This is a genomic window from Microcoleus sp. T2B6 (assembly GCF_036700475.1).
GTDB lineage: Bacteria > Cyanobacteriota > Cyanobacteriia > Cyanobacteriales > Microcoleaceae > Microcoleus.
On the sequence record NZ_JAUBOZ010000017.1, the window covers coordinates 34,922 to 92,592 of the forward strand.

General features: G+C 45.7%; 53 protein-coding genes (1 of these 53 cut by a window edge). 25 read left to right on the forward strand and 28 right to left on the reverse strand.

Annotated features, from left to right (window positions below):
- Window positions 1-1,345, forward strand: a 1,345-nt coding sequence (locus QUA00_RS10185; RefSeq protein ID WP_333409519.1) for a WD40 repeat domain-containing protein, incomplete at its 5' end; no start/stop codon positions are given.
- 326 nt (window positions 1,346-1,671) lie between these two features.
- Window positions 1,672-3,327: a SpoIID/LytB domain-containing protein gene (locus QUA00_RS10190; protein WP_333409520.1), complete on the forward strand. Its 1,656-nt coding sequence runs from the start codon at window positions 1,672-1,674 to the stop codon at window positions 3,325-3,327.
- Between the two features lie 262 nt (window positions 3,328-3,589).
- Here the strand turns inward: QUA00_RS10190 and QUA00_RS10195 are convergent, their stop codons facing one another.
- On the reverse strand, window positions 3,590-3,889 hold the full coding sequence (locus QUA00_RS10195) for a ferredoxin (RefSeq protein ID WP_333109645.1): 300 nt from the start codon (window positions 3,887-3,889) through the stop codon (window positions 3,590-3,592).
- Between the two features lie 947 nt (window positions 3,890-4,836).
- On the reverse strand, window positions 4,837-5,136 hold the full coding sequence (locus QUA00_RS10200; protein WP_333144155.1) for a ferredoxin: 300 nt from the start codon (window positions 5,134-5,136) through the stop codon (window positions 4,837-4,839).
- 526 nt (window positions 5,137-5,662) lie between these two features.
- Here QUA00_RS10200 and QUA00_RS10205 point away from each other — a divergent pair.
- On the forward strand, window positions 5,663-6,676 hold the full coding sequence (locus tag QUA00_RS10205) for a Gfo/Idh/MocA family oxidoreductase (protein ID WP_333409521.1): 1,014 nt from the start codon (window positions 5,663-5,665) through the stop codon (window positions 6,674-6,676).
- A 69-nt stretch (window positions 6,677-6,745) separates the two neighbouring features.
- Here QUA00_RS10205 and QUA00_RS10210 read toward each other — a convergent pair whose 3' ends face one another.
- The 7 genes from QUA00_RS10210 to speB all read right to left on the reverse strand — a co-directional run bounded on the left by QUA00_RS10210 (window position 6,746) and on the right by speB (window position 12,919).
- The gene (locus QUA00_RS10210) at window positions 6,746-7,135 is read right to left on the reverse strand and encodes a glycosyltransferase (RefSeq protein WP_333409522.1); all 390 of its coding nucleotides are present in this window, start codon (window positions 7,133-7,135) and stop codon (window positions 6,746-6,748) included.
- Window positions 7,136-7,303: 168 nt separating this feature from the next.
- Window positions 7,304-7,609 carry a glycosyltransferase gene (locus QUA00_RS10215; protein ID WP_333144152.1) on the reverse strand — a complete coding sequence of 102 codons (306 nt, stop codon included), beginning with the start codon at window positions 7,607-7,609 and terminating at the stop codon, window positions 7,304-7,306.
- Window positions 7,610-7,644: 35 nt separating this feature from the next.
- Entirely contained in the window at window positions 7,645-7,884 is a 240-nt protein-coding gene (locus QUA00_RS10220; protein WP_333144151.1) for a hypothetical protein, read from the reverse strand.
- Window positions 7,885-8,239: 355 nt separating this feature from the next.
- Window positions 8,240-10,057, reverse strand: a complete 1,818-nt coding sequence (gene modB / locus QUA00_RS10225) for a molybdate ABC transporter permease subunit (protein ID WP_333409523.1) — start codon at window positions 10,055-10,057, stop codon at window positions 8,240-8,242.
- A 306-nt stretch (window positions 10,058-10,363) separates the two neighbouring features.
- Complete coding sequence (gene modA, locus QUA00_RS10230; protein ID WP_333409524.1) at window positions 10,364-11,164, reverse strand: molybdate ABC transporter substrate-binding protein; 801 nt, start codon at window positions 11,162-11,164, stop codon at window positions 10,364-10,366.
- A gap of 134 nt (window positions 11,165-11,298) precedes the next feature.
- Window positions 11,299-11,856, reverse strand: coding sequence for a thioredoxin family protein (locus tag QUA00_RS10235; RefSeq protein WP_333409525.1), 558 nt, complete (start codon window positions 11,854-11,856; stop codon window positions 11,299-11,301).
- A gap of 133 nt (window positions 11,857-11,989) precedes the next feature.
- Window positions 11,990-12,919: an agmatinase gene (gene speB, locus QUA00_RS10240; RefSeq protein ID WP_333409526.1), complete on the reverse strand. Its 930-nt coding sequence runs from the start codon at window positions 12,917-12,919 to the stop codon at window positions 11,990-11,992.
- A 232-nt stretch (window positions 12,920-13,151) separates the two neighbouring features.
- Here speB and QUA00_RS10245 point away from each other — a divergent pair, with 232 nt between their 5' ends.
- The 3 genes from QUA00_RS10245 to QUA00_RS10255 all read left to right on the forward strand — a co-directional run bounded on the left by QUA00_RS10245 (window position 13,152) and on the right by QUA00_RS10255 (window position 16,092).
- Window positions 13,152-14,066 carry an alpha/beta fold hydrolase gene (locus QUA00_RS10245; protein WP_333141498.1) on the forward strand — a complete coding sequence of 305 codons (915 nt, stop codon included), beginning with the start codon at window positions 13,152-13,154 and terminating at the stop codon, window positions 14,064-14,066.
- 484 nt (window positions 14,067-14,550) lie between these two features.
- Entirely contained in the window at window positions 14,551-15,654 is a 1,104-nt protein-coding gene (locus QUA00_RS10250; protein ID WP_333141500.1) for a DUF4241 domain-containing protein, read from the forward strand.
- 15 nt (window positions 15,655-15,669) lie between these two features.
- A complete protein-coding gene (locus QUA00_RS10255; protein ID WP_333141502.1) occupies window positions 15,670-16,092 on the forward strand; it encodes a DUF2809 domain-containing protein in 423 nt (140 codons plus the stop codon).
- A 158-nt stretch (window positions 16,093-16,250) separates the two neighbouring features.
- Here the strand turns inward: QUA00_RS10255 and QUA00_RS10260 are convergent, their stop codons facing one another.
- Entirely contained in the window at window positions 16,251-16,679 is a 429-nt protein-coding gene (locus tag QUA00_RS10260; RefSeq protein ID WP_333141504.1) for a DUF202 domain-containing protein, read from the reverse strand.
- 358 nt (window positions 16,680-17,037) lie between these two features.
- Between QUA00_RS10260 and QUA00_RS10265 the strand changes: the two genes are divergently transcribed.
- Window positions 17,038-17,922: an FkbM family methyltransferase gene (locus tag QUA00_RS10265; RefSeq protein WP_333409527.1), complete on the forward strand. Its 885-nt coding sequence runs from the start codon at window positions 17,038-17,040 to the stop codon at window positions 17,920-17,922.
- A 267-nt stretch (window positions 17,923-18,189) separates the two neighbouring features.
- Here the strand turns inward: QUA00_RS10265 and QUA00_RS10270 are convergent, their stop codons facing one another.
- The 3 genes from QUA00_RS10270 to QUA00_RS10280 form a co-directional block, all read right to left on the reverse strand.
- Complete coding sequence (locus QUA00_RS10270; protein WP_333409528.1) at window positions 18,190-19,605, reverse strand: LCP family protein; 1,416 nt, start codon at window positions 19,603-19,605, stop codon at window positions 18,190-18,192.
- Window positions 19,606-19,709: 104 nt separating this feature from the next.
- On the reverse strand, window positions 19,710-20,084 hold the full coding sequence (locus QUA00_RS10275; RefSeq protein ID WP_172192965.1) for a hypothetical protein: 375 nt from the start codon (window positions 20,082-20,084) through the stop codon (window positions 19,710-19,712).
- Window positions 20,085-20,208: 124 nt separating this feature from the next.
- A complete protein-coding gene (locus tag QUA00_RS10280) occupies window positions 20,209-20,331 on the reverse strand; it encodes a hypothetical protein (protein WP_333105380.1) in 123 nt (40 codons plus the stop codon).
- Here QUA00_RS10280 and rpe point away from each other — a divergent pair.
- Complete coding sequence (gene rpe / locus QUA00_RS10285; RefSeq protein ID WP_190744589.1) at window positions 20,330-21,031, forward strand: ribulose-phosphate 3-epimerase; 702 nt, start codon at window positions 20,330-20,332, stop codon at window positions 21,029-21,031. The genes QUA00_RS10280 and rpe overlap by 2 nt on opposite strands.
- 308 nt (window positions 21,032-21,339) lie before the next feature.
- Entirely contained in the window at window positions 21,340-22,146 is an 807-nt protein-coding gene (locus QUA00_RS10290) for a Uma2 family endonuclease (protein ID WP_333409529.1), read from the forward strand.
- 413 nt (window positions 22,147-22,559) lie between these two features.
- On the opposite strand, the gene QUA00_RS10295 is transcribed toward QUA00_RS10290, so the two are convergent.
- Window positions 22,560-23,621 carry a Fic family protein gene (locus QUA00_RS10295; RefSeq protein WP_333409530.1) on the reverse strand — a complete coding sequence of 354 codons (1,062 nt, stop codon included), beginning with the start codon at window positions 23,619-23,621 and terminating at the stop codon, window positions 22,560-22,562.
- 601 nt (window positions 23,622-24,222) lie between these two features.
- Here QUA00_RS10295 and QUA00_RS10300 point away from each other — a divergent pair.
- From QUA00_RS10300 to QUA00_RS10310, 3 genes are all read left to right on the forward strand, one after another.
- Window positions 24,223-24,708 carry a hypothetical protein gene (locus QUA00_RS10300; protein WP_333409531.1) on the forward strand — a complete coding sequence of 162 codons (486 nt, stop codon included), beginning with the start codon at window positions 24,223-24,225 and terminating at the stop codon, window positions 24,706-24,708.
- A gap of 92 nt (window positions 24,709-24,800) precedes the next feature.
- Window positions 24,801-26,798: a hypothetical protein gene (locus QUA00_RS10305; protein WP_333409532.1), complete on the forward strand. Its 1,998-nt coding sequence runs from the start codon at window positions 24,801-24,803 to the stop codon at window positions 26,796-26,798.
- Window positions 26,799-27,089: 291 nt separating this feature from the next.
- Entirely contained in the window at window positions 27,090-27,614 is a 525-nt protein-coding gene (locus tag QUA00_RS10310; protein WP_333409533.1) for a hypothetical protein, read from the forward strand.
- 550 nt (window positions 27,615-28,164) lie between these two features.
- On the opposite strand, the gene QUA00_RS10315 is transcribed toward QUA00_RS10310, so the two are convergent.
- From QUA00_RS10315 to QUA00_RS10325, 3 genes are all read right to left on the reverse strand, one after another.
- Window positions 28,165-28,410 (reverse strand): hypothetical protein, encoded by a 246-nt coding sequence (locus QUA00_RS10315; RefSeq protein WP_333409534.1) that lies wholly within the window; start codon window positions 28,408-28,410, stop codon window positions 28,165-28,167.
- A 65-nt stretch (window positions 28,411-28,475) separates the two neighbouring features.
- Window positions 28,476-33,236 (reverse strand): DUF4347 domain-containing protein, encoded by a 4,761-nt coding sequence (locus QUA00_RS10320; protein WP_333409535.1) that lies wholly within the window; start codon window positions 33,234-33,236, stop codon window positions 28,476-28,478.
- A 314-nt stretch (window positions 33,237-33,550) separates the two neighbouring features.
- Window positions 33,551-34,333 carry a thioredoxin domain-containing protein gene (locus tag QUA00_RS10325; protein ID WP_333409536.1) on the reverse strand — a complete coding sequence of 261 codons (783 nt, stop codon included), beginning with the start codon at window positions 34,331-34,333 and terminating at the stop codon, window positions 33,551-33,553.
- A gap of 481 nt (window positions 34,334-34,814) precedes the next feature.
- On the opposite strand from QUA00_RS10325, the gene QUA00_RS10330 reads away from it, so the two are divergent.
- Window positions 34,815-34,967 carry a hypothetical protein gene (locus tag QUA00_RS10330; protein WP_333409537.1) on the forward strand — a complete coding sequence of 51 codons (153 nt, stop codon included), beginning with the start codon at window positions 34,815-34,817 and terminating at the stop codon, window positions 34,965-34,967.
- A gap of 98 nt (window positions 34,968-35,065) precedes the next feature.
- Here QUA00_RS10330 and QUA00_RS10335 read toward each other — a convergent pair whose 3' ends face one another.
- From QUA00_RS10335 to QUA00_RS10350, 4 genes are all read right to left on the reverse strand, one after another.
- Window positions 35,066-35,578 (reverse strand): hypothetical protein, encoded by a 513-nt coding sequence (locus tag QUA00_RS10335; RefSeq protein ID WP_333409538.1) that lies wholly within the window; start codon window positions 35,576-35,578, stop codon window positions 35,066-35,068.
- A 116-nt stretch (window positions 35,579-35,694) separates the two neighbouring features.
- Window positions 35,695-36,138, reverse strand: a complete 444-nt coding sequence (locus tag QUA00_RS10340; protein WP_333409539.1) for a hypothetical protein — start codon at window positions 36,136-36,138, stop codon at window positions 35,695-35,697.
- 77 nt (window positions 36,139-36,215) lie between these two features.
- Complete coding sequence (locus tag QUA00_RS10345) at window positions 36,216-36,398, reverse strand: CsbD family protein (RefSeq protein ID WP_006632074.1); 183 nt, start codon at window positions 36,396-36,398, stop codon at window positions 36,216-36,218.
- Window positions 36,399-36,784: 386 nt separating this feature from the next.
- Complete coding sequence (locus tag QUA00_RS10350) at window positions 36,785-36,991, reverse strand: hypothetical protein (protein WP_333409540.1); 207 nt, start codon at window positions 36,989-36,991, stop codon at window positions 36,785-36,787.
- 973 nt (window positions 36,992-37,964) lie between these two features.
- On the opposite strand from QUA00_RS10350, the gene QUA00_RS10355 reads away from it, so the two are divergent.
- Both QUA00_RS10355 and urtA read left to right on the forward strand, forming a co-directional pair.
- Window positions 37,965-39,230 (forward strand): transposase, encoded by a 1,266-nt coding sequence (locus QUA00_RS10355; RefSeq protein ID WP_333409541.1) that lies wholly within the window; start codon window positions 37,965-37,967, stop codon window positions 39,228-39,230.
- A gap of 155 nt (window positions 39,231-39,385) precedes the next feature.
- Complete coding sequence (urtA, locus tag QUA00_RS10360; protein ID WP_333409542.1) at window positions 39,386-42,316, forward strand: urea ABC transporter substrate-binding protein; 2,931 nt, start codon at window positions 39,386-39,388, stop codon at window positions 42,314-42,316.
- A gap of 277 nt (window positions 42,317-42,593) precedes the next feature.
- On the opposite strand, the gene QUA00_RS10365 is transcribed toward urtA, so the two are convergent.
- Window positions 42,594-43,076: a hypothetical protein gene (locus tag QUA00_RS10365; protein ID WP_333409543.1), complete on the reverse strand. Its 483-nt coding sequence runs from the start codon at window positions 43,074-43,076 to the stop codon at window positions 42,594-42,596.
- A gap of 180 nt (window positions 43,077-43,256) precedes the next feature.
- Between QUA00_RS10365 and uvrB the strand changes: the two genes are divergently transcribed.
- Genes uvrB through QUA00_RS10385 form a run of 4 tightly spaced genes read left to right on the forward strand, consistent with a single transcriptional unit; the run spans window position 43,257 to window position 46,348 of the window.
- Window positions 43,257-45,269, forward strand: a complete 2,013-nt coding sequence (gene uvrB, locus QUA00_RS10370) for an excinuclease ABC subunit UvrB (protein WP_333306602.1) — start codon at window positions 43,257-43,259, stop codon at window positions 45,267-45,269.
- A gap of 16 nt (window positions 45,270-45,285) precedes the next feature.
- Window positions 45,286-45,519: a DUF433 domain-containing protein gene (locus QUA00_RS10375; protein ID WP_445305732.1), complete on the forward strand. Its 234-nt coding sequence runs from the start codon at window positions 45,286-45,288 to the stop codon at window positions 45,517-45,519.
- Complete coding sequence (locus QUA00_RS10380) at window positions 45,516-45,878, forward strand: DUF5615 family PIN-like protein (RefSeq protein WP_333141537.1); 363 nt, start codon at window positions 45,516-45,518, stop codon at window positions 45,876-45,878. Before QUA00_RS10375 ends, QUA00_RS10380 begins: the two co-directional genes overlap by 4 nt.
- A gap of 56 nt (window positions 45,879-45,934) precedes the next feature.
- Window positions 45,935-46,348, forward strand: a complete 414-nt coding sequence (locus QUA00_RS10385) for a DUF2281 domain-containing protein (protein WP_333409544.1) — start codon at window positions 45,935-45,937, stop codon at window positions 46,346-46,348.
- A gap of 24 nt (window positions 46,349-46,372) precedes the next feature.
- Here QUA00_RS10385 and QUA00_RS10390 read toward each other — a convergent pair whose 3' ends face one another.
- From QUA00_RS10390 to QUA00_RS10400, 3 genes are all read right to left on the reverse strand, one after another.
- A complete protein-coding gene (locus QUA00_RS10390; RefSeq protein WP_333214479.1) occupies window positions 46,373-46,750 on the reverse strand; it encodes a type II toxin-antitoxin system PemK/MazF family toxin in 378 nt (125 codons plus the stop codon).
- Entirely contained in the window at window positions 46,734-47,414 is a 681-nt protein-coding gene (locus tag QUA00_RS10395) for a DUF433 domain-containing protein (RefSeq protein ID WP_333409545.1), read from the reverse strand. The genes QUA00_RS10390 and QUA00_RS10395 overlap by 17 nt, the downstream gene beginning before the upstream one ends.
- Before the next feature lie 87 nt (window positions 47,415-47,501).
- Window positions 47,502-47,810, reverse strand: coding sequence for a hypothetical protein (locus QUA00_RS10400; protein WP_333409546.1), 309 nt, complete (start codon window positions 47,808-47,810; stop codon window positions 47,502-47,504).
- Between the two features lie 366 nt (window positions 47,811-48,176).
- On the opposite strand from QUA00_RS10400, the gene QUA00_RS10405 reads away from it, so the two are divergent.
- Window positions 48,177-48,662: a helix-turn-helix domain-containing protein gene (locus tag QUA00_RS10405; RefSeq protein WP_333409547.1), complete on the forward strand. Its 486-nt coding sequence runs from the start codon at window positions 48,177-48,179 to the stop codon at window positions 48,660-48,662.
- A 180-nt stretch (window positions 48,663-48,842) separates the two neighbouring features.
- Here the strand turns inward: QUA00_RS10405 and QUA00_RS10410 are convergent, their stop codons facing one another.
- The 3 genes from QUA00_RS10410 to QUA00_RS10420 all read right to left on the reverse strand — a co-directional run bounded on the left by QUA00_RS10410 (window position 48,843) and on the right by QUA00_RS10420 (window position 50,946).
- Window positions 48,843-49,367, reverse strand: a complete 525-nt coding sequence (locus tag QUA00_RS10410; RefSeq protein WP_333409548.1) for a hypothetical protein — start codon at window positions 49,365-49,367, stop codon at window positions 48,843-48,845.
- Window positions 49,360-49,803, reverse strand: coding sequence for a hypothetical protein (locus tag QUA00_RS10415; protein WP_333141548.1), 444 nt, complete (start codon window positions 49,801-49,803; stop codon window positions 49,360-49,362). The genes QUA00_RS10410 and QUA00_RS10415 overlap by 8 nt, the downstream gene beginning before the upstream one ends.
- A 105-nt stretch (window positions 49,804-49,908) precedes the next feature.
- Window positions 49,909-50,946 (reverse strand): NADP(H)-dependent aldo-keto reductase, encoded by a 1,038-nt coding sequence (locus QUA00_RS10420; protein WP_333409549.1) that lies wholly within the window; start codon window positions 50,944-50,946, stop codon window positions 49,909-49,911.
- 196 nt (window positions 50,947-51,142) lie between these two features.
- Here QUA00_RS10420 and QUA00_RS10425 point away from each other — a divergent pair, with 196 nt between their 5' ends.
- The 5 genes from QUA00_RS10425 to QUA00_RS10445 form a co-directional block, all read left to right on the forward strand.
- Entirely contained in the window at window positions 51,143-52,303 is a 1,161-nt protein-coding gene (locus tag QUA00_RS10425; RefSeq protein ID WP_333409550.1) for a DegT/DnrJ/EryC1/StrS family aminotransferase, read from the forward strand.
- A 149-nt stretch (window positions 52,304-52,452) separates the two neighbouring features.
- Window positions 52,453-53,328, forward strand: a complete 876-nt coding sequence (gene crtB, locus QUA00_RS10430) for a cyanoexosortase B (protein ID WP_333409561.1) — start codon at window positions 52,453-52,455, stop codon at window positions 53,326-53,328.
- On the forward strand, window positions 53,328-54,047 hold the full coding sequence (locus tag QUA00_RS10435) for a cyanoexosortase B system-associated protein (RefSeq protein WP_333409551.1): 720 nt from the start codon (window positions 53,328-53,330) through the stop codon (window positions 54,045-54,047). The genes crtB and QUA00_RS10435 overlap by 1 nt, the downstream gene beginning before the upstream one ends.
- Before the next feature lie 129 nt (window positions 54,048-54,176).
- Window positions 54,177-55,754 (forward strand): polysaccharide biosynthesis/export family protein, encoded by a 1,578-nt coding sequence (locus QUA00_RS10440; protein WP_333409552.1) that lies wholly within the window; start codon window positions 54,177-54,179, stop codon window positions 55,752-55,754.
- 180 nt (window positions 55,755-55,934) lie between these two features.
- Window positions 55,935-57,671 carry the 5' portion of an AAA family ATPase gene (locus tag QUA00_RS10445; protein ID WP_333409553.1) on the forward strand. The gene runs 549 nt beyond the window's last position, so the window shows 1,737 of its 2,286 coding nt (coding positions 1-1,737); the start codon lies at window positions 55,935-55,937; the stop codon falls past the right edge of the window.

Here is a 57,671-nt window from a genome sequence, read left to right on the forward strand (position 1 = left end):
AGGCAAGTTGATAAAGGAATTTAAAGGACATCAAAATGAGGTAAGGAGTGTCAGTTTTAGTCCTGACGGCAAATACATCGCTACGGCATCAGAGGACAATACAGCCCGGTTGTGGGATGTTACAGGCAAGCTGATACAAGAATTTAAAGGACATCAAGGTTCGGTATCGAGTGTCAGTTTTAGTCCCGACGGCAAATACATCGCTACAGCATCAACGGACACAACAGCCAGGTTGTGGAATTTAACAGGTAAGCTGATACAAGAATTTAAAGGACATCAAGGTTCGGTATCGAGTGTAAGTTTTAGTCCTGACAGCGAATACATCGCTACGGCATCATTCGACACAACAGCCAGGTTGTGGGATGTTACAGGCAAGCTGATACAAGAATTTAAAGGACATCAAGGTTCGGTATCGAGTGTAAGTTTTAGTCCTGACAGCAAATACATCGCTACGGCATCATGGGACAAAACAGCCCGGTTGTGGGATGCCACAGGCAAGCTGATACAAGAATTTAAAGGACATCAACATGAGGTAAGGAGTGTAAGTTTTAGTCCCGACGGCAAATACATCGCTACGGCCTCATTCGACAAAACAGCCCGGTTGTGGGATGTCACAGGCAAGCTGATACAAGAATTTAAAAAACATCAAGATGAGGTAAGGAGTGTAAGTTTTAGTCCCGACGGCAAATACATCGCTACGGCATCAGGTGACAATACAGCAAACTTGTGGGATGTCACAGGCAAGCTGATACAAGAATTTAAAGGACATCAAGGTTCGGTAATAAGTGTAAGTTTTAGTCCCGACGGCAAATACATCGCTACGGCATCATGGGACTACACAGCAAGGTTATGGGATTTAACAGGTAAGTTGATAAAGGAATTTAAAGGACATCAAAATGAGGTAACAAGTGTCAGTTTTAGTCCCGACAGCAAATACATCGCTACGGCATCAGCGGACAAAACAGCCCGGTTGTGGGATGTCACAGGCAATTTGATACAGGAATTTAAAGGACATCAAGATGGGGTAAGGAGTGTAAGTTTTAGTCCCGACGGCAAATACATCGCTACGGCCTCATTCGACAAAACAGCCCGGTTGTGGGATTTAACAGGTAAGTTGATACAAGAATTTAAAGGACATCAAGATGGGGTATGGAGTGTCAGTTTTAGTCCCGACGGCCAATACATCGTTACGGCATCAGGGGACAATACAGCCCGGTTGTGGCGAATTAAAACTTTAGATGAAATGCTGGTGCAAGGCTGCGATTGGCTGCACGACTATTTGCAGAATAATGCTGAGGAAAGCGATAAACACGTCTGCGATGAGATTAGTGCTCAGAAAAAATGATTAGCCAATCAATCGGTAGGTGCAAATAAACCTGACAGTGTAACAGAATGTAAAGCGATCGCAACTTTTGCGATTCCTGCGTTTGACTCGCAATGACAGATTTACCGCAGGGGGCCCAGAAACCGGGTTTTTTACGAAAAGACCAGTTGCAGCGCCCACACTCGGTAAAAAACCCGGTTTCTTTCGTCTGAGTGCCTAAGTCCTGACTTAACAGAATTCTGGCAACCAAACCACCTTATCTTCCGGAATTCCGCTCTAGCAGCCGCCAAATGTGCTAACGTACAATCAAAAATCCCCAAATTTCAACTATCGCGAGACAGATAACCGTGTTCGCTCAAGCACCTCCAACTCCCAATTACAAATGGTTTAGCTGCGTTTCTAGCACTGTTTTCACCGCATTGTGCCTGTTGCCCATTTTTAGCGCTGCGGGATACGCCCAAACTCCCCAAAATAGACCCATCAAAATCGGTGTGGTGCAGCGGTTTGGCACCAAAGCAACCGACAAACTAACGCTGAAAGCATTACCGGGCGACAGCTTAACATTGAGTTACAAAACTCCTCAAGGCATAGAAACCAAAACGGCTGCCAGCATCAAGCTAGAAATAGCCCCGAAACCGCTGGAATCGGCATTAGTAGAAGAACGAGTTGTTCTGAGCTCCCACCGCAGTTTCGAGAGTGCGGAAGATAGCGCCAATCAGTGGCGGGCTAAGGGAATTGAGGTAGAAATTGCTCAACCTTTTCGCTGGCAAGTTTGGGCGAAAAGAGATACTTACAACTCTCCTTTGGTGCGACGCTGGCTGTTGCAAAGTTTGCAAGCTCAAGGGAACACAACAGCTTTTTTGGATTCCAAAGTTTTAAAACAAATACCCCAGGCATTTTGGGTTTTAAACGGCTTTCGTTTCAACCGCAATGAGTTGGATGTCACGGCGGGGAAAAATGTGATTGAGGTATTGGAACAAACCACCCAAGAGGCGACAGCTATTGAACCCGAAAAAGCAATTCAACAAACTCACCGTTATGGCGGCAGTTTGCACCTGCAAAAAAATGCTTACGGCACTTATACTTTGGTAAATAAAGTGCTGACGGAAACTTATTTGCGGGGTGTTGTTCCTCACGAAATTGGGGCTTTTGCGCCTTACGCTGCGATTGTCGCTCAAACTATTTTAGCGAGAACCTACGCCCTGAGAAATTTGCGCCGGTTTGCTGTGGATAATTATGAGTTGTGCGCTGATGTTAACTGTCAAGTTTATAAGGGTTTGACCGAGGTTTACCCGCAAAGTGATAAGGCGATCGCCCAAACGAGCGGTTTGGTGCTAACTTACGAAAATCAGCTAGTAGACGCGCTTTATTCCGCCTCTAGCGGCGGCGTGACAGCCTCTTTTAACGATGTGTGGCAGGGCGCGGAACGTCCATATTTGCGATCGATCGTCGATTCCCCTAATAAGGTGTGGGATTTGTCCAAGCAGAGTTTATCGGACGAAAACAATTTCCGCCGCTTTATCAGTTTGGAAAAAGGGTTTAATGAGGAAAAAGAAGACACTTTTCGGTGGCGCGAACCCGCTTCTTTGACGGCAATTGGTGGATTTCTCAAACAGTATCTTCAGAAGAAACAGCACCCGCTGGCTAATTTGAAAACTGTCACTCAGGTGGAAGTGACAGAAAGGTCGCCCGCTGGTCGAGTTTTGAAAATGAAGGTTCAAACTGACTTGGGCCCGATTGATATCGACAAAGACGAGATTCGCAATGCTTTTTACCCGCCGATTAGCACGCTTTTTTACCTAGAACCAATTTACAATCCCGACAAAACTCTCAATGGTTATGCTTTTGTCGGAGGTGGTTTCGGGCACGGGGTGGGAATGAGTCAGACTGGTTCTTACAATTTGGCTAATTTGGGCTGGAATGGATCTCAAATTCTGGGCTTTTATTTTCCCGGCGCTCAAGTTGTGCCGCTCAGCGATAACATTACATTTTGGCAACCATAAAATTAAACTCCCAAAATTCAGTGAGGACTTGCGTAAAAACTATCGAATGCAAGCAGGAGCAATGCAATCTCAATGCCGGATTTTTCCGAATCTTTAGCGCAAGCCCTAAAATTTTGAGATTTTAGATTTTAGATTCTAGACAGGATTTTACGAGTTAACTAAAATCTGCTATCTAAAATCTAAAATTATTCGGTCAGCTATCGCCTCAAACTGCTATTAATCAATAGCTTGGAGTTAGAGCAGATGACTGACGGCCCCCTTTTTAGTACAGCTCTTCTTCTTTGTGAGTTTCTATCGTACAGTCAGACTGGGGATAGGCGACGCAGGTGAGGATCATTCCGGCCTCGATTTGGTCGTCGTCCAAGAAAGATTGGTCGGATTGGTCAACAGTGCCTGATATGATTTTGCCGGCGCAGGTGGAGCAAGCTCCAGCGCGGCAAGAGTAGGGGAGGTCAAGTCCTGCTTCTTCAGCAGCATCGAGAATGTAAGTATCTTCATCAACGTCAATGGTCTGGTTAAGTCCTTCGGCTTCGCTGATGAGGGTAACTTTGTAAGTTGCCATGCACTAAATCCTCTCAAAAATTCAACAAGATTGATAATTTTTCCTAATGCAACCTTCAAGGCTCTATGAGCTTTGAGGTTAGGCATTAGGTTCGTTCCCTCTATGATAGTAGGGGATAGAAGCCCGGTTGCAACACTCATTTACAAAAAATTTGAATGGGATTAGTTATCACTTTTTTTAATTTCATCTTTATTACTTATACCTACTAAACTCGGCGATTTAAATCATCGGCACTACACAAACAAAGTCCGCGCAACGCGAGACTAAATATCAGTCGTAAAACTTTTAGATTTTAGACTTGGGATTCTAGATTGGTTTCACAGTTAATCTAAAATCTGCCATCTAAAATCTAAAATTATTTGGTCAGCTATCTGCTCAAAGAGTTACGAATTTCTAGCTGGGAGTGACAGACTGATACTTTTAATCCAGACAATCTCCGACAACCTGAGAGAATCCAAATATAGCACACTCATCAGACAGGTCCCAGAGCATGGTGGTATCCCACAAAGCTTTAAGGAAAATCCCTAAAGCGCTACTCAAACGGGGTGTTTTCTAACCACAGTTGGGGTCTTTAAAAAGTTTAGATCCACCTAACTTTTATGGCTCTAACCGTATTTTGCACAAATCAAGGAGGTGTATTCTTCACTGGTTTTGACCAACCTCGAACCGCAAGGATTACAGAGATGCTCTCACGCCAAAGCTTGAGAGAAGTGAGAGAAAGTCCAAGTCATCATTACTGATGGTGTTATGCAGGCTACTTCAGTCTACACCAATTGTCATGAGTATTAAGTAAAAGTCTAGGAAAATATCATCCTAGTAATTGCTCCTGGGGGATTGTTTCAGTCTTAGATACAGAAACCCGGTTTCTTAACATAATTGCCGTATTTCAGCTTAATTCTGGAAACGAGCAACCGGGTTTCTTAGGGTATCACGCAGAGCGTCCTTTCTTAGTAGAGCTCTTCTTCTTTGTGAGTTTCTATGGTACAGTCAGACTTGGCATAGGCGACGCAGGTGAGGATCATTCCGGCCTCGATTTGGTCGTCGTCCAAGAAAGATTGGTCGGATTGGTCAATTGTGCCTGATATGAGTTTGCCGGCGCAGGTGGAGCAAGCTCCAGCGCGACAAGAGTAGGGGAGGTCGAGTCCTGCTTCTTCAGCAGCATCGAGAATGTAAGTATCTTCATCAACCTCAATGGTCTGGTTAAGTCCTTCGGCTTCGCTGACGAGGGTAACTTTGTAAGTTGCCATGCACTAAATCCTCTCAAAAATTCAACAAGATTGATAATTTTTCCTAATGCAACCTTCAAGGCTCTATTAGCTTTGAGGTGAGCTCTTAGGTTTGTTCCCTCTATGATAGTAGGGGAAAGAAGCAAGGTTGCAACACTTATTTACAAAAAATTTGAATGGGATTAGTTATAACTTTTTCTAATTTCATCTTGATTACTTATACCTATGTTGGGTTCAGCCTTGTGATACTGTTGCCGCAAGACTTGCGCTAAACCACCGGGTTTCTAGGAAAAATCATATTTTGAGCCCTACAGCACAAAAACCGGGTTGTTGGTATGCGGTGTGTCGATCGAGTTTCAGCAAGACTGGCTGCAAGGCAAGTCCCCGCCGGCGTTGAAATGTATAGTTAGAATCGCATCAAGACTTGGGTGTTGAAGGCTCGATCGAATAAATCGCACCACAACCACAGCTTAAAATCGGGGCGATAAAACCCTAAACCCCTGCAGCGCAAGTCTGTAAGTATCTAAAATCTTAAATCTCAAATCTCATGACTAATATTGATACTCGCTTTGGTTTTTCGGTTAATTCTCCAATTCGCGTGGGGATTGTGGGTACTGGTTTTGCCGCTAAGTTGAGGGCCGAGACAATTCAAGCTGATGGGCGATCGAACTTGGTAGCAGTTGCGGGCCACTCCCCGGATAAAACCGCAGCATTTTGTCAAGGCTTCGGGGCAGAAGCTGCGGTTTCCTGGCGCAAGCTGGTAGAAAGAGACGATTTAGATTTGGTGATTGTCTGTACCGTGAACCGGGATCACGGGGCGATCGTCCTGGCAGCCCTAGAAAATGACAAGCACGTTGTGGTGGAATATCCTCTATCTTTAAACGTATCTGAAGCAGAAAGGGCGATCGAACTTGCCGCCCAAAAGCAAAAACTCCTCCACATCGAACACATCGAACTGTTAGGCGGTTTGCACCAAGCCATCAAAGAATCTTTGCCATTAGTCGGTAAAGTTTTTTACGCCCGCTACATTACTATGAGTCCTCAACACCCAGCGCCGCAGCGGTGGACTTATCAACATTCCCTCTTTGGCTTTCCGTTAGTTGGTGCAATTTCGCGACTGCACCGATTTACTGATTTGTTCGGGGAAGTGGCAAGCGTTAACTGTCAAGCTCAATTTTGGGACAGTCAGCCGGATTTCTACAAAGCTTGTTTGTGCAATGCACAGTTGCGCTTTGCCAATGGCCTTGTCGCTGAAGCTGTTTATGGAAAAGGAGAGACTTTTTGGCAGTCTGAAAACATTTTTACTATCTACGGTGAAGAAGGAACGCTGGTTTTTACTCCCGAATCCGGTCAATTAATTCAGGGAGAGAATCGGCGCAACCTCAAAGTAGGAACGCGGCGCGGTTTGTTTGCCAAAGACACCGATATGGTGTTGGAATTTTTGTTAAAAGGTACGCCTTTGTACGTGGATAATGCCAGTAGTTTGTACGCTTTGAAGGTGGCAGATGCGGCGAGGCGATCGAGCGAAAATAGGCAAAATTTCGCACTTATAAATCCGTAAAAAGGAGCGAACATGAGGTTATTAGACTTTGGTAAAAATCGCTGATAACTCATAAGATATTGGGACAACTCAGCTAAAAGTGCTGCTCAGCAACTCCGCAATCTGCCGATCGATATTGGTCTGGTGAAAACGCCGACTAGCCATATAGTAGGCCGATTGGGCGATCGCGATGTTATACTCAGGTTGGTTATGACAGGTATTAATAACTTCTGCGAGTTGGTCTGGCTTGCCGGGAGGAACCAAAAAGCCATTGATGCCCGGTTCTATTAATTCAATAGCCCATCCAGATTGAGCAGCAACTATAGGTCTACCACACAGCATAGCCTCGACAATAACTCGGCCAAAAGGTTCGGGTGCGTTTGAGGTATGTGCAACTAAATCACAAATTGCCATTAACTGCGGAATATCTGAACGAAAGCCTAAAAACTTAACTCGATTTTTAAGTCCTAATTCTGCCACTTGTTTGTGTAATTGCTTGGACAGAATCCTGCTCGCCCAAGAGCCCATCACCCACTAAAATAGGTGTTACATTTTTGGGACAGTAGGTAAGTGCTTCAATTAAAATATGTTGACCTTTCCAAGGTGACAATCGGCTGAAATGACCTACGATAAATTGCCCATCAAGTTCTAGCTGTGTCTTGAGTTGGCTAATTTTAGAGCGCTCTGATAGACTTCAGGTTCAAAGCCATTGTAGACGACATCGATTATGTCCGAGCGTCCTCCTGCTTCGAGGAAAGCAGCCTGACTTGCTTTGGAGTTAGCAATAACCAATGGTGCAAAGGGATTAGCCAAAGTTACAGCTACTTTTAAGTTAGTTGGGCTGAAATAGCCTGTAGATAAAATGTCATGCAAATGATACACGAGAGGGCGACGACTCAAAAAGCTAGCTAATGCACCCACCACTAAAGCTTTTTGCGTGTTGGCGTAGATCAAATCCTATTGACGAGCTTTTGGAACAATTTTAGCAATCAAAGGAGTAGCGCGGTTACACTACTTAAACTCTGGCTCAAGCTGCTTTCTTTACGAACTTTGATCGCTTCATTCGCTAACACCTCAACGGGAATTTGCTGTTGCTCTAATAATGGCTTAAAAGAACCATCTACAAATAAGCCAACTAGACAGCTATCTCGATAGGGTTTGGCAATATTTATTAGGCAAAGCTCTGCGCTACCAGGCTTACCGCTCTGGTCGAAAAATAGTATTTTCATCTGTTTTTTAACCGGACAAGTTTTCCATATATTCTACAGGAATTACGCGATTTTTCAAGTGTGAAACTATCTGTAGTGGTAAAACTTGCAAAATAGGAAAACTATATATAGCAATCCTAAATCATTCTCATAATTATTGTAGGGGCAATCCGACCCCTACTCCCCGTGGTTGCCCGATAGATAGGGGGTAGGCACGGGGAGTAGGGGTAGCACTACCCCTACAAATTTATCGGAATCATTTAGGATTGCTATATATAGCAACCACTAAGGTAGTTAAGACGTTATTAATTGCTAAAACCCTTGATTTTATTGCCTTTTCACATCTATCTTTTTCCTTCGGCTATAGCTAGTTAACTCAGGCTCCCATTAATATTAACCTAATTGGCTCGATCTGAACATACCAGGGAAAAGAATTGTCCTTAATAGCCCTCCACTTTTCCTTGAAAACTTCGGCTTGTAAGTGATAATCTTGGGAATCATTGGGAGGCGAGTGCAATTTGAGATATAATGTCACCCGGTGCGGAGTTTCCACAGTCGAGGCGATCCAACAAGCAAAAGTATTTTCACGATCGCACCCGCTAACAAAACTCAGTTGATGAGCCCGAATTCCCACAGAAACTAGAGATTTGGGAATTGGTTCGACTACAGTCAGAGTACAGCCCCAGTCGATCGCCTCCACGAGTGTTTCTGCGATCGGTTTAGCGGCAGAGAAGTTCTTACAGCCAGTCAACTGGGCGACGGTGAAGTTGCCAGGGCGATCGAAAATGTTCTCTTTGGTATCAAAGGCGATCGGCTTTCCCTCGGCCAACACCAACAGATTTTTGCACACCCGGTAAACTTCCTCTAAATTGTGGCTGACAAACAAAGTAATTCCCCGATAATTAGCCAGAGTCTGCATTAACTCCTGTTCCAGTTGACTGCGTAAGTGAGTATCCAAAGCAGAAAACGGTTCGTCTAACAGTAGCAATTCTGGAGAAGGGGCGATCGCCCTCGCCAAAGCCACCCGCTGCTGTTGGCCCCCCGAAAGTTCGTGCGGGTAGCGGTTTTCCAGTCCCGACATTTGTACCGAAATTAGCTGTTCTTTTACCCGAAGTTTTTGCTCGCTTTCGGATAAATGCTGCAAGCCAAACGCAATATTTTGAGCAACAGTCAGGTGAGGAAATAAAGCATAGTTTTGAAACAAAAAACCGATGCGACGGTCTTTAGAAGGTACATTAATGCCCTGTGCGGAGTCAAATAAAACCCTGCCATTGACTGCAATTTTACCGCTCCTGGGAGTTTCCAAACCAGCGAGGCAGCGCAGAGTCATGCTTTTGCCGGAACCCGACGCCCCCAAAATTCCCAGCACTTCCGGGCTGATATCGAAGCCGACATCCAAGGCAAAGCTGGAGAGAGGTTTAAAAATGCTTAAACAAAGTCCGCTTTTGGGTTGTTGTTGGGGTTTTGTGGTAAAACTAGACGCGAATTTAGGAAGATTTGATTGCAGTCTTTGGCTCGCATTCTCTTTGGGCGATATCCTTTGTAAATCAGTCCAAAAATTAACAGCAGTGAGCATCGTCAAAGAAATACTCAGAATAATCAAAACCCAAATACCAGCTTGCCTCATATCCCCAGCTTCCACAGCGAAATAAATTGCCATCGGGATAGTTTGAGTTTGTCCGGGAATATTCCCCGCTAACATCAACGTCGCGCCGAATTCACCCAAAGCGCGGGCAAATGCGAGAATAGTTCCTGCTAAAATTCCCGGCCATGCTAGCGGCAACATAATTCGCCAAAAAACTTGCCACTCCGAGGCTCCCAAAGTGCGGGCTGCGTTGAGAAGATTGGCATCAATTTGCTCAAAAGCTCCCAAAGCAGTTTTGTACATGAGGGGAAATGATACAACGGTGGCAGTAATGACGGCGGCTTGCCAAGTGAAAATTATAGTTAAGTCGAATTGTAGCAAAAATTGCCCGATCGCCCCATTTCTCCCAAACAGCAGCAGCAGCAAAAATCCCACTACTGTCGGCGGCAAAACTAAGGGAGAAATTAAAATGCCTTCAATCAAAGCTTTACCTCTGATGCGAGTTGAAAGCATCCACCGAGCGGCGGCTATTCCCATGAAAAAGGTGATAAATGTCGCAATAGCGGAGGATTTTAGAGATATCCAGAGCGGAGAAATATCAAATTCCATAAATCGTAGGGACGGGTTTCACCAACAATAATTGCCTCCAACAAATAATTTCCTAAACCCCCCCACACACAGATAAATCAAAATGTATAATTTGGGGATTCGCTCGTAGGGGCGGGTTTTACCAACAATCTTCGGCTAATACCAATAATCTCGTAAACCCGCCCCCACCCAACGGAAACTCGAAATGTACCTCTTTGAATACACAAGCTTATCTGTTGTGTGGGGGCGGGTTTATATAGATTGTTGGCGGGAATTAGATATTGTTTGTAAAACCCGCCCCTACAAAATTTGGTTGTATGAGACTGGTTATCGAACTATCCCAAACCCGTATTTCTGAAATACTATTTTAGCCCGATCGCCCGCTAAAAAGTCAACAAACGCTTTCGCAGCAGCCGGATTGCGGCTGTTTCTGATAACTGCCAGCGGATAAACAATGAGCGAATGCAAATTTTCGGCAGCCGTTAGCCGCACAGTTACTTTGTCGGAGGCTGTGGCGTCAGTCGCATAAACTATACCAGCATCAACGTTACCGCTTTCGACGAATGTCAGCACTTGGCGGACGTTATTTCCTAGCACTAATTTTGGCTGTATTTGCCCCCACAATCCAAGTTTATTTAGCATTTCCTGAGCGTATTGGCCCACAGGTACGCTCTTGGGTTCGCCGATCGCAATTTTCTTGATTCTGGCATCGGTCAACTGTTTGAAATCGCTCAAAGCAACACCGTTTTTGGGAGTAATCAAAACTAGGCGATTTGTCAGCAAATTGCGGCGCGTGTCGTTAATTAGCAGGTTAGATTGCTGCAAAGCATCCATTGGGTTGGTGGCGGCGCTGAAAAATACATCTACCGGTGCACCTTGCTGAATTTGCTGTTCTAGAGCACCGGAAGCACCAAAATTATAAGTAATAGTAAAATTCGGATTACTGCTTTGATAAACAGTTTTGATTTCCCCTAAAGCTTTCGAGAGACTGATAGCAGCGGATACGTTTAAGGACGTTTGCTGCGGTGTTGTTGTTGGGGAAACGCTTTTAAATAAGTTCCAAGCAATCAGCAGTGTCAGCGCTACAGCGGCTGCGACGATCGAGTTGAAAATGCGTTTTTTTTCCACAAGGCTGTATTATAATTTGCCCTAGGGCGATCTACACTATCTGTAGTAGTAAGGTGCGCCGCGCACACCTTACAAGTAGATGCTGTTTGTCCAGGATTATCATCTTCTAATGACTGATGACTGCTGACTAATGACTACGATCGCCATTTTACGGAACAGCCTATCGCCTCTGTAGTTGAAGGCTCAACGGGTTGACTGTTGAGCAATTGGTCGATCGCACTCCGCAGATAAGAAACCTGCACCGCCGCCGGATCGTCAGGGTTGTCGTCAATTAAACCTTTATAGCGCAGTTTGCCGTCTTGGTCTAACAAAAAAACCTCCGGCGTTTTAGAAGCCCCAAAACTTTCAGCCACATCTTGAGCAACATCCCGGATGTACGGGAAGTTGAGTTGATTGTTGGCGGCAAAAATTTTCATATTCTCAAAACTGTCGTCGGGATACTGGTTTGCATCATTAGCATTAATCCCGATTAAAGTAACATCTCGATCTTGAAAATCTGCTTGAAGTTCTTTCATGCGATTGAGATACAACTGCACGTAAGGGCAATGATTGCACATAAATATGACCGCAATCGCCCGAAATTTTTCTAAATATCGAGCTAAATGGTGAACTTCTTCGTCAACTCCCGGCAATTCAAAATCGGGAGCGTAGCCGTTAATGGGAGTACCCGTTGTATCGATTAGTAAACTCATGTTTTCAGGAGGTGAAGAGCAGTATTGGCCAGCATGAAAGATGAAACAATCAGCACGAATAAAATTGGCTGTTGTTTGGCTTTACCTTAATTCTAGCCTTGCCAACAGCCTATTGTGATGCGTACTTCGCGATTTATTCCTCGTCTGGCTTTAGCCAACCTTGAGCCAGAGCTTGGTATCCAATAAGTTTGTATGCTAATTTGGCGGCGGTAAATTCTGAGACTACAGAATCTACAATAGGTGCTAATTCCATAATGTCACACCCGATTACTTCGTAGGACTCGAAGACGCGGCGCAAAAATGCGGTGAGGGAATACCAATTTAACCCGCCCGGTTCGGGTGTTCCCACCCCTGGAATTAACGTCGGATCGATGCCGTCTAAGTCGATCGTCAAAAATACTCGCTTAGTTGTTATGCTGGCAATTGCCCGATCGGCCCAATCCGGTTGAGTAGCAATTTCGCGAGCTCGAATCACGTTTAGCTGTTTTGCTTTAATTAAGTCTGCTTCTTCTTTGCAGATAGCGCGAATCCCGATTTGCAGTGTGGGCAAGCCCATATCTACAATACGTCGCATCACGCAGGCGTGGTTGTGAATCGAGCCTTCGTATTCGTGCCGCAAGTCCCCGTGGGCATCGATTTGCACGACTGTGAAAGGTTCATCCGGGTATGCTTGGCGATAACCTTCGACAACGCCGGCAGTGATGCTGTGTTCGCCTCCGAGGGAGATCACAAATTTATTTTCGGTAACTAGCTGGTGGACTGCTGCTTGGGTGACTTGCAGCATTTCTGAGGATGAAACTGGTTGGCGGTTGCGGGTATCGGCGATCGGCTCTTGTGTATAAATTCCGACATCGTAGCAAACTTCGGAATCCAATTCTTCGTCGTAGCACTCGAGTTGATGAGAAGCTTCTAGAAGTTTAGCGGGCCCGTTTTCGCACCCCCGGCGGTAAGTGGTGGTAGCTTCGTAGGGAATTGGTAAGATAACTACTTTGGCGGTGTCGTAGTCTGGTACAATTTCTGACCCCAGAAACGGTACGACAGCAGTGGAAATGATCGTTGGCATAAGGGAAATTTTAATACAGCAAAGAAGTCAGCAGGTTTAATCGTGACATAATATCGGCTCTAACTGCAAAGTCAGAAGGAAGAGGAATTAACCGCAGAGGGCGCAGAGGGCGCAGAGGGAGGAGGGAAGGGAGGTTTGGGATTTATTTCCTAGCGGTTGCCTCGAATTGCGATACGGTTTGTAGTAATGACGGAATTCCTTCTCACTCTTAAAGTTTCACTTTTTTATTTCTATGGCATCTTCTAGTCCCGCTTTGTCAACACTTATTTCGCCTCAAACTTGGCTGTGGAAAGGCTTTCCGATTTGCTACCAGGCTGCGGGTTCCCAGGGGCCTGCGGTGGTGTTTGTCCACGGTTTTGGTGCGTCTTGGGGCCACTGGCGCAAGAATTTGCCGGCGCTGGCTGCTGATTGCCGCTGTTATGCGATCGACCTCATCGGTTTTGGCGGTTCTGCTAAACCCGCGCCCAAACTTGAAATTGACTATACTTTTGAAACTTGGGGACAGCTAATTGCTGATTTTTGTCGGGAAGTTGCGGGCGGGCCGGCTTTTTTGGTGGGAAATTCGATCGGCTGTGTGGCAATTATGCAAGCAGCAGTGGATTTTCCCGATATTGCTTCTGGCGTAATTTTACTCAATTGTTCCCTGCGCTTGCTGCACGATCGCAAACGCGCCGAATTGCCTTGGTATCGCAGTTTCGGAGCGCCAATTGCACAAAAAATTTTAAATGTCAAGTGGATAAGTCAATTATTTTTTAAACAATTAGCAACGCCAAAAACAGTAAAAAAAGTGCTTTTGCAAGCATATCGCCGTCCTGAAGCTGTCAGCGACGAACTGGTAAATATGCTGCTGGAACCGGCTAAAGACAGCGGCGCTGTGGAAGTATTTGTAGCATTTATCAGTTATTCTCAAGGCCCGCTACCGGAGGATTTGTTGCCTCGTTTAAGCTGTCCGGCTTTGATTTTGTGGGGGACAGATGACCCTTGGGAGCCGATCGCATTGGGGCGAGAATTGGCAAAGTTTCCGGCTGTTGAAAAGTTTATTCCTTTGGAGGGAGTGGGCCACTGCCCCCAGGATGAAGCGCCGGAATTGGTCAATCCTATTTTACTCGATTGGATTAAAGAGCGATCGGCATTTGCAGACAATTAGTGCTTTTGCTCCTTTGGTGCGGGAAGAATTGGTATGATTGAACCGCGAAGACGCGAAGAACGCGAAGGAAGAAGAAATTAGGACACGGCACTGGTGTGTCCTCGGTATCATATGGAGTGCAGCCGTAATTGATATTATATCAAATCTGTTAGCATCGGAATTATTGATATCTCTCTTCTATTCATCTGCGTTAATCTGCGTCAATCTATTGTCATCTGCGACCCGACAAATTCTCTTTTTTTAACCGCAGATGAGGGCAGATAAACACAGATTAACGCACATGAATTAGATCGATGGCGAGCGCCACAGCAATGTAATTCTTTTGCAAGTTGTACCAGACACTCAATCCGATACAGGTTAATATTTTATGCCAGTCATATCAAGTCCGGTTAAATAGATATGGCTTACCCAAGCAATCTTTGATGTTGAACCACAAATCATATATTAGAGTAGTAAAAATGTTCTATCTAACTGCGATCGCCTCATGTCCCTAAAGGCTCATACCAATTTCCTCGCAGCATTCGAGCCCAATCAAGTCTACGAATCGCTCACAGAGGGTCGCATAACCAGTGATGTTGTTCAGGCGGGTGACTTAGTTTTACCTTCAGGGCGTATTATTGCGTGCGACCCCGGTTGGCTGTGGTGCAAAGACGTTGCCCCATTTACCAGAACCGTTCCACCAGGGCGCTATCCTGTGTTGCTAAGTGTGGTTGACTATTGGACCATTGCCTGTGCGATGGTTAAGTTTTGCTCTGAATCCCCTGTCCGTTGGGAGATGGCTCTGCGTCCAAGTGAGGATTGGGCCGAGTTAAGAGGGAATCAGTTTTTTGGCTATGGTGTTGATGCGGGAATGGGCTGTTTTGTGGATGCTCAGGTAGTTGAGCGGCGTTCTGCTGAAGAATTGCAGGGTCTAGTCGAGGGTGCCTTTGAACAAAAGTTGCAATTGGATGCCTGGCTAGCAGCTCAGGATCTGGTAACTCAATTGACCTACCCATTTCAGCAAATTATCGATCCGAGTGGTTTCAATCTCACCCTAGACCCCGATACTAACACTTTCAATCTCACCCTAGACCCTGATACTGAGGGCAATGCGATCGCATTTTCAAGTGGATACGGGGATGGTTCCTATGCCAGTTATTGGGGGTTCACAGCCGATGATGAACTGGCTTGTTTGGTCACTGATTTCGGGGTACTGCTTGAGGGCATCACGCAAGATATCGAGATTGAAGCAGTCACAAGGTTCCTAGAAAAATCCATAGAGCATCCTGACTTGGAGCGGCTTGAGGTGGCTATCAGACTCAGCCTTCATCGCCCAAGTTGGGTTCAGCTTAGTGATGATTCGCTGAACGATCAACCCAGCAACCCAGATTGCATCTTGGTTTTGGAAGGACAGGGGCGGCAGCCCTGGAGCGTCAATTTAGACGCTGGCGATCGCTGTTTTGCGGAGCGTTGTATGTTTTCATTGATAGAAGAGGATAGGTGGTACAAAGAACATTGGTTCAATGAGCCGTTGCCAGCCAATGCAGTATTGAAGATGACATTTACTGCTGAGGTTTATCCACTTCAACCTGTGACAACAAATCCGTGATTGTGGCCGGAATCAATGACTTCCCCAATTTCTCCCCATCACCGTTTTTTCAAATATCGAGTTGCTCTGCTAATCAGCATTACTGTCATTATCCCTTTAGGTTACGTAGTGAGATTTTCTCGCGGCCCTGCACCGGAATGGTTCAACGACTCTTTTGGGAGCATAGCTTATGAGGTATTTTGGATTTTGCTGGTAGTTCTGATATTGCCGCGATTTTCGCAAATTAGGGCGGCTGTAGCTGTGTGTCTAGCTACCTGCGGAGTAGAGTTTCTCCAACTGTGGACTCCTCCGTGTCTACAAGCAATGCGAGCTACTTTACCAGGAAGGCTGATTTTGGGAAATCACTTTAGTTGGTCAGATTTTATCTCTTATTTTGTGGGGAGTTTTTTAGGTTGGTTGTGGGTGCGATGGCTTCATTTCACTTGCTTCCGCTTGTAAGTTGTACTGCATTTAAATTGTATATTTCCATGACCAGAGCCAAAATCGTCAAATCCTCTCCCCATCAGCTCCTTTAAGACTATAGACAATCTAGATGCACAAAAGCTTAATGATATGGTTGCGGTTATTTTCACTCAATTATAAGCAATCGGATTAACTTAGAATTGAGAGTTTTTAGGAGTTGAAGTGGGAGCTATATTTCCGCGATCGCGCCACAGCAACAAGGGAATGCTTAACGTTCCTAAAATCATTACAACTCCAGTCAGAATCCAAACTAGCACACGATTTGGGCGATAATCACCTCGCTCAATTTGCCAGAATACTCGATTATAACGCCATGCTGCTAAGGCAATCACCGCAATTCCAAAAACGACCAGACTCAGCCCTAAAGTTTCGGAGTTGAAGAAGGGAGGGGAGGAAACTTCTTGCTGAGTCACTGTAGCTTGAAATTGACGGAGAAATAAACTGAACCGACTGATCGCAAACCCAAAACCAATTAAAGCGAGTGAAGTTCGTAACCATGCAAGAAACGTGCGTTCATTTGCTTGATGTTCCCGCTGTCGGTCTATTTTAGGCTCCTTGTTCATCAACCCTACCTTTATAAAATATCTTAGGCTTTCCCTGGTAGATTATTGTTTCACTTGTGATTGCGGAGGGAAGTATCGGTATTGCGATCGTGATTCATTATCACCAAAAAAGATAGTATCATAGGAATAGCGCAGAAACCGGTTTTTTTTAGGAAAAGACTGTGTTATAGCCTTTAATCCCGGTAAAAAACCTTCCAGGCATCCGAGTGGGCAAGTCCTGATTCCTGACTGATGACTCCGACTAAAAAAAAACCGGGTTTTTGGGTCAGAGATTTTCATCGTTCCTTGAGATTTGCGATATAATCCTTATGACATTAAATTGAATAGCAATTTTTCTCCATAAATGAACCATCAACCCATGAATATTTTTCTTAACTGGACCAGAAAATTTACCCAATTTGCATACCAACATCCACCTTTGGGTTATTTAGGGGAATTAACCCGTAAACTCTATCCTCAACCCACTCAACCCGTAGTTATTGATGATTTTGATCGCAATCTTTACTTTACTTGCGATCTCAAGAGTTATATTTGTAACGAAATCTTTTGGCGAGGTTTCTATTCCTATCATCAGTGCAATTTTTTAGAGAATATTCTCAAACCGGAGATGGTTTTTATGGATGTGGGAGCCAATCACGGGGAATTTACTTGCTTCGCTGCTAAACGATTAACTTCGGGTTCTGTGATTGCCTTTGAACCTGTTAGTACAACTTTTGAAAAGTTATCCTCTAATGTTAAAATGAATCAATGGAATCACGTTCAACTCGTACAAAAAGGTTTGAGCGATCGAGTGGGTAAACTGCCTATCTACATCTCAATGGAAAAAGAAAAACATTATAATTTGCATAATGAAGGAGTAGCCACAATTTACCCCGATCAAAATTATACAGAATGCTTAGGAGAAATTGAGTTAACGACTTTAGATCGTTGGATGGAAGAAAATCCTCAAATCCAACGTCTAGATGTCATGAAAATCGATATTGAGGGGGCTGAATTAGATGCTTTAAAAGGCGGAGAAAAAACCCTGGCGAAATTTCGTCCCCTAATTTTAATGGAAATTAACCAGAAAACTATAAGAGCTGCGGGTTTGACCTCAAAATACTTACTAGACTATATGAATAATATGGGATATCACTATGAATTAATTTACCGAGATAGTCTGTATACAAAAGGTGGTCAAACCTTAAAAATTTCGGAAGATGAATTAAGTGAAATAGACGATTTAATCTTCTATCCTAAATGAATTGATGTTTAAGGTTTTTGGGCAAAGAGCAACCTTGACCTTTGAATTTATGAGGAATAAAGCAGAAACAGGCCAGGGTGGAAATCACGGGATATGCTGTATATTCTACCTGTTTTCTCTCTTGTTCAGTGATAACACTGATGATAAGATAGTGCTGGGTCCCTACAAATACCAAATTAAAAAAGCGATCGCCTCCCTCTCTATCAACAGAAAAGAAGAGGACACAGCATTGCTGTGTCCCTACAAATACCCCAGTTAAATCCCCGTTTAAAAAGACTTAGCCGCACCGCCGGACTGAGCCTTTTTCTGCAACCAATCCTTACCCAATCTAATTGTCACGTCGGACTGCAAAGAACCGGTACTCTCAACCAGCACATCTCCAAAACCCAAAAACTGGCGAATCGCTTGAGCACCTTTAATATCGCCCTGTTGAGCTACTAGAGTAGTTACCTCCAGCGGTTCGGGCCAAGCTTTATAAACCTGAACATTCCGATAACCGGCTTGAGTCAAATTATTGACAAAAGCTTCAACCGCCGAGGGATCTCCGGTACTATCTTGAATCGCCACATTCAGAAAAGTCGAATCAGCATTCTCAATTGTCCAAGTATTTTGGCCGAAGTCAAAATGTTCCGCCACCATAGTTTCGATGGCATATTGGTCGGGCAACCAAAAACTTGCCTTGTAGTCCTTAGCATCGCTAAATTTGCCGGGAACCATTAACATCTGCACGCCAGCGCGATCGGTTTGAGTAGCAAAACCAGCCAAAGCCACCAATTCTTCGATACTCAAATTCGTGTCAAGGTGAGACTGAATCACCGACAAAATCTTCGGTAGTCGAGACAGCAAACCTACATTAACTTCCTGTTCCACAAAAGCCCGCATCAACAATTGTTGGCGCTGCACCCGCCCGATGTCGCCCAAATCGTCGTGCCGGTAAAGCAAATATTGCACGATTTGTTCGCCGTTTAGTTTCTGCTTGCCAGCCTTTAAATCTATATATAAATGCTGGCTTTCATCGGTATACTTCATGTCTTTAGGGACATTAATAGTAATGCCACCCAGGGCATCTACCAAACTTTTTATGCCATGAATATTAACTGTGACGTAGCGGTCAATTCCCACACCGCCCAGGAGTCCGCTGACTGACTTCGCTGACGAAGCCGGGCCACCGTAGTAATTAGCTTCGTTGATTTTCACGACACCCCTGCCTTCAACATAGGTGCGGGTGTCTCGCGGAATGGAAAGCACGCTTAACTTTTTATTTTGGGGGTCAAACCTAACCAACAGCATGGTATCGGTTAACCCCTTAAAGGAGTTTTCCCAAACCTCGTGTCCGACATTTTTGTTGACACTTCCTTCGATGTCAGAGGTCAGAACTTTAAGTCCTAAAACTAAAATATTAACTGGCCGAGTCAGCTCCGGCATCTTCATGTTGAGCTTTGCCATGTCGCCTTGAGAAAATACTGCTGCTTCTTCAGGGCTCAACTTTTGTTGCTGAAGCGGCGTTGTAGAAAGGGAGACGGCTAGCAATGCTCCGGCTGTGGCTGAGAGCATGGCTACTCCAGCCAAACCAAAACCAAAACCCAGCCAGCGGCCTCGATGGGGCTGGGAAGCTTTTTTGGTTGCAGGTTGAGCAGTTGATTGTTGGATAGGGTCTTGATTAGGAATTTTTTGAGCTGGCACTGGCTTCCTCACACACAACAAAAATAAAAAAGATAATGGCAATATGTAGTATCAAGCTGAAGACGCACTCAATCAATAGGGTAAGGGCTTAAAAAAACCCTAAATTATGATAAATGTTTGCCCACCACTTGCTCGGCTACGCGGCTAATTCCGGGCAACCATAGCGGTTGACGCTTCCAGAGGCGAACCATCAGTCCCAGAGCAACGATGAAATAGCTGGTTGTTAGCAGGCTACTCATTAATAACATGGGAAGTGTCGGAGATTCCGCAGAAATCGCTCCAGCTTCTAAAAGAATATGTCCTAAGAGCCAACTAAAAGCAAGGGCAATTGCCAAGCGGCTGATGGCTTTGCGTTCGGGACTACCCTGACGGCGGTAAAGAGTCCACAGGGCGGGGAAAAAGCCGATGACTGGGATCATTAATACAAACAGACTGGCACGATCGAGTTCAGGATTTTCTAAGGGATCTGTATTTTTCATAATTCGCTACTCAAAATTTGCAGAAGGTCGGATTTTGCACAAAAGTTATTTGTTAGAGGGAAAATTAATATCCTAAACCAAAATTCCCAGAGCTGGGCTGGGGCGCGATCGCCAAACTTGTCTGTCACAGGCCAAATTTTTCTGCCCTCCCAATCTCGCGATCGATCGTTGGCAACTTTTCGACCCGGAGACCCGTATTTTGATAAACTGGATACAGCACAGCAGTCAGGAGAACAGACTTAGCCATGACCCAATCCCAAAAACCCATCGTTATTGCTCCATCCATATTATCAGCCGATTTTAGCCGTCTTGGAGAAGAGATTCAGGCTGTCGATCGAGCTGGGGCTGACTGGATTCACGTAGATGTGATGGACGGTCGCTTTGTTCCTAATATTACTATCGGGCCGCTGATTGTTGAGGCAATTCGCCCCGTTACTACCAAGGTGATCGATGTCCACTTGATGATTGTGGAGCCGGAGAAGTACGTCGAGGACTTCGCTAAGGCTGGTGCTGACATTATTTCGGTTCACGCGGAACACAATGCTTCGCCTCACTTGCACCGCACCCTCGGCCAAATTCGGGAATTGGGCAAAATGGCTGGTGTGGTTCTGAATCCTTCGACGCCGCTGGAGTTGATCGAGTACGTGCTGGAACTTTGCGATTTGGTGCTGATTATGAGCGTCAATCCGGGCTTTGGCGGTCAAAGTTTTATCCCGGCTGTTTTGCCGAAAATTCGCCAGTTGCGTAAAATGTGCGACGACAAGGGCCTAGATCCTTGGATTGAGGTAGATGGTGGTTTGAAGGGGAACAATACTTGGCAGGTTCTGGAAGCGGGCGCAAATGCGATCGTCGCTGGTTCTGCTGTGTTTAAGGCGAATGATTACGCAGGGGCGATCGAGGGTATCCGCCACAGCAAGCGTCCGACTCCTGAGTTAGCTGCGGTTTAATCAAAAATTCGATCGTGTCCGGCGAATTACCAAATAATAATAAAAGTGGTTTGAAGTCAGGACGAATAATCTTTATTTAAAAATGGAAGAGCAAATTCTTCCATTTTTTTTGTGGCGATTGAGAAGCGAAAGTATTAGCTAATAGCGAACCTGATATAAATGTCAAATCATCTATAGCCTTTCTCAGAAAGATGGAGTACGCCGAAACCCTGTGTTGTCAAGCTTTTGAAGTTGAATTGTGTACCTCATCTATCCAAGAACCGCTATATCTGGCTGTATAATATAACTAGGTCAAAAATGGAAAAGCAATGACGATCGCCATCACCCGCCATCCAACAAACGAATTAGCCGAACGCGGTTGGCGCACCGAAGAAATCGTCCAATCCGATGGCAGCACGGTTTTCGAGGATATTCCCCTGACCTCTGAAGAATTTCTCCATCCAGAAGAGGGATATCATTTGCCAAATAGCACTTTTCACGATCGCATAGCAGGAGATATTAAAGATATTCTCACTCGCCGCTACGCTAACGATCCAACAACAGCGGTTTTTCGCGATCTCATAGTTCGTTGGGGAATTGCGGATTTGAGAGATCATTGCCCCGATACTTGCGTGGTGTTTGGCATTCAGAATAAAGAGCAGGTACGGACTGAGTTTTTAGTTAACTCTGAAGGTGCGCGTCCATCCTTAATTGTTGAAGTGGTTTCGCCTCGATATCGCAAAGAGGATCGAGAAATCAAAGTCCAACAATACGCGAGGGCCAGCGTACAGGAATATATAATTTTCGATCGGCGGCGCCAGCGAGGTCAAATGCTGGATGAGGTGTTGGGCTACCGTTTAATGGATGGCATCTACGTGCCGATTACTCCCGATGAAGAGGGACGCATTATGTGCGAAACGGTGGGTCTGTGGATGGGATTGCACGACGGCGAGGTGGTGATGGTGGATGCTCAAACTCAAGAGCGCCTGCTCAGATCCACAGAACTCGAAGAGTGGGCGATTCAAGCCCAAGAGCAAGCCTCTCAAGCCGAACAGCGAGCTACTCAAGCCGAGCAGCGAGTTGCCCAATTAGCCGAATTTTTGCGATCGCAGGGTATCGATCCCGATCGAATTTGAGCTTTGGCTGTTGCTTGGAACTGGGGCTTAAACTTATGTAAAAGTATACTAGACCACAATCTAGAGCATCAGTCAAGCACAGCTCAAATTTCCCAGTGCGATCGACCTACATAAATTATCAGTCAAATAGGTATATATGAATTTCGCCGTCAGTTAATCTGTAGGGTGCGTCGCTGCGAAATTTTGAATATAAATTGCTCCTTTACGGGTGGCGACGCACCTTACTTACTAGAAGATTGTGTGTACCACATATAAATGGAATACGTTGTATATCATTCCTGCACAGCAGATCACCTCTGCATTACTCCCGCAAGCAGAATTAACTTTCAAATTGCTAGTTGACAGGTTGCCAATCAAATCCACCCCGATCACACGATCGCAAATGTCCGATGTAGTCCTTTCTAGATAGCAGATTACTCGGCCCACAATCGCGGGAACCATTGCTCGACTGCAATTGTCGGAAATCCCAACCGAACGGCTCCTTTCGGAGAATCCGCGACTAGCAAACCTCGTTCGATTAAACGTTTCAACACCGATCGCGCTTGTCTTTCCCGATACCCCGCGACCGCTGCCGCACGCCCTCGCGCAATTTCTCCCTCCAAAAAAGCTGCTTTCAATAACGCAAAACTTCCTGGCAAGAGCGATCGCTGCTGTACCGCAATCGTCACATTCGCTTCAATTCGATTTAAGAGTTGCGTGGGTTCCAAAAGCTCTGTCATGAAATCAATCTGGTCAATGCAAGTTTCTAGAAAAAACTCGCAAAACTGGACTAATCCCGCGATTGTGAGATTACCTCGACTATCATAATCGTTCAGCCGTTGCAGATCGGCTTGTGCTAGCAGCGATCGATAATCCTGCATTTTCCGCGCCAATCCTCGCGAGACTGACCACAGGCTATTTCCTATTCCGATACGTTGAAAATAAGCATGGGAAAAGAGTCGCACGACTCGCCCATTGCCATCTAAAAATGGATGAATCCAGACAAATCGATGGTGGGCGGCAGCAGCAGCAAGAATTCGATCGACCCCCGAGAGCCGATCGGGGCTATAGACTCGGGCAAAGCGAGCGAGAAACGCGGGTAAAGCATCCGGTGGGGGCGGGATATGGCGACCGATCTGCACGTTCGCCGAACGCCATTCTCCGGGTTGAACGGTGAGCTCTCCAAGCTGCCAAAAGGCTTCCGGCAGGCGCTGATAAAATTCACGATGCAATTGTTGAATGAATTCCGGGCTGACAACATCAAGCGTTTGCCAATTTGGATCGAGATCTAACAGGCTCTGAACTTCGATGTGAGCTTTAGCTTCAAGCTGCAAGTTACGCTGTTCTGGATCGCTAGAAAAGTCTTGTGCCAGAGCGCGTTCGATATCAATTGGTCGGGTGCGATGACCTTCAATCAGATTGCTGTAGTAGCAATTCATCGATCGTACTAAAGCACCGAGCGATCGCCGAACGATCGGATGCAATCCGCGAGTCAACTGCCCCGCTTTCGATGTCAGTAAAACTGCTAAATCTTCTAAGTGCCGAGTCCGCTGAGGATAAACTGGTTCGAGCAGACTTGGTTCGTAATGTCGATAGGGAATTGCTTACCCTGCCATTGTATTGCCGATCTAGAAAGTGGCTGAAATAATCTTATATTCTAGCTTACAGCGTTTATATGCCGAACTTTTTGCCGATCTTTTTGCCGATCGTGTATCCAGTATAAAAGTATCTTTGTCTTGTTCGATCTGCGCGATCGCTCCAACCCATAGCGATTGGCTATTGGCTGAGAAAGAGGAAGCGAGTATCCTTATTATCTCCTTTGAAAATCAAAAAAGTTTGCAAAGTGTCCGGATAGACTCTCATTATCTATGTCTATTTACTTAGAGCAGAAAGATCGTTCTTCAGTATCTACTAAGTAGCAGACGCTGAGAAAAATCGGCTCTCCCTGATGCTTGGTGTAGAATGTAGCGACTGATACGAAATTCATTGGAAATTAACGCTGAAACCTTGATATTGCTATATCATAAGCTTACATTATCACTACAAGTACGGAAGAGCCTTAGTTATCCGGTAAATTTAGTAATCTAACTTAAGTCTATGGAACCATTAACTGCTGGCGCGAGCGCTCTTGTAGCCCTCTTATTAAACAAAACCTTTGAAAAGACAGGTGAAATCATTGTAGCTAAAGCTTTTGAAAAAGGGAACCAAGTGATAGACTCGATGAAAAACCAATCTCCTGATACAGTAAATGCCATAGAAGCAGCGGCGGAAAAAGAAACTTTTACTCTAAGAGAGGATTTTGGTGAAGCCATTTTAGTAGAAATGGTAGAATTAGCTGCTAAAGCAAATCCAGAGATCAAAGCGGCTTTAACAGATTTAGCTATTAAGGTAGAAGAAGCACAAAAAGAAAACGATCATCTCAAGCAAGCGGTACAAGATTTGAGAAAAGCAGTAGAAGAACGACGAAATCAGAATTCAAGCAATCTGAATTCGACGAAGATAGCTGAAACAATCGGTAAGATTGGGACTGTAGTTCAGGGATCTCGTATCAGCACTTTGCATATTAATCAACAGAGATTTTGATTTAAGGATATCTCTTTCAGTCGGTTTTAACCGACTTAATTTATTAGCCCGGAGCTTAAGTTCCGGGCGGTATGCTTCAAACAATAACTGAGATGGTAGTAATTAATCTTAACAAGATGTGTAACAAAAGAGCAAAATATATTGATAATATTGGAATTTTAATCCAAGACTCCGAGATAGGCAAATTCATAATTAATATAAAATTATCGGATATTTTTCCATGTTTATCAGATGAGAAAAAAAAGGAAAATTTCTTGAAAGAAGTGCAGTATGAAGTTGAGAGAAAATTGAATCTATTTAACTATCACGGAAAACTAATTATATTAAAGAAAGAGAATGTTGGCGATGATTTTTTAGTGAATCATCGTGATGGTAGGCAGGAACCAATTACAGATCCAGATTCCCATATTTTCGATATATTTAACTACAAAGATGGGGCTTATCGAAAATTACTGATTGTCGGCGAACCTGGTTCTGGTAAAACTACTACTTTATACGAACTTACTCAAAAGTTGATCGCAGAAGTAGAGGCAGATAAAAAAAAGCCAATTCCAGTAGTTATTGATTTGTTTGACTGGAAAAAAGATAAAGTATCGATGCGCGAGTGGTTAGTAGGGAAACTTAGTCATAAATATCGGTTACAAAAGCGACTATTTAGAAAGTGGTTTGCAGAAGGTGAAATCTTGCCATTATTAGATGGACTCGATGAGGTAAAACCTGAATATCAGCATGATTGCGTTCTCGCGATTAATCAGCTTATGGAAGAAATCAATACACCAAAATATTTAGTAGTATGTTGCCGTATTGATGAATACAAAAGCTTAATTATAAATAACGACTATTCTCAACTCAAATTATTCCAAGCCATTGAGTTGCAAAAATTAACAGTTGGGCAAATAGAGAATTGCCTAAAAGACATTAAAATTAAATTTGATTATACACCAGTGATCGCTGTAATGCGGTACGCTTTAATAAGTCATAAATATTTGATATATTCTCTTCTAGCTGATTCTACTAACCGCTGTCTCTGGGAAATTATTAAAGAGCACGAACATCTCTTAGAACTACTTCGTACTCCCCTAATGTTACATATTGCTATTGAAGTATATAGGAAAATTTCGCTCAATCAATTGAGTCACCCTGATTCCTCTGAAAGACTTCAGCCTTATTTATTTAATCAGTATATCGCTAGCAATCTGCCTCTAGAAAAGATCCCTATGAGGGAGATTGATAGAAATATCAATACTACTTATCTGCTCATCTGGCTCGCTCACAACTTGAAAAAACGCAATCAAAAAGAATTATTGATTGAAGAAATACAACCTAATTGGTTGCCCAAATATCAAATAATCTATCATATTGGTGTAGGCTTGATTCTATCATTATTTTTGTGGATAATTAGCATTTTTCTAGCTCTTATCGTCAAATTAACATTTTTTCATTACTTGGGATTTTTGATTATTATTCTGAGCAGTACCCTGAATCCAAGCATAACAATAGTTGAGGGTTTTACTAGATCAAAGTGGTCTTTTAAACAAGTAAAAGGGGCATGGATAATTAGTTTATTTGCTGCCTTATGCTTGGGAGTACTGACTTGGATAGACAAGGGAATTGTTGCTGGAGGGAAGGTTTTCTTAATTACGGCAATTGCAGCAACGCTAGTGAGTTTAGCAACTGGATTTACTGGAGTTGCAAAATCGAGAAAAACCTATGCTAACCAAGGCATCAGAAAATCTTGCCAAAATGCTATTATATTTGGATTATGTATAGGAGGAATTAGTACATCAATCTGTATACTGCTAGATATAAGAATTGATGGAACGCTCGATTTCTTAACAGTCGATGCACTCTCTGGGATAATTATCGGACTCATGATTAGTTTATTTATGGGTGGCATAACTTGTATCCAACACTCGATCCTTCGGTTGATTCTCTGTTGCAATGGTTTACCTTGGAACTTTGCTCTTTTCTTGGATTATGCAACCCAAAAGGGTTTTCTTCAGCGAATTAGTGGTAGTTATCAATTCAGACACGATTTACTAAGAGATCACTTTGCTACTGAACTACCCCGTTATCAAAACAACCTATAATCAACCTCTTGCCCAAGTTAATATTTTGCTTTGGGAGAGAGTCGGAGTGGATGGTGCGTTGGCATTAAAGTTAAATTCGTGAAGCAGCACAGGGTAGTAGCAGCAAACAGGTAGGAACATCAGCCACGTCAGTATTGACATTTCATAATTTTTTTTTCTAAATTTGGTTGGGAGAAAAAACACACCAGATTTTTTTATGCTACAATTCGAGGAAAAGCTAAATTTGGCAAACTTAAATACCATAGTAAATTTAGCCACTCAAAAAATATTCAGCCATAAGGAGTGAGCAAGATGAATATCTACAAATACTTCCTACCCATTTTGGCAACAACATTAGTGGTAGGGACTTCAGTACCAGCCTTATCTCATCCCTTTAAGCCAAGGCAAATCCTTCGTGTTGGGCAGCTAGTTACCCGTGTTGGGAAGCCAGTTACCCGTGTTTGGCAGCCAGTTACCCAGTGGTTTCAAAAGAATGATGATTTTGTGGAATTAGTAGCCAAAGAAAACACTAAAACTATCCTGAAAAATATAGGAAAACAATCTTTACAAGATACTATTCCTGCGCCAATTTCTCCACCACAATCTATCAATTCAGCCAATTTCTCCAGCAATGGACAAACACAAGATAATGTACGTCAAAACATTGATCGAGGTGGGGCTGCTGTTGGATCTGCGATTGCAGCAGGCGGGGCAGGTTATAGCCACGTCAGTTCAAACAACAACAACAATTCAAACAACAACAACAAGCAAAATAATGAAAGAAGTTTGAAAAGTATCGTCGCAATCCCAATCTCGTTGATTATGTACTTTTTCTAAGCTCTAATGAAGTTGCGATCGATATCTATCATAAAAATGATGCGCGGGAATGGGTGATTTTGAGCTATCGAGCGGGCGATCGAGTCGAGTTAAAAAGTATCAATTTAAGCTTGCCGAGCGAGCAATTCTATGAAGAGATTATTTTCGATCCACAGCCTTAAATTTCTTCTCAGGAGGGGCGATCGTGCTGATGTGAAATAGAAAAACAAGGAATGGGATCGCGCTTCCTAAAATCCAACCCTCACAAATCGAAGAGACTGCTCAAACCGCAGGCAATTGTAAAATGCGATCGCCGATATTTTAGGTTGGGTTGACGCAGGAACCCTCCGTTTCACTCCGCCCAACACCTTTTTGTACGCTCTGGGACGCGATCGCCAAGTTAGAATGAGAGAGCGCTCGTGGAAACGAGGTCAAATCCATTACAGTTCGACAACCCCGCTATCCTAAAGAAGGATTCGCTCGTCGTGGCAATGAGATTTTCGAGCTGCGCGATCGTGTTAGATATCAATTATTTCGCTAGTTTAAAAAACCTGAATTCTTAACAGCAGGATTAACTTTCAAATTGCCAGTTGACGGGTTGCCACTCAAACCCACCCCGATCGCGCGCGCGTAAATGTCCGAGTCCCCGATAAGGAAAATGATACGCAAACATTAAAGTGCGATCGCTCGCAATTTTTGACAGCACGGCTTGGCGGGTAGTTGAAGCCAGATCTCGATCGGCATCAAAAATCGGCTTCCCACTTGGATTCCACAGGTTAATTGTATGAATCTGAACCGTATCGGCAGTATGCACCATTACAGCATTTCCTGAAGCAATTCTAATCGCAACGTGACCGGGTGTATGACCGCAGGGCTATCGATTTAGACCGCTACAAAATCGGTAACATTAATCAGCCCTGTGGACACATTGCTGAGAGTTGCTAACAGTTGACCGGAACCGGTAACTCGGAGCGAAGTAGAATTATTTTCTACAGTAATGCTCAGTTGCGAGAAACTTAAACCGCCTGTCAAGCCGATCGCATCGCGACCATCTTGAAAGTCTAAAATAGTCTCGCGGCCGTTGTCGATACCTAAGATAAATCGATCGTCCCCAGTACCTCCAATTAAAGTATCATTCCCCTCATCTCCAAATAACCAATCGTCCCCAGCACTACCCAGTAAACTGTCTTCATCCTTGCCACCATAAAGAGTATCGTTTCCAGCATCACCGTTGACGGTATCCTGACCTTCATTGCCAAACAACAAATCGTTGCCCAAACCACCACACATCTGGTCTTGAGCGCCAGCGGAGCCGATCGCCAGAGGGCTGCCAATATCCCCGTACATAGTATCTTCTCCCTCGCCACCACAGAGAGTATCGCTGCCCTCATCCCCAAACAGCACGTCGTTGCCCAAGTCTCCTAGGGCCAAATCATCACCCTTGCCACCACGCACTGTATCGTTTCCATTACCACCAGAAAGGGAATCTTCGGCTTCTTGCCCGTTCAGGTAATCATCGCCACTGAGACCAAATAGCAAATCGCGACCTGTAGAATCGATGTCTAAAGGGTTAAAAGTACCACCGTATAATGTGTCATTACCCTCATCGCCAATTAAAGTATCGCTCTGTTTGTCTCCAAAAATTATGTCGTCATCTTTGCCACCGTAAGCAACATCTTCGTTCTTGCCCCCAAAAATTAAATCATCTTTAGCACCCCCGTGGAGGTAATCATCGCCCTCATTGCCAAACAGCACGTCGCTATCTTTGGCAGAGGGAAGAATGGTTATATTTCCTAGATCAATGCTGAGGTAAGATCCGCCATAAATATTGTCATTGCCAGTGAAGCCAACCTCCAAGTCGTTACCATTTAAGCCGTTGATCTTGTCATTGGTAATGGAACCCTCCAGAATGTCGTCGCTTTCTGTACCGTTGGTGGTGCTATTTGTTTGGTTGGGGCCGCGAATAGCAGTCTGGCTGGGAAAGGTTATCTGCTTGCAAATGCAATCTTCGTCTTGAGTTTCTGGCGTCGGAGTTGTTGTCGGAGTCGGAGTTGTTGTCGGAGTTGGAGTTGTTGTCGGAGTCGGAGTTGTTGTCGGAGTTGGAGTTGTTGTCGGAGTTGGAGTTGTTGTCGGAGTTGGAGTTGTTGTCGGAGTTGTTGTCGGAGTTGTTGTCGGAGTTGGAGTCGGAGTTGGAGTCGGAGTTGGCGTTGTTGTCGGAGTTGGCGTTGTTGTCGGAGTCGGAGTTGTTGTCGGATTCGGAGTGGGAGTCGGCGTTGTTGTCGGAGTTGGCGTTGTTGTCGGAGTCGGAGTTGTTGTCGGATTCGGAGTTGGAGTTGGAGTTGGAGTTGGAGTCGGCGTTGTTGTCGGCGTTGTTGTCGGCGTTGTTGTCGGAGTTGGAGTCGGAGTCGGAGTTGGAGTTGGAGTCGGCGTTGGAGTGGGAGTCGGCGTTGGAGTGGGAGTCGGAGTCGGCGTTGTTGTCGGAGTTGGAGTGGGAGTCGGAGTTGGAGTTGTTATCGGAGTTGGCGTTGTTGTCGGAGTTGGAGTTGGAGTTGTTGTCGGAGTCGGAGTGGGAGTTGGAGTGGGAGTTGGAGTGGGAGTTGGAGTCGGAGTTGGAGTTGTTGTCGGAGTTGGAGTGGGAGTCGGAGTGGGAGTTGGCGTTGGAGCTGGCGTTGGAGTTGGAGTTGGCGTTGGAGTTGGAGTTGGAGTTGTTGTCGGAGTTGGAGTGGGAGTCGGAGTTGGCGTCGGCGTCGGAGTTGGTGACTCCAAGTCGTCATTTGCGATCGTACCTATGCCCGTCGCTTTAGTAATAGTCGCATTGACAGGGGTGCTGAGGTTGACGTTAAACGTTTCGTCAGTTTCAAACTTAGAATCGCCGTTGACAGCAACAGTAATGATTTTTCTCGTTTCCCCGGCATTGAAGGTGACGCTGCCTGTGGCCGCCGCGTAATCGCTATCAGCAGTGTTAGCAGTACCGTCTGAGGTGGCGTAATTGACGGTGACGGGCAAGCTAGAAGCTGCTGAGAGAGTGGCGGTAAAGGTGGCGCTAGCAGTACCCGTATTGCCCTCGGTAACAACTACATCATCGATCGAGATACTAGGGCTATCATCATTAGCGATCGTAGCAGTGGCGGTGCTGGTGGTGACACTCGAACTTTCCGGCGCTGCGGTCAAATTTGGGTTGCTGAGGGTGACGGTAATTGTCTCGTCAGGTTCAACTGCGGTTTCGCCCAAGACATCCACAGCAATAGTTTTAGTTGTTTCGTTGGCGGCAAAGGCGATCGTCCCTGTGGTGGTAGTAGCCCCAGCAGCATTGATAATATTGTAGTCTGCGCCGTTGGTCGCGGTACCAGCGATCGCATAATTTACTGTACTCGCTACCCCCGTGCCACCGCTGCGAGTGACGGTGAAAGTGACGGGTTGAGTGCCGGAATTGCCTTCTGTTAAGGAACCTGTGGCTGGATTTGTGAGTGCGATCGCATAAGCAATCGAGTCATTGGCTGCAATAGTTACCGTAGCATTGCTGCTGGCTGGTGCGATCGCATAATTCCCATTTCCCAAATTCAATCGCAGCGTTTCTGCAACCTCCGGTATTGCGTCATCAAATGGGGTGAGAATCACATCCACAAAGCTTTGCCCGTTGGGAATAGTGACGGGAAAGGTACTGCCCAGATTGTAGTCAGCAGCAACAGCGGTACTACTGCCATCAATCGCGAGATTCACCGTCAAATTACCAACCGTGCTATCACTGCGGCTAACGCGGAAAGTGCCTGGATCAATAGGAGTTTCAGCGGCTGAATTATCCGGCGCGGTGATGCTCACAATAATCTGCTGTACTTCAACAGCGCCGATGTCAACAGCACTGCCAGAAGGCCGAGTTAAGCCACGCTGATCCGTAGCAGGTGCCGCGCTGTTACCCCTGTCAAGAGCAGGGCTTCCAGGGAGTAAGACGTGAGTCTCCGTTGGGCCGCCGTTATTTGTCAGTGCTCCGAGATTCGGATTGATGGGAGTGCCAGCAGTGCCTACTAGATCGCCATTAACACCGTTTGTGAAGCCAGCACCAGTACCGTTGCCAATTAAGTTATTGCCCTCACTCGTAAATGTGCCGTCTACATCGGGGTTTAACGGAGCCGTATTCCCAGCTATGATGGTGTTGCGAATGTTTGCTGTAGCGGTGTTGAAGATGCCGCCGCCTTGGTTCGTTGCACTATTGAGAGTCAGAGTGCTACTTCTGAGATCCAGCGTACCGCCATTTCTGATCGCGCCAAAGTTAGTTGCCGTGTTGCCAGAAAACGTGCTGTTGGTAATGGTTGCCGCGCCACTGTTGACGATCGCACCTCCATTTTGTGCAGCCTGATTGCTGCTAAACGTGCTGCTGGTGACACTCAATGGCTGGGCGTCGTTTCTGAGCGCACCGCCATCAGCCGCCGAAATGTTGTTAGTGAAAGTGCTATTGAGAATGCTCAGCAGTTCGCCCCCGCCTCTGTGGTAGATAGCGCCGCCACCGTCAGCGTTTTGTGCACTATTACCAGTAAAGGTGTTGCCAGTAATGTTTACCTCACCGCCGTAGATCGAGATGGCACCGCCGCCTTGACTGTTCGCAGTCGCCGTGTTTTCGGTGAAAGAGCTGTCAACAATGGTTACAATACCTCCATACTGCCCGATCGCGCCACCACCGAAATTGTTGACTGTATTGGCAGTAAAGCTGGAACCGGTTATTGTCACTGTGCCGCCGTTGTTGAACAGGGCACCGCCAAGCCCAGCAGTGTTGCTCAAAAAGTTAACGTTGGTGAGGTTCAGGATAACGCCGAAGCCGTTATTAATCCCACCGCCGCTGCCAGCTGTATTAGCGTTAGCAAAGGTGAGGTTAGAAATGCTAACAGGGCCGTTATTAGTGCTAAGTATCTGCACTGCACTGTTACCGCTAACTGTCAAAGTAGCTGCGACTGGGCCGTTCAGACTGACACTTTCATTAATAGTTGGCAGCGTCGTCGCGAGGGTAATTGTGCCCGTAATACCAGTCAGGTCAATAATATCTGCGCCTGCGGTAGCATTCGCTTGGGTAATCGCATCTCGCAGCGATCCTAAGCCGGAGTCGTTGGTGCTGGTGACTGCAAAAGAAGCTAAAACGCGATCGTAACTTGCGATCGCCTCTTGGGTGAATGCCAAAGCGGTCTCTATCGAACCAATTGTTACTTCTAAATCCCAGTCACCGCCTAATGCAGCACTTCCTGTCAGGTTTTTGGAAGCAGCGATGTCTGCACCTGTGAGTTGATGGAGGCGTTGCAAGAACGATCGCCCCGCTATCGGTGGGGCGATTTCTGCCGCCACGTTGCAACCGTACAGGAGGATATCGGCGTTAGGGGTTAAGGCCTTTTTCCACTGCTGAAGTCGATCGCCATATTCGTCTAGGTTGTCAGAATTTAGCTGAATTGACCCCAGTTGCAAATTTCCAGGCCCGCCGTGAGAAACAATATGAACAGCGGAAATATCGGTGTAGCTAGCTAATAACTCTGTAATTTGCTCGACTCCATCCCCCGCCCGATCAAGTATAAATATCTTTTTCCTTGGTTCGGCGCTTGCTGCAAGGCGTTGATAATCTTCAACAGTTGGGTCAATGACAACTATTTGTGTAATTTTTTCCATGATCGATTTTCCTCGTAGATGCAAGGGAAATGGAGCTTAAAAGCGGCGATCGTCTTGCCAAAAGAATTCAAATTAGTATGGACAAATAATCATTTGAATCCACTAGCTCGGTCTTGGAAAGCTTGTAAAAGGCAAGATATAATGCTTAAGTCATAAGCAGCTTAGAGTCTTAGTAAGACAACACAAGGAGCAAATTTGTTCCCAATCGTAAAAATTAGTCAGTAAATATAGCGATCGACCCGATCGCGCATTCGAGCCCCGACTTCTTTAAGAAATCGGGGCTCTGGGGGTTCTGTTTGTTCAGGTGGGCTTACTTATTTGGAGATACTAGCGAGAATGCTTTCCATATCAGAAAGCTCGACCGCCCCGGAGAAAGTTTTGCCGTTCATAATAAAGAAGGGAGTCCCTTCAATGCCCAGTTGTTGAGCGAGTTGCACGTCTTTGGCAATGGCGGCTTCTGCAGCGGGGCTGTTGCGATCGGTGTTGAATTTATCTAATTTTAGATTGAGCTTTTGGGCGATCGATCCGTACAATGGTTCGCCTAACTGTTTCTGCCCTTCAAACAAAGCGCTGTAATATTCCCAGAATTTGCCCTGCTGCCCAGCAGCCCAAGCTGCTTTAGCTGCTGGCAGCGCTTGAGGGTGAATAGAAGTCAAGGGAAAATGCTTGTAAGCTAAAGTAACTTTGTCCTGGTGTTTTGCCATAAACTGCTTGACTGTATCGTGAGCGCGCGCGCAAAACGGACATTGAAAGTCAGAGAATTCTAAAAGTACAATTTGCTGGGAAGGTGAGCCCGTGGTGGGAGAATCCCCGATCGAAGATTTGGGATTAGTTTTCATCTCCTGCAAAAATGACTGCTGCGCTGCTTTGAGAGACTGCTGCTGCTGTTGCTGGTACGCTTGTACCGACTCTAAAATTGCTTGCGGGTTTTCGCGGATCACCTGCAAGACTTGCTCTTTGAACTTGGGATCGACTGAATTGCCAGCCGCTGACTGGGCGGGGGAACAACCGATAAATACAAGGCAACCTGCGAGGATTGCAGCCAAGCAGAAGGCTTGCTGGCTGCGGAGTTTTCGCCAAATAGTGGATAAGTTCATCTTTTTTTTCTGATTCACGACAACACTTAATCCTACATTTAATTTGGCGGAGTGTCAGGTATACCGCTGTTGACTGCTGTGCAGTTATTTTTAGCTTTAAGCAATAATTAGTAATTCGTAATCGGTAATTGGCAAGGTTTTTTACTTACCGGAACCGCTAGGAACCCAATAATTAAGATTTAAACAATCGGGATTTAGTATTATAATCTTATGTTTCCTCGAACGACCGCCATCAAAGATGTTTGTAGTGAGGACTAAATTTTGAGTTAGTTTTATGATGACTAAAATCCTCCATAAAAACGCGATCGCGGTTATTTTACTACCGGACTCGATATAATATCTAGTGCGATCGATTGACCATAATATCCCGGCAGGGCGGGTTTTTGAGATTGTCAATTATTGGCAGATATGGTTCGTGAACCCGCCCCTACCTGATTTCGGGTGAAGCGAAGCGGAGGGAATTGACGGGAGCATCTCACCTTTGCAGCCCTCCGCTAGAAATTGGAGTTTTGAGGCAGGAGGCAGGAGGCAGGAGGCAGAAGGAAAGAGGCAGAAGGGAAGAGGCAGAAGGAAAGAGGCAGAAGGAAGGAGCCAGAAGAAGTATTTTTACAAATATGAGATGCTCCCGAATTGACGGGACGAGATATAAAAAATAAAAGGACGATCGCCCGAGCGATCGTCCTTTTATTTGCTGCACGTATTATCCGCTTTTAGGCTTGTCTGAATCCAAGATTATTTGCGGTTGTTGAGCCATTTAGCAGCAACTATTCCCAAAATACCAGCAACAACGGGATTTCCCAAAAACTTCATCAAACTAGGCTGTTCGGCCAGCACTTCTCGGAAAATATCCGGGTGATTGTGATAGGTGAACGAGGCTAACTTGGTAACATCGTCAGCATTCATGCGGCTGGCGTGGTGGGTAGAAAGTCCTAGCTGCTTTTCCAATTGGCGATCGTCCAATCCTCTCTTGCCCAAATGCTTGAAGAATTCCCGCGCTACATCGTCGCGTTCATTTGGCTTAATTTGGGCGATCGCCTTTTGCAATTCCGGTTCCAACTGAGCCGGCGGGAGCGAGTCGTGATTCAGGGAACGCCCGAATAATTGTTTGCGCTGAGCAGGCGAAGTTCTCTGAGCAAAATCGTCAAAGTTTTCGTAATCTTCACCAGTTGTCTGCGGCATCATTTCTCGATCGCCCTGGGCTAAATCGTTCATGATTTGACGCTTGTAATTATCGCTGCTACTCATGGTAACTCTCTTCCAATCTACACAACATTTCAGTCTTAAATTGAGATTGTTTCGCCTTCAAAAAACTGCGGAATATTAAACCGCCACGCGGCTATCATTTAAGCTTGCTAACTCGGTCAAGACTTGTATTCAATCTGATTTGATTGCTGGTCGTACTTAGCAGTCAGAATCAACTTTTTGTCAGGAGCGTAAACCAAAACACTTACATCCTGATTAGGGAAATTGCGGTGAAAACCTTGTGCTAAAGATTTCGCCAAATCTTTCACTTCTGTCGGGCGGACTTGCGGGGTAATTACAACTCCCAATTTGTTATTGTCGCGCACGTAAGCATCCTGAACCAGGCCCTGAGCCGTCTTTGTTACCCATTGACCAAAATCTTGACCTGCGGCGGTATTGCCCCGTTCTAGCTGCGCGTAATAACCCTGACTGCCACCAATTGCTACAGGTGCATCACTCGGTTTTTGGGCTGAAACGCTGGGCGAGCAGGCAGTAGTAACTGCCAGCATTAATACCAAAAGTACGCCCACAATTATTTTGCGACTCTGCTGCAATAAACTCACCTTTTTTCCTCCGTTCAGAAAACATTTGGCATACTTGAAAGGGTCAGGTTGCTCGACCCTCTCAATTAGTATTAGGCTTAGTCTAATTTCTTTTTGAGCTCATCTTTTACATCTTCGATCGCGTGACCAGCTTCAGCTTTTGCCTGCTTGGCTTTGCCTTCTGCTTTATCCTTCGGGTCGCCAGTAACATTGCCTAGGGCTTCTTGAGCAGCGCCTGCGATGTTGTTGCCAGTTGCCTTTGCTCTATCTTCAGTGCTCATTGGTTTCTCCCTATCTGTATCTAATCAGACATTTTTTACTTTATAAACTCATCATAGGTAACTAGGAGCTGCGTTGCACTCTACCTCTAGGAAGAAAGAATGAAGAAAAAATGAAGAGGGAACATGGAAGAGGGAAAAATTATTTTTCAATTTTAGACGGACTGCCACTTTTATACTTACTTACCGGCTTTTTTTACCGTTTCTGCGGGCGGCAATCAAGTATATTTGTAAAAAAAAAACTGCTGGAGGGTCGCCCGTGCGTCCAAAACTATTTTTTTCAACCCAAAATAATTTATAATTTTAAATTTTTATTTAATACTGCCTTAAAAAGGCGGGTGTGGGCAAGACCGCATCTTACCCACACCCGAACAAATTTCGTATTAGTTTTAATTTACCTGGTGATGACATTCTTCATCTATTCTGTCCTGAAGTTCTTCTTTCAACTGTTCGACAGCCCGCATAGTTTGAGCATTTTCTTTTTTTTGCTGACCGAGGGCTTTTTCTGTTTCCTCGCCGAGCAAGGTTTCCTTTGATTTTGGTAGCGTTACTTGATTTTCGCTGCCAGTCTGGGTCGCATTTTCTTCAATATTCATCAGAAATATGGGTTAGAAACCCCGTCTTTTTAGGACGGCTTTACATTGAGTTAAAACTTTTGTGGGGTGGAGGGGTATGGTTGCCCCTCCGGCGAGGTATGGTTGCCTCAATCTCCTTTCGGAGTAAAGTTAGCTTCGCCAATGTTTTAAGAGCTTGTTAGGCTGAAAGCACTGTCCCCGTGACCTTAGAACTGTTTAACCTTCAGCGACAGAGCAAGGAACTAGCTACGCATTCTCCCGGTGTCGTGACTCAAAAAACGTAGTCAGTTAAGACTTAGGCTGGTCAGAACGGCTTGTCAGATTTCTCTTTCAAGCCTCATGCCTTCAGGCTGAGGTTCCTGACTTGTCTTGACCCTATTGTTTGCAAAATTTATTTTTAACAAGGCTAGTTACAAGTTAACCTTATATTTATAATAACGCCAATGACGAAGCCGTCCCTCTCCCTGAAGATAGATAGGAGCTGGAGAAGAGTTTTTAGTTTTAAAGTAAGAGAAATTAGGGAGACTTCCATCTGCCGGAAGAAAGATATGGGAAGGGGAAGAGTGCGTGAGTGCATGAGATTGCTTGGTGAGTCGCAAGGCGCGGGCAGTGAATGAGTAGGGGAGAGGGAGGAGGGGGGACAATTTTTCTGCGGGGCGCGCGATGGCATTAAGTGTCGAATGTTGTTGGATGAGGCTCTTTGGACATCGGTAAAAGATCAAGAGAGAAATGGGAGGCAATTTAGCTAGCCAGACGGGAATCCCCACACGCTTGTCGCTTCGATTAGTGTGGGATGAAAGTCGCGTTTCGCTGTGGATTCCACCGTCAACCAATTCAAAACTATGTTTTGAGCGGTGGGCGGGTGGATGACGAGACAAACAAACTCTTTATTTAATGGGTCTATTTTCTCCTTTGTACTTGACAGTAAATAACGCATTCTGGTACAGTAACACTAATTGATGCGTACCGACTGCGATCCAATATTTGCCAATTAATGAGAACGGCTTACCAGTACAAACTACGTCCAACAAAACAGCAAGTCATTGAGCTAGACAGATGGCTATCCATGCTGTCTGCCCAATACAATTACCTGTTGGCTGATAGATTTAATTGGTACGCACAAAATCGCTCTCCTGTTAACGCCTGCAATCTCGTCTGTTACCTACCTGAACTGCGAGACAATCCCGATTATTGCTCGCAAAAGAAAACGTTACCTCAACTCAAGAAAACAAATCCTTGGTATAGCGAAATATATTCGCAAGTCCTTCAGGATGTAGTTAAGCGAGTTAAGACAACATTTGACCGTTTCCTAAAAGGTGATAGCAGCGGAAAACGCAGCGGAAAACCTCGATTCAAAGCTCGCAGCCGCTATCGCACCTTTACTTATCCGCAAATGAAAGAGGGATGCTTACAGGGCAACTTGATTAACTTGCCGATGTTTGGGAAAGTTAAAGTTGTCTTGCACCGTCCTATCCCTGACGGGTTCAAAATCAAAACCGCATCTGTCACCAAGAAAGCTGATGGTTATTACCTTACGCTCTCCCTAGAAGACAAGACAGTTCCAGAGATAAAGCCAGACTTTAATCCTCGCTCGATAACAGGTATTGACGTGGGATTGAAGGAGTTTTTGACAACATCTGAAGGCGAAACAGTCGCCCCGCCCCAATATTACCGTAAAGAACAAAAATGCTTGCGAACTATTCAAAAGCGAGTGTCACGTCGCAAAAAGGGGAGCAATAGCAGGCTTAAAGCTATTAAGCAACTGGGCAGACAACACAAGAAGGTGGCAGATAAAAGAAAAGATTTCCACTTCAAGACAGCTAATTGGCTGCTGTCAAAATATGACGTAATCGCACACGAGGATTTAAACATCAAAGGTCTAGCTCGTACAAGGTTGGCTAAATCTGTGTTGGACGCTGGGTGGTCAAGTTTTCTGTCGATACTGACAAACAAAGCCGAAAACGCGGGTTTGTTGGTTGTCCCAGTAAGTGCCCATAATACTTCACAAGATTGTTCTAATTGCGGCGAGAAAGTACCAAAAAAGCTGCATATTCGTTGGCATGACTGTCCTCACTGTGGGTGCAGTCTAGACCGTGACCATAATGCCGCAATAGTAATCAAAAATAGAGCGGTGGGGCAACCCGTTCTTAAAGCTCAGTTAATGTCCTATGCAATAGCAGGAGTCACCCAGATGCCTACACCAATGGTGACAGCTTGTGTTGGTGTAGGAGTTGTCACTGCAGACTTAAGTCAGATGTAGAGCAGTTTGACGGTTAAAATCAACAGGGTGCAGCAATTCCCAAGTTTGGTGGCGATCGGCTTAAATAATCTGCTAAACAAGAGTTAGCCTCAAGGCTAACCTCCAGCAGGATCGAACTAAAATTTCTGTTATTAGTAAAAATTATCTAAAACCCTATGGGAGCAAGGAGCAGTAACCCTCTCGAAGCAGCCGGCCCGACTCGTGAGCCGATCAAAATAGGCGTTTTGCATTCCCTGACGGGCACGATGTCCATCAGCGAAATTTCAGTTAAAGATGCGACGCTGTTGGCTGTTGAGGAAATTAATGCGGCGGGAGGGGTGCTCGGACGCCCCTTGGAAGCGGTTATAGAAGATGGAGCCAGCGATTTGCAAACTTTTGCTCAAAAAGCTAAGCAATTGCTCCTAGAAGCGCAGGTGGCGGTGGTATTTGGCTGTTGGACTTCGGCGAGCCGCAAAGCTGTACAGCCGGCTTTCGAGCACGGCAGTGGGTTGCTGTTCTATCCGGTGCAGTATGAGGGGCTAGAACAGTGTCCGAATATTTTCTACACTGGTGCTGCCCCGAACCAACAGATTGTGCCTGGGGTGAATTACTTGCTGGCACAGGGGAAGCGGAAAATTTTCCTGTTGGGTTCGGATTATATCTTTCCCCGCACGGCAAATCTGATTGTGAAAGCTCAACTGGCGGCACTGGGGGGAGATTTGGCGGGGGAAGTTTATCTGCCGCTGGGTTCGAGGGAAGTGGGCGAGGCGATCGCACATATCTTAGCAGTGAAACCAGATGCTATTCTCAACACTCTCAACGGCGACAGCAATGTGGCTTTTTTCCAAAAGTTGCGGGAAGCTGGCTTGAAACCCGATGATTTGCCGGTGATGTCGGTCAGCGTAGCAGAAGAGGAAGTGCGGGCGATCGGCCCGTCCAATATTGCCGGACATTTGGTGGTTTGGAACTATTTTCAAACGGTGGATACACCGGAAAATCGTAAATTTGTTAAGGCTTATAAAGCCCGATACGGGGAAAATCGAGTCACGGATGACCCGATCGAAGCTGCTTATTTGGGCGTTTACCTGTGGAAGCAAGCAGTAGAAAAAGCTGGTTCGACAAATGTGGTTAAAGTCAGGGCGGCTGCTAAAAATATTGAGTTTGCAGCGCCTTCGGGCAAGGTAAAAATAGATGCCCAAACTCAGCATATCTGGAAAACAGTGCGGATTGGCAAGGTGAGGGTGGACGGTCAAATTGAGGAGATTTGGAATTCCGGCGCACCGGTGCAGCCAGATCCTTTTCTCAAGGGCTATCCTTGGGCGGCGGCACTTGCTACGAGGGGGATTTCTCTGGGAACTCGGGCGTCTTTGATCGGGCTGTTTGTGATCTTGGTACTGATAACTTGGATGGCGGTGGGAGTCGGGTGGATGGGTTCTGTGGATATGAAGAACTATTTGCTGGCAATAGAGGCTGCCTCAGCTCCGGCGGCGGGGGTTTCTGAGGCAGCAATGGCGGTGCTGGTGCAGCAAAGTCTCTTGGTGGCGAGCCGCACTCAGCACTGGCTGCTGGCAGCTTTGGGTTTGAGTTTGATCGCGGGGATAGTGGCTTTTGTGTCGGTGTCGGCAATTATTCGGAATCTCGGCTTGCTGCGGGAAACTGCCGAACAGATGGCGAGCGGTGATTTGACGGCTCGATCGCCTGTGGTTTGTAATGACGCGATCGGGGTGCTATCTTCTACTCTCAATACAATGGCTCAGCAAATTAGCAGTTTGCTCAACGGTTTGGAGGTGCGGCAGCGGCAGCTAGAGGAACGATCGGAGGAATTGGAAGTCGCTAAGAATGCTGCGGAAGCTGCCAACCGGGCGAAAAGCACTTTTTTGGCAAATATGACTCACGAGTTGCGGACGCCCTTGAATGCGATTATCGGCTACAGCGAGCTGCTGCAAGAAGAGGCTCTGGAACTCGGCGAAGAAGAGTTTGTCATGGATTTGGCAAGCATTAATATGGCAGGCAAGCAGTTGCTCAACATTATTAGTGACATCCTGGATATTTCTAAAATTGAAGCAGGGAAGGTGACTCTTTTCTTGGAGACTTTTGAGGTGTTGGATTTGATCGAGCAGGTTGTCACTACTGTTCAACCCATGCTAGCGAAAAATGGCAACACTTTGATCGTCAAGTGCGATCGCAATATTGGCACGATATACGCTGATTCGGGGAAGCTGCGACAAGCGCTGTTAAATTTGGCGAGCAATGCTGCTAAGTTTACCGAACAAGGCAAAATTACGATTAATGTTTGGAAGGAAGAAGGGGAGGTTTTGCCGATGGGCAATTATTCCGAAGAACTCTCGGCAGATCGTTCTCGGCGTCAACAGCCTTCGATCGTCTTTCAAGTAACCGATACCGGCATCGGCATGACTGAGGATCAGGTGTCGAGGCTGTTCGGAGCTTTCGCTCAAGCGGACGATTCTACTACCCGAAAATACGGCGGCACCGGTTTGGGGCTGACAATTAGCCGGAAGTTTTGCCAGATGATGGGTGGGGACATTACGGTTGAGAGCGAGTTTGATGGCGGTTCTAGTTTTACGATCCGGTTGCCGATTGCGGTTGCAAGCCCGAAAGAAGCGCAGGACGATCGAGAAATCCAAGAAATTCAGGCAGAGTATTCCGAGGAGTTAGACACGAGTGCAGCGGCGACTCAAGCGAAGCAAAAAGCAGTGCGATCGCAACCGCTGGATCTGCCGGATGCTGCTACTGTGCTGGTGATTGACGACGATCCAGACGCGCGGGATTTGATGACTCGCTGCTTGTCGAAAGAGGGATTTCGGGTGCGATCGTCGGCTAGCGGTCAAGGGGGGCTTCTGTTGGCTAAGGAGTTGCTGCCGGACGCGATAATTCTGGACGTGATGATGCCGAGTATGGACGGCTGGGCGGTGCTGTCGGCATTGAAAGCCGATCAAGATTTGGTTGAGATTCCGGTTATTATGATCACTTTTTTGGACGACAAAAATCAGGGTTTGGAATTGGGAGCGGCGGAGTATTTGAGGAAGCCTGTGGATTACAAGCGCTTTGCTGCTTTATTGAGTAAATATCAGAGTCTGGGGAAGTAGTTAGTTGACGGTTGACGGTTGACGGTTGACTGTTGACTGTTGTTATTGCTTATTTGTTAGCTGCTACTAATAAGCAATAAGCATAGCACTGCTTGGTTTAATGAGGTACGTCTGGTAATTAGTAATTGGTAATTGGTAGTGGCGTACTTCACTTACTTTAGAACTGCTATTACAACTAATAACTACTGCTAACAGTCAACGGTCAACTGACAACGGTCAACTGACAACGGTCAACTGACAACGGTCAACGGTCAACTGACAACAGTCAACTGTCAATTTAATCTAAGAAGCCCATTAATGTCGAGCTATCGTCAATTTCGTTTGAGGCAATAGGGCGGTTTCCTCCCATTGTGGAGTAAACTTCATCAATGTGAAGAGTGCTCATGCCAATAGGGCGGGCACCGGACATACTGAACATTTCACTGACTTGCATGGCGCTGGAACCGATCGGGCGATTGCCGAGTGTAGCAACCACTTCAAAGTCGCTGGATTCGACTGGGCGATTGCCTACAATGCCGTAGGTTTCGCTGAGGTGCAGGGTGCTAGTGCCGATCGGGCGGTTCCCCGATATCGAGACGGTCTCGCTGATGGTAAAATCGTCAGGGCCGACGGGGCGGTTGTCATGCATGAGTTGAGGCCGATAAAGTTGAATTCCTGTTGCTTTGGCATCCGTGGGTTCTGTCGCTTGGCTTTTGGAACTGCCTTTGCCGCGGCGGGCGATCGCTTTGCCTTTGCCTGTACCTGTGCTGCGCGTATCCATAATTCTTTTCCTCGCTTATTGCTGTTGATTGCTGGGTTCGGACAACTGCTTTACTTGGCTTTCTGCTTGCTATTTCGGCCGATGATTAAAATAATATTACAAAGTCTAACTATTTTTTTAACGAAATTGCAGAATCTCTGCATTTTTGTTAAGATTTATGGGTAATAGCTACATTTTCCTATGGTAACTGCGGCAGCATCTTTTCAATTGCAAGCGCCCTTCCAGCCCACAGGCGACCAACCGCTAGCGATCGCCCAACTCGTCAAAGGCATCGAAGCCGGGGATCGATTTCAAACCTTACTCGGTGCCACAGGTACGGGCAAAACCTTCTCCATTGCCTCGGTGATTGAAAAAATCGGCAGACCCACCTTAGTTCTAGCACACAACAAAACCCTGGCAGCTCAACTGTGCAACGAACTGCGAAATTTTTTCCCGAACAATGCAGTCGAATACTTTGTCAGTTATTACGACTACTACCAACCTGAAGCATACATCGCCGTCACCGATACTTTCATTGAGAAAACGGCAGCAATTAACGACGAGATAGATATGCTGCGGCACTCCGCCACGCGCTCGCTCTTTGAACGCCGCGACGTGATTGTAGTTGCTTCAATTAGCTGCATCTACGGTTTGGGAATGCCGGCAGAATACCTGAAAGCTGCTATTCCTTTGCGAGTAGGAATGGAAGTCAACCAGCGGCAAGTTTTGCGAGATTTAGTAAACGTCCAATACAGCCGCAACGATATAGATTTAGGCAGAGGCAAATTTCGCGTCAAAGGCGATGTTTTGGAAATAGGCCCCGCTTACGAAGATAGAATTATTCGCGTTGAATTCTTCGGGGATGAAATCGATGCTATTCGCTACGTTGACCCCGTAACAGGTAAAATTCTGCAAAGTTCAACGGCTTTAAATATCTATCCAGCGCGCCACTTTGTCACGGCAGAAGATAAATTAGAGGCAGCTTGCCAAGGAATAGAGCTCGAATTAGAAGACCGACTGGCAGAATTTGAAAAAGAGGGTAAACTATTAGAAGCTCAGCGGTTGGAACAGCGCACGCGCTACGATTTGGAAATGCTGCGCGAGGTAGGTTACTGCAACGGAGTCGAGAATTATTCGCGGCATTTAGCAGGGAGAAATGCGGGGGAACCGCCGGAATGTTTGATTGATTATTTCCCGAAAGATTGGATGTTGGTGATAGATGAATCTCACGTCACAGTGCCGCAAATTCGGGGGATGTACAACGGCGACCAAGCGCGCAAAAAAGTATTGATCGAACACGGTTTTCGCTTGCCCAGCGCGGCAGATAACCGCCCTTTAAAAGCAGAGGAATTCTGGGCAAAAGAGAATCAGTGCATCTTTGTTTCTGCTACGCCTGGGGATTGGGAAATGGAGATATCTGAAGGCAGAGTTGCAGAGCAAGTAATTCGCCCTACCGGAGTAATAGATCCGACTATTTTCGTGCGCCCGACGGAAGGACAAATTGATGATTTGTTGGGGGAAATTAAGGAGAGAGTAAGTCGGGACGAGCGAGTTTTGGTGACGACTTTAACCAAGCGGATGGCGGAAGATTTAACAGAATATTTGCAGGAAAGGGGAATTAGAGTGCGGTATTTGCACTCGGAAATTCAGTCGATTCAACGCATCGAAATTATCCAAGATTTGCAGGATGGTAAGTTTGATGTATTGATTGGTGTTAACTTGCTGCGCGAAGGTTTGGATTTGCCGGAAGTCTCGCTGGTGGTAATTTTGGATGCGGATAAAGAGGGGTTTTTGCGATCGGGACGTTCGTTGATTCAAACGATTGGAAGGGCGGCGCGGCACGTTCAGGGACAGGCTATTTTGTACGCGGATAATTTGACGGATAGTATGGTTAAGGCGATCGACGAAACGGATCGACGCCGGGGGATTCAGCTAGCGTACAATAAGATGCACGGGATTACGCCGCAGCCGATCGCGAAAAAGCGATCAAGTAATGCGATTTTGGCATTTTTGGATGTGTCGCGCAAGCTGAATTCTCAGCAGTTGGAGGAGGTTTACGAACAGGTAAACGAGTTATCTTTGGATGAGATTCCTCAGTTGATCGGGCGGTTGGAAGCGCAGATGAAGGCGGCGGCTAAGAAGTTGGAGTTTGAGGAGGCGGGTAAATTGCGCGATCGGATTAAGCATTTGCGGGATAAGCTATTGGGACATTAAGGAAGAGTGGGAGGATATGATGTTCGATCGCATTACCTTCGATCCAAAAATTATGGGAGGAAGAGCTTGCATTCGAGGAATGCGAATTACTGTTTCTTTGGTAGTGAGTTTAGTAGCAAATGGGATGAGTGTACAGGAAATTTTGGCAGCTTATCCTTATTTGGAAGCTGAGGATATTAAAGCTAGTCTCCAGTATGCGGCATTTTTGACGAACGAGCAAATTCGTCCATTTAGCGGGACTCCAGCATGAAATTTTTGGCAGACATGGGTGTGTCTCCTGTAACGGTGCTTGCACTGCGCCAGCAGGGATATAATGCTGTACACTTAAATGAGCAAGGATTGGAGCGTTTGCCCGATTCTGAGATCCTGGAAAAAGCACGCCAAGAGCAACGAATTGTTTTAACTTTTGACCTGGATTTTGGCGAGCTTTTGGCTATCAGTTCTCAATCTCTTCCAAGTGTGATTATTTTTAGACTGCAAACCACTATTCCAGTGTTTGTTAGTGCTAGATTGCTGGCTGTTTTGTCAGAGTGCGGTGAAGATTTGGAAACAGGTGCGATTGTGACAGTGGAAGATAATCGTTATCGAGTACGGCGACTTCCTATTTAGAGTAGGAAAGTGCGATCGTATTCAGCATTTGTGCAATAAACGGTTGGGAGACAGCAATGAGCAAGTTTCAATTATTCGATGCAGTTAATTTAACCGAAGCAGTCGCCCTCGCTGATGGCGAGATTGCACCGCCAGAAACAGCCGGAGCAATTGTTGAGGTTTTCAAGAATGGTGAAGCTTATTTAGTAGAATTATTTGGGGGATGGGTGAAAGCAGAAGTTGGCGGGGATTTTGTTCCTGCAACTGAGGATGAACCGGGCGCATTTATGGAAACGATAGGTGTTGAAACAGTTTATCCGCATCAGTTGCAATTAATAAAATCTGCCGACGAAATGATGGGGATTCGAGAGCATTTACTGTCGGTTTTAAATAATTTACCTGACGAGTTAGTGGCTGAAGTCTGTGATTTTGCGGAGTTTTTGCAGGAAAAACAGCAAAAAGTGCGATCGCCCCAAACACCTGCAAGATAAACTGCTAGGTAATGAAGGGATAATTCAAAAGCCAAACATCGCTTTTAGTCCATTTGCGATCGGCTGATACTCTTCTGCGGTTAAGTCTCCTCGGTAGCCCAAAACACGCTTTATGTCCACAGCACGTATTTGATCCAGCAACACTGTAGAGTCATAGCGTATGTTTCCCATTCCAGCCTGAAGCTGCGGATATAGCGTTGAGTTTCGTGTCGCCCAATCTCCTTGTTGTGTCGTCAAGGGAACGACTATTACCAACGAAAACCGCGTTATCCCTGTGACATTTGGCAAAGCTACAATTACCGCAGGTCGAGTGTTTTCCTGTTCGCGACCGGGGGGAATTTGAGCCGGGAAGTTAACTAGCACCACGGCCCTCACCTGCAAAAAATTAGGTAGCTGACTCACAAATTTTCTCTACCTTTTTATTGCCAATGTCGATCGGATTTGTTTCTTGAATTCGCCATTTAGCATAGGCGATAACTTCTTTAAAGTCTGCTTCTTCAAGTTCTGGATAAGTTTGGCGTATTTCTGCTGTCGAATAGTGAGACGCCATCATTGAGATGATAGTTTCAACAGTTATGGGTAAGTTGCGAATGCAAGGTTTTCCCGCCATGAATTCTGAATCGCAGGTAATTCTAGTAAATGGCTGGATATCTTCTTTACTATTCGTTGCACTTTCATTGTCCAGAATTACTATTCCAACTCCCGGAATAAAACGCACAGGCTTTGTGCCTTCGAGGGGGTCTACATCTCCCCAATCATAGGGGGGAATTTCATTATCGATGAGGTAAAGTTGGCGCCAAGGCGATTTTGCCAATTCTTCTTCGGAAATGTCAGGAAAAAATATTAGCACTTCTGCGATGCCAACTGGAAAACCATTGAGTTTGCTCAAGCCATCTATAATGGCGGCTAGGACGGATAAGTCTAGGTGGCTGAGGTTTTCGGCTTTTTCGATCAGTTGGTATACGGTTTCAGGATTGAGTGTTTCGCCCACTGCTTCGACTAAGTTTTCGGGGGTGAAACCTCGACATTTCAAGTATTCGGCTAGTTGTAAGCGAATTGTACTCATGGGTTTAGTTGAGAAAGATTTTAGGGTGAAGTGCGATCGCCTTTTACCATTTTCCTATTTTTTGGATGGGAAGGGCGATCGTACTTTTTACCAGATTCCTAGCCTTTGGGCTGATTCGCGTTCCAAAGAGTCGGCTTTTGATAAACCATTGTTATCCCAGGAATCTGACTCATACTCCCATCCACGGTTTTTATCTTTCCGATCCTCATCCTCAGAGTGTAAGCGTTCTAAGGTAGTCACTCTGTCTTTAAGTTTTTGCAGATCGCGCTGAATGTCCGATGATGTAAGCTCTTGACTGTTTGGGTGCGACCCATAAACCATACGGGCTATCTCCAAACCATGAGGATGAGCGAGCAGCTTTTCGAGTAGCGATCGCGCGTGATTTTGTGGTATCATTGTTCTAAGTCTGTAAAAAAGAGCAGAATCTTTACAGTGGCCTGATGCATACGAGCGCAGCCACTCTAGGATTCGATATTACGAAAAATAGAAAACATTAGAGCGTCCTCCGACCTGGCAGTTTGAGGGCGTTTTGTTTTCTATTTTAAAACTGTAACACCTTTGAGCTGAATTGGCAAGATTACGTGCAGGAGTCTGTCGCAAAAATAAATGCACGACCGCAAGTCTATTACCTTGTAAGTGATATACCTTTTAGATACTTAAAAAAATAACCTTCTAAATATATAACCTGACTTACGCATCAAGTGCATATTACCTAGACATCAAGTGCATATGTTAACATATGCACTTGATGCACATAGGCTCATGCACATAAAACATATGTCGATCGAAAAAAATCACCAAGATGACGGGGAAGACTGGGATGAGTTGCTAATCGAGAATATTTTTTTGGGAGATGACTTGCCTAAACAGCCCCCCCAGCCCACGGATAAGAATCCCAAAAATGACTCACCCCTGCCGCTTGTCCATTCAGACCTGGACGAGTATGGTCTAGACCCCTACGAGTTCCGGCTCTATGCCCATGTTGTTCGCAGGACAGGAGGAAAACTCCACGGTGAGTGTTTTGCTAAACTGAAGAAAACAGCAGAAATCTGTCATATGAGCGTCAGAAAAGCCCAATATGCCCTAAAAACTCTGTGTGATGCGGGTTTAATACTGAAAGAACAGCGTAGGGGACGTACTGACGTGTACAGACTAACTCCCAAAAGCAACTGGAAGCCAAAAGAAGAACTCAAGCAGATTCGACAGAAAGCCAAAGAGTCTAAAGTTGAGGACTCAGAAGAAGAGTAAAATGCAAACAAGCTAAACCGTGGTACGGGCGGGACACCCGTACATCATCTGCGGTTAAAATATTCATTGACAACAAAAAGTGCGATCGCCTAATCCCAGCGCTGGGATTAGATTTTAAACAAGGTTAAAATATTCATTAACCACAAAAAGACCGATCGCCCAAAACACCACCAAAACCAACTACTTACTTAACACCACAGCATCCGTACTGCTAGCCAAACCCGGACTAATAAACTCCTCCTTCTCTTCCAGCGTGATGTAACCCTTATCTACAGCTAGCTGCATCACTTCCTGAAGAAAACCTCTGAGTACATCTAATACGTGAGTGCGATCGAACTCAAAATGCTTTTCCCAGCAGGAAGTTCCAAACTTGCTCAAAGTACAGCTAATGCGAGCGTCCGTAGGTAGCAACGTAATAATAAACCAACTCTCAGAAAAAGTTATTACTATTTTTTGACCTTGTGATAGCTTAGCAATTTCTTTGGGAAAGTTACTTTCAATCATCATACAAATATCGGGATCTAAAAATACCTCTTTTTGAGCGTCACCTATTTCTATAAAAACTTTATGGTTGTGTTCAAAGCAGAAACATCGCCATCCCATTTCAAAATCAGAAAGCTCCCCTAATGGATCTTCTGGAGGATCTGCCCAGTCTTCTAAGAAACGTTCTGCTAGTTGAAAATTAAATTTATGACTGCTATTCATGGCTGCTACTCCTATTTAATTGTCGCAGACTGACACCCTCAGCTATAGGATAACCACTATTGAGAGTTCCATCAAAATCCCTTTGAATAAAAGCGCGAGTGACGTTTTGAGTTATCCTTAGATCGGGATGGTAAACTCTACCTATAGGACGATGAAAATCAATAATGTATTCTCCTCGATATTTGGGTACTAATTGCTCGGCTACGATCCAATCCTCCGCATTTAGCCATTGTCCTTGGTCATCGTTAGTGCTTGCTGCTCTTCCGATCAATCTGTTGGCTTTCAGTTTAGGCCCATGATGGCGAGCAATATGATCGTAGGCTTTCATTGATTTAGAATTGTTCCACTGCGGTTCGGTTCCGCTACCTGTCCATTCACAACCGCTCCCAACTTCTCTGCTTGAATCTATTATAAACTGTTCGACAATTTCTGCCACTTCTCTATTTTATTGATTTGGACAACATACATGATATTAGAAAAGTGGTAAGTTGGGCGAAGTGAAACGTAGGGTTTGTTACCTCAACCCAACCTCCTAATAAACTTACGGTGTCGGATTCGGATACTTAGCGTGTACCGCATTGATTTCCGCTACGATATCCTTATCCAAATTCACCTCCAAACTACCGATATTTTCCTCCAACTGTTCGAGGCTTGTTGCACCGATAATTGTGCTAGTTACAAACCAGCGCGATCGCACATACGCCAAAGCCATCTGCGCCGGACTGATCCCATGTTTCCCCGCAATCTCAACATACGCTTTCACCGCATCATTCAGATTAGTTTTATCGTAACGCTGACCAAATCCAGCGAATAAAGCCAACCTAGAATTTTCGGGAATTCCATTCAAGTATTTACCCGTTAACAAGCCAAATCCCAAAGGACTGTAAGCCATCAATCCCACATTCTTAAAACGGCAAGTTTCTGCTAAATTTAGGTGAAAAGTCCGATTGCTCAAACTGAAAGCATTCTGAATCGAAACAACTTTCGGCAACCCGTGTTTTTCCGCCAACGTGCAAAACTCGCAAACTCCCCAAGGCGTCTCGTTACTCAAACCCAAATAGCGGATTTTTCCAGCTTTAATTAAGTCAGCAAATACCTCTAACTGTTCCAAAATCGGTACGGTTTCGTGTTCTTGGGCGATGTCGTAATCCGGCGCACCAAATAAGGGCACGTAGCGATCGGGCCAGTGGATCTGATACAGGTCGATGTAGTCAGTTTGCAAGCGCTTCAGGCTGTCATTCAGGGCTTTTTCGACATTTGGGCGATCGATCTGATTTTTCCCTTCCCGAATCCACTTTAATCGAGTGCTTCTGCCCGCCACTTTAGTCGCTATAATGACCTTATCCCGCTGCTGTTTCGCCAACCATTCCCCGATATATTCCTCTGTTTTCCCCTGAGTTTCCGCCTTCCCAGGGACAGGATACATTTCCGCCGTATCGATAAAGTTGATTCCTCTATCGATCGCAAAATCGAGCTGTTCGGCCGCTTCTGCAACGGTGTTCTGCTGGCCATAAGTCATCGTACCCAAACAGATTTCAGATACTGATAAATCGCTGTCGCCGAGTTTTTTGTATTCCATGATTTCGCTTGCTGGAAAATTATCTGATTCTATATTACAGAAAAACCTTGATTTAATTGACAACTCCATAAAAGTGCGCGATGCTTTCTCCTCTCTTCCTCTTTTCCTCTGCGCTCTCTGCGCCCTCTGCGGTAAAAAAAATTAAAATATATCCGCACCTAAATGTTAATATAAATAATTCGTATTCCTCTGATGTATGAGTAGTCGCCCACCAAAAGTTCCATTTGTCAACCTCTCCCTGCAACACCAACCAATCCAATCTCAAATAACAGAAACAATTGGAAAAATTATCGAGCAAGGAGATTTTATTTTAGGTCAAGCACTCGCCGAATTTGAAACAGCATTTGCAGCAGCTTCAGGAGTAAAATACGGCGTAGGAGTGGCTTGCGGAACAGATGCGATCGCTCTGGGACTCCAAGCTTGCGGCATTAATCCGGGCGACGAAATTATCATACCCGCTAACACTTTTATCGCCACCGCGATCGCCGTCCTCGAAGCCAAAGCTATACCTATTCTTGTAGATTGTGACCCGGAAACGGCCTTGATTGACCTCACAGCAGCCGAAACAGCAGTTACCTCGAAAACTAAAGCAATTATCCCCGTACACCTCTACGGTCAAATGGTATCGCCTCGGCAGCTTTTAGATTTTGCGAAGCGCCACGATTTAATCATATTTGAAGATGCCGCCCAAGCGCACTTAGCCCACAGAGAAGGATACCGCGCGGGTTCCATTGGAAAAGCAGCAGCATTCAGCTTTTATCCCAGCAAAAACCTCGGTTCTTTTGGCGACGGCGGGATGTTAATTACTAACGATGCAGAGCTCGCAGACAAAATGCGAACTCTCCGCAATTACGGAGCACCCAGCAAATATTTGCACACAGAAATTGGCAGCAACAGCCGCCTCGACAATTTGCAAGCCGCCGTGCTCAATGTTAAATTGCCTTACTTAGAAAAATGGAATCGCGATCGCACCGACGCTGCTCAACACTACAATACTTTACTAGCACCATTGAAACACAAAGGCATTGTACCGATCGCCAACCACAGCAGCAGCGGTCACATTTATCACCTCTATGTTATCCAAATTACTGAGAAAAGCTCGTTAGCGAAGCCCTCGAAGAGGATCGACCGCAACACCCTTCAGGAAAAACTCGCTCAACACGGCATTCAAACAGGTATACACTATCCCATACCTTGTCACCTGCAACCCGCCTACCAAAACTTAGGCAATCCGGGCGACTTTCCCCACGCAGAAACCCTGTGCCAACAAATTTTATCATTGCCAATGTATCCCGGATTGAGCAATACTCAGATCGAGCAAGTTGTTCGGGCGATCGTACTATCATTGAATTGCTAATTGTTCATCAAACTAATGCTGCAGGTGCTTCAAGCAGTAGGGTGCGGTTCTCAAAGCGTTTTTGTGGCGAATTAACAAATCTTTAACTGACAGTTCAAAACCCCAAAGCGTTGCGAATCCAGCGCGGCAATCTTAAAACTTCTCAAACCATGCACATCCAGCGCAAAATTCGCATTGTTTTCAAGCGATACCTCCTGGGAGAAAGTATCACGGTGCTCCTAGTGCTGCTGTACGCCCCCCTGCTAGTACATTGGTACGACGGCTGGTTGAACAAAAGCATCAGCCTCGAACACGAATATTTCAGCCACGGACTAATTGGTTTGCCCTACGCAGCTTATATTGCTTGGACGAACCGAAAGTGCTGGCGCAGCTTGCCCAACTCACCGCATCCTTTGGGAGGCTTTTTGCTGGTACTAGCCACGCTTTTTTATCTGAGTCGCTTGAGCGATTTAGTAAATTTATCCCTGCCCGTAATGCTGGCCAGCATTTGCTTATCTTTAAAAGGAATTCCCGGCTTACAATTGCAGGCGATGCCGCTTTTCTTCGTATTTCTGGCCTCGCCCAACCACATTCCTTACCTCATAGAACCCTACGCCTTGCCGTTGCAGCAATTCATTGCTGAAGCATCAGGCTGGATATTAATTAAGGTTGGTATCAACGTGAGAGTGGAAGAAATTTATCTGTACGTGAACGAGCGCATTGTAGAAGTTGCTCCACACTGTGCAGGCTTAAAAATGCTGTTTACCAGTCTTTATGTCAGCTTAATTCTGCTGGATTGGACGGGAGTTTGGAACTCTCGAAAAAAAAGCCTTTTGTTTTTAGTGAGTACATCCATTATTAGCATCACTTCCAACATTTTTCGCAATACTTTGCTAACTTACTTTCACGGAACCGACAGAGAGGCGCTTTTTACTTGGCTACACGCCGGATGGGGCGGAGATTTGTATTCTGCTTGTATACTAGGGTTATTGGTACTTGTCCTCAACGGGATGGAAAAGTATTTCCCAAGTCAGTCTGGCAATTAATGAAACAGATGATTTCAGCACAGAAACTACTGCGGCGGTATCAATTATCTAAAATTATGGTACTGGTGTTTTTGCTGGTATTGGTTGGGGCAGTAGCAATTCCCGGCTACGCGACGGGAAGGTGGCCTTGGACAAACCCGCCAACCCTTGCCAACCTCAAGCAATTAAGAAGTTTGCGCCAAAACGGGATAAAAATTCCTGGGTGGCAGGTTATAGCCGTTCAGAATAACGTCCAAATTGGCGCTCACAGATGGTTAGTTCAAGAAATTAAAAATGATCGAACAATTGCCCTTTTATTGCTGTTGCCTCAAAATTACGCCAAAAATCAGCCCCAAGTGGAATGGCTAGATATCGATGGATTTCACCGGTGGCAAACCGATTCTCATCGCACTTTGAGGTTTACAGTTAAATTAGCACCAATACCCGGCCAGCCACCGCCTAATGTCGAGGCGAGGTTTTTCCGAAGCTGGACTCCCCAACAAACTTTTGCTGTCGTGCAGTGGTACGCTTGGCCTAACGGGGGTTCTCCAGCAACCAGTCGCTGGTTTTGGGAAGACAGCATTGCTAGACTGTGGAACCGCCGCGCCTCTTGGGTTGCTGTCAGTATCATCCTTCCCATTCAACCGCAGGGCGACATTAAGATAGCTCAACCATTGCTGGAATCTCTCGGTGAAAGTGTCCAGGCTAAATTAATTACAGAAACTTTTCGCTTTCAGTAAGCAGGTAGGTGCAAATAAATCGGCCTAGGGGGTGGGCGGCTTTTGCCAAAATCAACTGCTTCCTAGTAAATATCCGGATTCAACTCGCCCCTAAAATATCTTATTGTTTTTTATCGTCGCTCTATTTAAATGAAACTTACAAATCAGGTCATTATTCAAAATAATACTTTTTTAAATCCTCTGAAAATGCGGGGAAAATCCACTATTAAAAATCGCCTCGCTCTTTCCTTGGCAGGCCTGCATTCAACGGCTTGGACTCTATCTTTTGCTGCTGTATTCTGGGGTTTTAATAGCAAAAATTTTTCGGAAACGGCTTTAGCTCAATCTGTTGTTCCTGGTTCCGAGCGACTTGTGGCGCCACCGCCATTGCCTGTACCGCCACCGCCGCCTGCTAATTTCAACCGGGATATTAACCCAGCTTTTCGGAATCGGCCCTACCGCCTGGGCCCGGGAGACCAGATTTCTGTTCAAGTTCAGCGCTTCCCTGAGCTAGGTTTTACAGGTGCAATCAGCCCTGAAGGGGTAATTGTACTGCCACTAATCGGAACAGTAAATGTGCGCGGTCTTACCGTCGAAGAATCACAGCAGCGCCTCCGGGAGCGCTTTGGCCAATTTATCAAAAATCCTCAAGTCTCGGCTGCTTTGCTGGTTCAGCGCCCCGTAGTGGTGACGGTGACGGGGGAGGTGGCCAGACCGGGTTTTTATCCGCTGCAAACCCCCCAGCTTCCTGCAGCTCTGGCGGCGGCTGCTGGGACTACTCCTACGGCCCAACTGCGGGGGGTGCGGGTGCGGCGGACTCTGCCTTCCGGTGCTGTCGCGGAGCAAGTTGTTGATATTTTGACACCGTTGCAAACTGGTATTGCTCCACCGGATTTGCGTTTGGAAGATGGAGATGCGATCGTCGTACCGTATAAACAGGTTACGCCCGATCGCAAATCCGATCAAGATTTAGCATCCAGGTACAGCCTCGCTGCTGCTGCTGTCCCCGTCCAAATCACTGTCACCGGAGAAGTCAGCAAACCTGGTTTTTACACGCTTCCGGCGGGTTCTGGTCGAATTTCGGCTGCTTTGGTGCTTGCGGGGGGAGTCACGGGAAAAGCCGATTTGCGGGAGGTGCGAGTGCGGCGGACGCTGATGGACGGCTCCTCGGTGGAGGAACCAATCGACCTCTACACTCCCCTAGCAAACGGTAACGATTTGTTCGATTTTCCTTTGGCATCGGGAGATGTGATTGTCATCCCGGAATTGGACGCTAGTACGAAAAACCTAGACTACGATAAAGCTCTGGTGGCGCGGTCTACTCTGATTAAGCCCAGGATCTACGTTCGAGTTTTGAGTTACGCTAGTGGTGGTTTGACCTCGTTCTACGTTGAAAATGGCAGCAGGTTTTTGGATGCTCTCAACAACTTGCCTGTTAATCTTGCTGACTTGCGGAAAATAGCCCTGATTCGGTTCGACGAAAAGCAAGGTAGAACAATCAACCGTTCGATAGATGCTAAAGCTGCTTTGGAGGGCAATGTTTCTCAGAACCCGATGCTCGAAGATAATGATGTGATTGTGATTGGTAGGAATTTGGTAGAGCGCATTGGTTATGTACTCAACACTTTTACTCGACCATTTCGCGATACTTTGGGATTTATTCTGTTCTTTGAGCAGTTGAGAAATGGGGTAACAGATTTGTTCGGCCCGTCACGTAATGATAGGTAGTCATACTATTTTCGATTTTTGATTTTCGATTTTCGATTTGAGATGGGGAATGACTTATGCGATATGGGTTTTAATCACAGACCGAAAGTTCTAAGGTTTTTGGGGGATTTGTAGAATTAGTCCGCAATCATTAGTTATCGTTAACAATCTAAAATCTAAAATCTAAAATCTAAAATCGTCATGACTTTATCCGTTGTTAAACGTTATTTAATTGCTTTCGACCAATACAAGTGGGTGGGACTGGCTACTCTCGCGGTGACTGTGGGCGTGTCGGGAGTAGTAGCCCTGCAGCCAAAGCCTGCGCCAGTTTACGTTGCAATAGGTACGCTGGCCTACGACAGACCGAGCGTGATTTTTTCATCTACTACTACTAAAATTCAACAGGAAGGACAAGAAATAACTAAAGATATGCTGCTGAATAAAATGGTGGTTGAACCAGCAGCAAAAAAACTCATAAAAGCAGAAAAAAAAATCAGCCAAAAAGAAGAGGGAACAGAAATAGAAGTTTTGACGGACAAGCTGGTAAAAGACGTGCAGATCAAGATGCCCAGTAAGAATAATGACCCCAGCGCTTTGATTCAAGTATTGTACAAAAATGGCGATCGCCAAAAAGCAGAAGCGGTAGTAAAGACGCTGATGTACGAAATGGTGGAACACAGCAAAAGTATTAATACTTCTAGACTGCGTGACACGATCGCCCAAATTAACAAGCGTTTGCCGAAAGTAACGCAGGAACTCAGAGACACGGAAGCAAAACTTGAAGCCTACGAAAAACGAGAAGGAACTTCAATTTTAGCAGCTCAGAGCGGTGCTTTGCCGCTAGCGATTACCAGCAGCCAACAGCAGCAGCGGCAACTCCGCGTGCAGTTGGGAGGAATTGAAGCTCAAATTAATAGTTTGCAGGATCGCTTGGGATTGAATGTGGAGCAAGCTTACGTCGCTCAAGCACTCTCTGCCGATCCAATTATTGCCCAACTGCGAGTGCAATTGTTTTCGATCGAATCTCAGCTCAAAATTCTCCGCAGCGACTTGCAGGAGGAACACCCGAAAATTGTAGAATTGCTCAAACAAAAACAAGCTTTTGAGCAGCAGTTGCAGCAGAGGCAATCTGAGGTACTCGGCGGTAACGGGGTGGCGGCCCCGCTCAGAAGTGCTGATCGAATTCGGGTAGACTCTTCTTTAGATCCGGCCAGACAGCAGTTAGCTCAAACTTTGATTGCTTTGCAAACGCAGCGGGATACGGTGCAACAGCAACTCCAAGGAATCGAGAAAACTGAACAGCTATTGCGTCGGGAACACGCGACAATCCCCAACAAGCAGTTAGAACAAGCGCGGTTAGCCCAGCAAGTGGGGTTCAAAAAAGCTCTCTACGACAAGATGCAGTCGGCTTTGGTAGATGCTGAGGCGGCGGTAGTTGAGACAACGGGGAGTTTGAGAATAGCCCAATTGCCCCAAACTGATGACGTTGAGTCAAACAAGAGAGGTTTGCCCGTGATGCTGGCGGTGGGCGGCTTTGTGGGATTCCTGCTGGGCGGGGGCTTGATATTTTTGTTGGGGATGCTCAACGGCAAGTTTTATAGTTGGGAAGAAGTGCGGGCGGCATTGGTGGAAAAAGAAGTGCCGATACTGGGAGTTTTGCCTGAAGTGACGGTGTTTGATTCTTACGGCGATGAAATAATGCCACTCGCCTTGGAGGCAAATTCTCCCTATTTGGAATTTTACGAGCGGTTGCGTACTAATTTGCGCCGGATCGGGAACAAACCGGTGAAGGTGGTGTTGCTGACTTCGGCGGCGCCTTTGGAGGGGAAAAGTTTTAGTGCTTACAATTTGGCAATTGCATCGGCTCGATCGGGTAAACGGACTTTGTTAATTGAAGCAGATTTGCGATCGCCTTCTAACGTTGAATCTTTGAAAATT

What these genes read in the sequence shown, in the direction of transcription:
- QUA00_RS10325 (WP_333409536.1), bottom strand. Translation starts at nt 34,333, where the DNA reads ATGAACTTATCCACTATTTGGCGAAAACTCCGCAGCCAGCAAGCCTTC.
- QUA00_RS10440 (WP_333409552.1), top strand. Translation starts at nt 54,177, where the DNA reads ATGAAACTTACAAATCAGGTCATTATTCAAAATAATACTTTTTTAAAT.
- QUA00_RS10250 (WP_333141500.1), top strand. Translation starts at nt 14,551, where the DNA reads ATGTCCCTAAAGGCTCATACCAATTTCCTCGCAGCATTCGAGCCCAAT.
- QUA00_RS10290 (WP_333409529.1), top strand. Translation starts at nt 21,340, where the DNA reads ATGACGATCGCCATCACCCGCCATCCAACAAACGAATTAGCCGAACGC.
- QUA00_RS10300 (WP_333409531.1), top strand. Translation starts at nt 24,223, where the DNA reads ATGGAACCATTAACTGCTGGCGCGAGCGCTCTTGTAGCCCTCTTATTA.
- QUA00_RS10425 (WP_333409550.1), top strand. Translation starts at nt 51,143, where the DNA reads ATGAGTAGTCGCCCACCAAAAGTTCCATTTGTCAACCTCTCCCTGCAA.
- QUA00_RS10195 (WP_333109645.1), bottom strand. Translation starts at nt 3,889, where the DNA reads ATGGCAACTTACAAAGTTACCCTCATCAGCGAAGCCGAAGGACTTAAC.
- QUA00_RS10435 (WP_333409551.1), top strand. Translation starts at nt 53,328, where the DNA reads ATGAAACAGATGATTTCAGCACAGAAACTACTGCGGCGGTATCAATTA.
- QUA00_RS10350 (WP_333409540.1), bottom strand. Translation starts at nt 36,991, where the DNA reads ATGAATATTGAAGAAAATGCGACCCAGACTGGCAGCGAAAATCAAGTA.
- QUA00_RS10255 (WP_333141502.1), top strand. Translation starts at nt 15,670, where the DNA reads ATGACTTCCCCAATTTCTCCCCATCACCGTTTTTTCAAATATCGAGTT.
- QUA00_RS10200 (WP_333144155.1), bottom strand. Translation starts at nt 5,136, where the DNA reads ATGGCAACTTACAAAGTTACCCTCGTCAGCGAAGCCGAAGGACTTAAC.
- QUA00_RS10345 (WP_006632074.1), bottom strand. Translation starts at nt 36,398, where the DNA reads ATGAGCACTGAAGATAGAGCAAAGGCAACTGGCAACAACATCGCAGGC.
- QUA00_RS10280 (WP_333105380.1), bottom strand. Translation starts at nt 20,331, where the DNA reads ATGGCTAAGTCTGTTCTCCTGACTGCTGTGCTGTATCCAGTTTATCAA.
- QUA00_RS10335 (WP_333409538.1), bottom strand. Translation starts at nt 35,578, where the DNA reads ATGAGTAGCAGCGATAATTACAAGCGTCAAATCATGAACGATTTAGCC.
- QUA00_RS10305 (WP_333409532.1), top strand. Translation starts at nt 24,801, where the DNA reads ATGGTAGTAATTAATCTTAACAAGATGTGTAACAAAAGAGCAAAATAT.
- QUA00_RS10405 (WP_333409547.1), top strand. Translation starts at nt 48,177, where the DNA reads ATGCACATAAAACATATGTCGATCGAAAAAAATCACCAAGATGACGGG.
- QUA00_RS10265 (WP_333409527.1), top strand. Translation starts at nt 17,038, where the DNA reads ATGAATATTTTTCTTAACTGGACCAGAAAATTTACCCAATTTGCATAC.
- QUA00_RS10320 (WP_333409535.1), bottom strand. Translation starts at nt 33,236, where the DNA reads ATGGAAAAAATTACACAAATAGTTGTCATTGACCCAACTGTTGAAGAT.
- rpe (WP_190744589.1), top strand. Translation starts at nt 20,330, where the DNA reads ATGACCCAATCCCAAAAACCCATCGTTATTGCTCCATCCATATTATCA.
- QUA00_RS10395 (WP_333409545.1), bottom strand. Translation starts at nt 47,414, where the DNA reads ATGAGTACAATTCGCTTACAACTAGCCGAATACTTGAAATGTCGAGGT.
- QUA00_RS10205 (WP_333409521.1), top strand. Translation starts at nt 5,663, where the DNA reads ATGACTAATATTGATACTCGCTTTGGTTTTTCGGTTAATTCTCCAATT.
- QUA00_RS10410 (WP_333409548.1), bottom strand. Translation starts at nt 49,367, where the DNA reads ATGAATAGCAGTCATAAATTTAATTTTCAACTAGCAGAACGTTTCTTA.
- QUA00_RS10380 (WP_333141537.1), top strand. Translation starts at nt 45,516, where the DNA reads ATGAAATTTTTGGCAGACATGGGTGTGTCTCCTGTAACGGTGCTTGCA.
- QUA00_RS10275 (WP_172192965.1), bottom strand. Translation starts at nt 20,084, where the DNA reads ATGAAAAATACAGATCCCTTAGAAAATCCTGAACTCGATCGTGCCAGT.
- QUA00_RS10235 (WP_333409525.1), bottom strand. Translation starts at nt 11,856, where the DNA reads ATGAGTTTACTAATCGATACAACGGGTACTCCCATTAACGGCTACGCT.
- QUA00_RS10355 (WP_333409541.1), top strand. Translation starts at nt 37,965, where the DNA reads ATGAGAACGGCTTACCAGTACAAACTACGTCCAACAAAACAGCAAGTC.
- QUA00_RS10220 (WP_333144151.1), bottom strand. Translation starts at nt 7,884, where the DNA reads ATGAAAATACTATTTTTCGACCAGAGCGGTAAGCCTGGTAGCGCAGAG.
- QUA00_RS10315 (WP_333409534.1), bottom strand. Translation starts at nt 28,410, where the DNA reads ATGGTGCATACTGCCGATACGGTTCAGATTCATACAATTAACCTGTGG.
- uvrB (WP_333306602.1), top strand. Translation starts at nt 43,257, where the DNA reads ATGGTAACTGCGGCAGCATCTTTTCAATTGCAAGCGCCCTTCCAGCCC.
- QUA00_RS10420 (WP_333409549.1), bottom strand. Translation starts at nt 50,946, where the DNA reads ATGGAATACAAAAAACTCGGCGACAGCGATTTATCAGTATCTGAAATC.
- QUA00_RS10365 (WP_333409543.1), bottom strand. Translation starts at nt 43,076, where the DNA reads ATGGATACGCGCAGCACAGGTACAGGCAAAGGCAAAGCGATCGCCCGC.
- QUA00_RS10375 (WP_445305732.1), top strand. Translation starts at nt 45,286, where the DNA reads ATGATGTTCGATCGCATTACCTTCGATCCAAAAATTATGGGAGGAAGA.
- QUA00_RS10245 (WP_333141498.1), top strand. Translation starts at nt 13,152, where the DNA reads ATGGCATCTTCTAGTCCCGCTTTGTCAACACTTATTTCGCCTCAAACT.
- QUA00_RS10385 (WP_333409544.1), top strand. Translation starts at nt 45,935, where the DNA reads ATGAGCAAGTTTCAATTATTCGATGCAGTTAATTTAACCGAAGCAGTC.
- crtB (WP_333409561.1), top strand. Translation starts at nt 52,453, where the DNA reads ATGCACATCCAGCGCAAAATTCGCATTGTTTTCAAGCGATACCTCCTG.
- urtA (WP_333409542.1), top strand. Translation starts at nt 39,386, where the DNA reads ATGGGAGCAAGGAGCAGTAACCCTCTCGAAGCAGCCGGCCCGACTCGT.
- speB (WP_333409526.1), bottom strand. Translation starts at nt 12,919, where the DNA reads ATGCCAACGATCATTTCCACTGCTGTCGTACCGTTTCTGGGGTCAGAA.
- QUA00_RS10310 (WP_333409533.1), top strand. Translation starts at nt 27,090, where the DNA reads ATGAATATCTACAAATACTTCCTACCCATTTTGGCAACAACATTAGTG.
- QUA00_RS10260 (WP_333141504.1), bottom strand. Translation starts at nt 16,679, where the DNA reads ATGAACAAGGAGCCTAAAATAGACCGACAGCGGGAACATCAAGCAAAT.
- modB (WP_333409523.1), bottom strand. Translation starts at nt 10,057, where the DNA reads ATGGAATTTGATATTTCTCCGCTCTGGATATCTCTAAAATCCTCCGCT.
- QUA00_RS10400 (WP_333409546.1), bottom strand. Translation starts at nt 47,810, where the DNA reads ATGATACCACAAAATCACGCGCGATCGCTACTCGAAAAGCTGCTCGCT.